44 protein-coding genes (1 of these 44 cut by a window edge) are annotated in these 57,671 nt (G+C 68.8%); 10 read left to right on the top strand and 34 right to left on the bottom strand.

Going from position 1 to position 57,671, the window contains the following annotated elements; all coding sequences use genetic code 11:
- The first annotated feature begins 520 nt into the window (after positions 1-520).
- Entirely contained in the window at positions 521-1,303 is a 783-nt protein-coding gene (locus ACZ7MX_RS10375) for a serine/threonine protein kinase (protein WP_472131142.1), read from the top strand.
- Between the two features lie 99 nt (positions 1,304-1,402).
- On the top strand, positions 1,403-3,058 hold the full coding sequence (locus ACZ7MX_RS10370; protein WP_472131141.1) for an alkaline phosphatase D family protein: 1,656 nt from the start codon (positions 1,403-1,405) through the stop codon (positions 3,056-3,058).
- Positions 3,059-3,126: 68 nt separating this feature from the next.
- Here the strand turns inward: ACZ7MX_RS10370 and ACZ7MX_RS10365 are convergent, their stop codons facing one another.
- The 20 genes from ACZ7MX_RS10365 to ACZ7MX_RS10270 form a co-directional block, all read right to left on the bottom strand.
- Complete coding sequence (locus tag ACZ7MX_RS10365; protein WP_472131140.1) at positions 3,127-4,479, bottom strand: MFS transporter; 1,353 nt, start codon at positions 4,477-4,479, stop codon at positions 3,127-3,129.
- Entirely contained in the window at positions 4,466-5,866 is a 1,401-nt protein-coding gene (locus ACZ7MX_RS10360) for a serine hydrolase domain-containing protein (protein WP_472131139.1), read from the bottom strand. Before ACZ7MX_RS10360 ends, ACZ7MX_RS10365 begins: the two co-directional genes overlap by 14 nt.
- Before the next feature lie 88 nt (positions 5,867-5,954).
- A complete protein-coding gene (locus tag ACZ7MX_RS10355; protein WP_472131138.1) occupies positions 5,955-6,746 on the bottom strand; it encodes an aminoglycoside adenylyltransferase domain-containing protein in 792 nt (263 codons plus the stop codon).
- Positions 6,747-6,796: 50 nt separating this feature from the next.
- Positions 6,797-7,363, bottom strand: coding sequence for an AAA family ATPase (locus ACZ7MX_RS10350; protein ID WP_472131137.1), 567 nt, complete (start codon positions 7,361-7,363; stop codon positions 6,797-6,799).
- A gap of 2 nt (positions 7,364-7,365) precedes the next feature.
- Positions 7,366-8,943 (bottom strand): amino acid adenylation domain-containing protein, encoded by a 1,578-nt coding sequence (locus ACZ7MX_RS10345; RefSeq protein ID WP_472131136.1) that lies wholly within the window; start codon positions 8,941-8,943, stop codon positions 7,366-7,368.
- A gap of 41 nt (positions 8,944-8,984) precedes the next feature.
- Positions 8,985-10,343 carry a thymidine phosphorylase gene (locus ACZ7MX_RS10340; protein ID WP_472131135.1) on the bottom strand — a complete coding sequence of 453 codons (1,359 nt, stop codon included), beginning with the start codon at positions 10,341-10,343 and terminating at the stop codon, positions 8,985-8,987.
- A gap of 27 nt (positions 10,344-10,370) precedes the next feature.
- On the bottom strand, positions 10,371-11,666 hold the full coding sequence (locus ACZ7MX_RS10335; RefSeq protein ID WP_472131134.1) for a condensation domain-containing protein: 1,296 nt from the start codon (positions 11,664-11,666) through the stop codon (positions 10,371-10,373).
- A gap of 36 nt (positions 11,667-11,702) precedes the next feature.
- A complete protein-coding gene (locus ACZ7MX_RS10330; protein ID WP_472131133.1) occupies positions 11,703-13,004 on the bottom strand; it encodes a PLP-dependent aminotransferase family protein in 1,302 nt (433 codons plus the stop codon).
- A complete protein-coding gene (locus tag ACZ7MX_RS10325; RefSeq protein WP_472131132.1) occupies positions 13,001-14,167 on the bottom strand; it encodes a hypothetical protein in 1,167 nt (388 codons plus the stop codon). The genes ACZ7MX_RS10330 and ACZ7MX_RS10325 overlap by 4 nt, the downstream gene beginning before the upstream one ends.
- The gene (locus ACZ7MX_RS10320; RefSeq protein ID WP_472131131.1) at positions 14,164-15,342 is read right to left on the bottom strand and encodes an acyl-CoA dehydrogenase family protein; all 1,179 of its coding nucleotides are present in this window, start codon (positions 15,340-15,342) and stop codon (positions 14,164-14,166) included. Before ACZ7MX_RS10320 ends, ACZ7MX_RS10325 begins: the two co-directional genes overlap by 4 nt.
- Entirely contained in the window at positions 15,339-17,078 is a 1,740-nt protein-coding gene (locus tag ACZ7MX_RS10315; protein WP_472131130.1) for a non-ribosomal peptide synthetase, read from the bottom strand. Before ACZ7MX_RS10315 ends, ACZ7MX_RS10320 begins: the two co-directional genes overlap by 4 nt.
- A 41-nt stretch (positions 17,079-17,119) precedes the next feature.
- On the bottom strand, positions 17,120-18,457 hold the full coding sequence (locus ACZ7MX_RS10310; protein ID WP_472131129.1) for an aminotransferase family protein: 1,338 nt from the start codon (positions 18,455-18,457) through the stop codon (positions 17,120-17,122).
- Positions 18,433-19,581, bottom strand: a complete 1,149-nt coding sequence (locus ACZ7MX_RS10305; protein WP_472131128.1) for a hypothetical protein — start codon at positions 19,579-19,581, stop codon at positions 18,433-18,435. The genes ACZ7MX_RS10310 and ACZ7MX_RS10305 overlap by 25 nt, the downstream gene beginning before the upstream one ends.
- Positions 19,578-20,288, bottom strand: coding sequence for a glycosyltransferase family protein (locus ACZ7MX_RS10300; protein ID WP_472131127.1), 711 nt, complete (start codon positions 20,286-20,288; stop codon positions 19,578-19,580). Before ACZ7MX_RS10300 ends, ACZ7MX_RS10305 begins: the two co-directional genes overlap by 4 nt.
- Positions 20,281-21,585: a PLP-dependent aminotransferase family protein gene (locus tag ACZ7MX_RS10295; protein WP_472131126.1), complete on the bottom strand. Its 1,305-nt coding sequence runs from the start codon at positions 21,583-21,585 to the stop codon at positions 20,281-20,283. Before ACZ7MX_RS10295 ends, ACZ7MX_RS10300 begins: the two co-directional genes overlap by 8 nt.
- A complete protein-coding gene (locus ACZ7MX_RS10290; RefSeq protein ID WP_472131125.1) occupies positions 21,585-22,400 on the bottom strand; it encodes a TauD/TfdA family dioxygenase in 816 nt (271 codons plus the stop codon). The genes ACZ7MX_RS10295 and ACZ7MX_RS10290 overlap by 1 nt, the downstream gene beginning before the upstream one ends.
- 26 nt (positions 22,401-22,426) lie before the next feature.
- Positions 22,427-23,362, bottom strand: a complete 936-nt coding sequence (locus ACZ7MX_RS10285) for a JmjC domain-containing protein (RefSeq protein ID WP_472131124.1) — start codon at positions 23,360-23,362, stop codon at positions 22,427-22,429.
- Positions 23,363-23,373: 11 nt separating this feature from the next.
- Entirely contained in the window at positions 23,374-23,709 is a 336-nt protein-coding gene (locus tag ACZ7MX_RS10280) for a phosphopantetheine-binding protein (protein WP_472131123.1), read from the bottom strand.
- A gap of 1 nt (position 23,710) precedes the next feature.
- On the bottom strand, positions 23,711-24,979 hold the full coding sequence (locus ACZ7MX_RS10275) for a condensation domain-containing protein (RefSeq protein WP_472131122.1): 1,269 nt from the start codon (positions 24,977-24,979) through the stop codon (positions 23,711-23,713).
- 77 nt (positions 24,980-25,056) lie between these two features.
- Positions 25,057-28,215: a non-ribosomal peptide synthetase gene (locus ACZ7MX_RS10270; protein ID WP_472131121.1), complete on the bottom strand. Its 3,159-nt coding sequence runs from the start codon at positions 28,213-28,215 to the stop codon at positions 25,057-25,059.
- Positions 28,216-28,453: 238 nt separating this feature from the next.
- On the opposite strand from ACZ7MX_RS10270, the gene ACZ7MX_RS10265 reads away from it, so the two are divergent.
- The 4 genes from ACZ7MX_RS10265 (at position 28,454) to ACZ7MX_RS10250 (ending at position 35,120) form a co-directional block, all read left to right on the top strand.
- Positions 28,454-29,188, top strand: a complete 735-nt coding sequence (locus ACZ7MX_RS10265; RefSeq protein ID WP_472131120.1) for a class I SAM-dependent methyltransferase — start codon at positions 28,454-28,456, stop codon at positions 29,186-29,188.
- Between the two features lie 330 nt (positions 29,189-29,518).
- The gene (locus ACZ7MX_RS10260) at positions 29,519-30,241 is read left to right on the top strand and encodes an ABC transporter ATP-binding protein (protein WP_472131119.1); all 723 of its coding nucleotides are present in this window, start codon (positions 29,519-29,521) and stop codon (positions 30,239-30,241) included.
- Positions 30,238-31,893, top strand: coding sequence for a DUF6297 family protein (locus tag ACZ7MX_RS10255; RefSeq protein ID WP_472131118.1), 1,656 nt, complete (start codon positions 30,238-30,240; stop codon positions 31,891-31,893). The genes ACZ7MX_RS10260 and ACZ7MX_RS10255 overlap by 4 nt, the downstream gene beginning before the upstream one ends.
- Positions 31,894-32,096: 203 nt before the next feature.
- Entirely contained in the window at positions 32,097-35,120 is a 3,024-nt protein-coding gene (locus tag ACZ7MX_RS10250) for an AMP-binding protein (RefSeq protein WP_472131117.1), read from the top strand.
- A gap of 25 nt (positions 35,121-35,145) precedes the next feature.
- Here the strand turns inward: ACZ7MX_RS10250 and ACZ7MX_RS10245 are convergent, their stop codons facing one another.
- The 8 genes from ACZ7MX_RS10245 to ACZ7MX_RS10210 form a co-directional block, all read right to left on the bottom strand.
- Complete coding sequence (locus tag ACZ7MX_RS10245; protein ID WP_472131116.1) at positions 35,146-36,360, bottom strand: cytochrome P450; 1,215 nt, start codon at positions 36,358-36,360, stop codon at positions 35,146-35,148.
- Positions 36,361-36,375: 15 nt separating this feature from the next.
- A complete protein-coding gene (locus ACZ7MX_RS10240) occupies positions 36,376-38,196 on the bottom strand; it encodes a TOMM precursor leader peptide-binding protein (protein WP_472131115.1) in 1,821 nt (606 codons plus the stop codon).
- Positions 38,197-38,320: 124 nt separating this feature from the next.
- Positions 38,321-39,922 (bottom strand): hypothetical protein, encoded by a 1,602-nt coding sequence (locus tag ACZ7MX_RS10235; RefSeq protein WP_472131114.1) that lies wholly within the window; start codon positions 39,920-39,922, stop codon positions 38,321-38,323.
- A 290-nt stretch (positions 39,923-40,212) separates the two neighbouring features.
- On the bottom strand, positions 40,213-41,598 hold the full coding sequence (locus ACZ7MX_RS10230) for a SagB/ThcOx family dehydrogenase (RefSeq protein ID WP_472131112.1): 1,386 nt from the start codon (positions 41,596-41,598) through the stop codon (positions 40,213-40,215).
- Entirely contained in the window at positions 41,595-42,713 is a 1,119-nt protein-coding gene (locus ACZ7MX_RS10225) for a thiopeptide maturation pyridine synthase (RefSeq protein ID WP_472131110.1), read from the bottom strand. The genes ACZ7MX_RS10230 and ACZ7MX_RS10225 overlap by 4 nt, the downstream gene beginning before the upstream one ends.
- Positions 42,710-43,657 carry a thiopeptide-type bacteriocin biosynthesis protein gene (locus ACZ7MX_RS10220; protein WP_472131108.1) on the bottom strand — a complete coding sequence of 316 codons (948 nt, stop codon included), beginning with the start codon at positions 43,655-43,657 and terminating at the stop codon, positions 42,710-42,712. The genes ACZ7MX_RS10225 and ACZ7MX_RS10220 overlap by 4 nt, the downstream gene beginning before the upstream one ends.
- A complete protein-coding gene (locus ACZ7MX_RS10215) occupies positions 43,657-46,290 on the bottom strand; it encodes a lantibiotic dehydratase (protein ID WP_472131106.1) in 2,634 nt (877 codons plus the stop codon). Before ACZ7MX_RS10215 ends, ACZ7MX_RS10220 begins: the two co-directional genes overlap by 1 nt.
- A 131-nt stretch (positions 46,291-46,421) precedes the next feature.
- On the bottom strand, positions 46,422-46,586 hold the full coding sequence (locus ACZ7MX_RS10210; RefSeq protein WP_327227894.1) for a thiomuracin/GE37468 family thiazolyl RiPP peptide: 165 nt from the start codon (positions 46,584-46,586) through the stop codon (positions 46,422-46,424).
- A 1,058-nt stretch (positions 46,587-47,644) separates the two neighbouring features.
- Here ACZ7MX_RS10210 and ACZ7MX_RS10205 point away from each other — a divergent pair.
- Positions 47,645-47,737 (top strand): hypothetical protein, encoded by a 93-nt coding sequence (locus ACZ7MX_RS10205; protein ID WP_472131371.1) that lies wholly within the window; start codon positions 47,645-47,647, stop codon positions 47,735-47,737.
- Positions 47,738-48,293: 556 nt separating this feature from the next.
- On the top strand, positions 48,294-48,677 hold the full coding sequence (locus ACZ7MX_RS10200; RefSeq protein ID WP_472131104.1) for a hypothetical protein: 384 nt from the start codon (positions 48,294-48,296) through the stop codon (positions 48,675-48,677).
- A 266-nt stretch (positions 48,678-48,943) separates the two neighbouring features.
- On the opposite strand, the gene ACZ7MX_RS10195 is transcribed toward ACZ7MX_RS10200, so the two are convergent.
- Positions 48,944-50,359 carry a peptidase C39 family protein gene (locus tag ACZ7MX_RS10195; protein ID WP_472131102.1) on the bottom strand — a complete coding sequence of 472 codons (1,416 nt, stop codon included), beginning with the start codon at positions 50,357-50,359 and terminating at the stop codon, positions 48,944-48,946.
- A gap of 239 nt (positions 50,360-50,598) precedes the next feature.
- On the opposite strand from ACZ7MX_RS10195, the gene ACZ7MX_RS10190 reads away from it, so the two are divergent.
- Both ACZ7MX_RS10190 and ACZ7MX_RS10185 read left to right on the top strand, forming a co-directional pair.
- Entirely contained in the window at positions 50,599-51,183 is a 585-nt protein-coding gene (locus ACZ7MX_RS10190) for a uridine kinase family protein (protein WP_472131100.1), read from the top strand.
- A gap of 481 nt (positions 51,184-51,664) precedes the next feature.
- Positions 51,665-53,551, top strand: a complete 1,887-nt coding sequence (locus ACZ7MX_RS10185) for an AAA family ATPase (RefSeq protein ID WP_472131098.1) — start codon at positions 51,665-51,667, stop codon at positions 53,549-53,551.
- A 20-nt stretch (positions 53,552-53,571) separates the two neighbouring features.
- Here the strand turns inward: ACZ7MX_RS10185 and ACZ7MX_RS10180 are convergent, their stop codons facing one another.
- The 5 genes from ACZ7MX_RS10180 to ACZ7MX_RS10160 form a co-directional block, all read right to left on the bottom strand.
- Positions 53,572-54,690, bottom strand: coding sequence for a hemolysin family protein (locus ACZ7MX_RS10180; RefSeq protein WP_472131097.1), 1,119 nt, complete (start codon positions 54,688-54,690; stop codon positions 53,572-53,574).
- Complete coding sequence (locus tag ACZ7MX_RS10175; RefSeq protein ID WP_472131095.1) at positions 54,687-56,045, bottom strand: hemolysin family protein; 1,359 nt, start codon at positions 56,043-56,045, stop codon at positions 54,687-54,689. The genes ACZ7MX_RS10180 and ACZ7MX_RS10175 overlap by 4 nt, the downstream gene beginning before the upstream one ends.
- A gap of 165 nt (positions 56,046-56,210) precedes the next feature.
- Positions 56,211-56,675 (bottom strand): PH domain-containing protein, encoded by a 465-nt coding sequence (locus ACZ7MX_RS10170; protein WP_472131093.1) that lies wholly within the window; start codon positions 56,673-56,675, stop codon positions 56,211-56,213.
- 45 nt (positions 56,676-56,720) lie between these two features.
- Complete coding sequence (gene hisG, locus ACZ7MX_RS10165) at positions 56,721-57,569, bottom strand: ATP phosphoribosyltransferase (protein ID WP_030412068.1); 849 nt, start codon at positions 57,567-57,569, stop codon at positions 56,721-56,723.
- A gap of 50 nt (positions 57,570-57,619) precedes the next feature.
- Positions 57,620-57,671, bottom strand: partial view of a phosphoribosyl-ATP diphosphatase gene (locus ACZ7MX_RS10160; RefSeq protein ID WP_046929067.1) — the 3' end only. 221 nt of this gene lie beyond the right edge of the window; 52 of the gene's 273 nt are visible here — the last part of the coding sequence; its start codon lies off the right edge, out of view — the gene reads right to left on this strand; it ends in the stop codon at positions 57,620-57,622.

The raw sequence follows: 57,671 nt of genomic DNA, 5'->3' as shown, positions 1-57,671 counted from the left end.
GGCCCTCGGCCATCGGTCGGTAGCACCGACCAGAGCGTCCATGAAATCGCGATGACCGTCCGCTTCAGCGGTCAGATCGCTCCAAGTGCACAGCCCTCGTCTCTCCGCGCCCGGGCCATCAGATCTGTTACCCGTTTCGCATGCCGGTCAAGACCTGACGTGCCATCAGTATCCGGTGAAACGGCGGGACATGAGGGCGACGGGTGCCCAGTACCGCAGGTGGCACCGAGCCGACATGACCGCGAGGGGTAAACAGGGCGTGTGATCACTACTCGCAACATTTGCCGTAAAGCGGCCATCTGTTAACTATACTTGTCAACCCAACGTGGTATCGGCGTACACTCACGGGACGCAGCATCCGCTGTTGTGAACAAGCAGTGGTGCGCTCCTCATATGGCGTCCGCAGCGTCCAACGGCAGGCTCAGAACTCCGCAGCCGCAACAGGTCATCACGCCGCGCGGGAACAAGGAGCGATGGGGAGTCACACCACACGTGCAGAACTCACCCGGGGGGAATCACAGTGGAGTCTTCAGGTGCCGTCATCATCCACCTCAACCGCAGCGTCGAAGGCAAAGGAGCCCGGACGCGTGAACTCTTCAGCGGTGATACCGCGTTGTTCGGCTACTCGTCGGCATCCCCCACGAGACTTGCCCTGCGCGAGGAGAGCATCGCAGAGCCCGCGGGGCGCATCACCGCCAGCCAAGGTCACTGGCTCCTGTCGAACTTCAATCCCACCGCGAGCTACATCGTCGAGAACATCGAAGGAAGCGGGGAGTTCGTCAAGGTCTTACCCGGTCGCCGGGCCGCTCCCATCCCCTTCGAGCTGTCCCGCATCATTCTCCCCGACCAGCCCACACTGACCCGCTTCAACGTGCTCGCGCCAGCTCCCTTGCGCGTCGATGGCGACGACGTCCAGCACACTCTGGTGTCCCGCAGCTTCAGCCTGACCGAGGACACCAAGTACTTTCTCGTACTCGTGGCGCTCTGCGAGCCACGGCTGAGCGGTAGTTCTCAGCACGGGGTCCCCACGGACAACGAGATCGTCGAGCGTCTGCGGCCCCTTCCTTCCTGCCGCAGCTTGACGCGCGGGGCCGTCAACTACCACCTCGACTACCTCGCGTCCAGCAAGCTCCCGCTGCACGAGTGGGGTGAGTCTCCCGACGAGGACCGTATGCGTTGGAAGCGCGAGGCGCTGGTCTCCATAGCGCTGCGCCACGATCTCGTGCAGGAACGGCACTTGAGTCTCCTGCCCACGGTCAAGGCCCCGGATCTGTCGGGCTGCGCACGCATGACCGCCTTCTAAGCACACAGGGGCGTTCCGGTGTGCGCTCGCCGCCGCACCCACGCTCTTGCCGTGCCATGCCGCTCGTTCTCCGCTCACCTGGCAAAGGCAGTTACGTCGATGAACATTCGCTCCGTTCCCTCACGCAGATCGATGGTCGTCGCGACCGCGGCGGCCACCGCCATGGCGGCCCTGTCCCTCGGCGCGCCGTCCGCCCACGCCAAGGCCACCCGCCGCCGGCCGGAGACGGCAGCCGATCGCGGCCCCTGCTTCGTGCACGGGGTCGCGTCCGGGGACCCGCTCCCCGACGGCGTGCTCCTGTGGTCCCGGGTCACGCCGTCGCCCGAGGCCACCCCCGGTTCCGGCAAGGGCGAGCCGATCACGGTCGACTGGGAAGTCGCGCTCGACCGGCACTTCGACCAAGTGGCCGCGCGAGGCCGGATCAAGGCGAGTGCCTCTGGTGACCACACGGTCAAGGCGGACGTACGGGGCCTGCGTCCGGCTACCGACTACTGGTACCGCTTCCACTGCGACGGCGCCCTCTCACCCATCGGACACACCCGTACCGCACCCCGGTACGACGCCGCCCCCGACGCGATCCGCTTCGGTGTGGTGTCCTGCGCGAACTGGGAGGGCGGATGGTTCTCTCCGTACCGTCATCTCGCCGACCGGTACGACCTCGACGCAGTGTTGCACCTCGGCGACTACATATACGAGAGCGCCACTTACGCCGGCCAGGGGCCGATCGCCCGTCCGCACCATCCACTCCACGAGTGCGTCTCGCTCGGCGACTACCGGGCTCGGCACGGCACGTACAAGACCGATCCCGACCTTCAGGCCCTGCACAGCGCCACACCGGTCATCGCCATCTGGGACGACCACGAATTCGCCGACGCCGCCTGGGCGCACGGTGCGGGCAACCACCAGCCCGAAACGGAAGGGAGCTGGACCGACCGGGCGGCCGCGGCCAGGCGCGCCTACTTCGAATGGATGCCCGTGCGCCCCTCCATCGCCGGCACCACCTATCGGCGACTGTCCTTCGGCAGTCTCGCCACGCTCTTCCTCCTGGACCTGCGCTCCTTCCGGAACGCGCCCGGCGGGAGCGCAGAGGACCCGCTCGACGTCACCATCACCGGCCGCGCGCAAATGGACTGGCTCAAAAACGGGCTGGCGACAAGCGACGCGGGATGGCAGCTGGTGGGGAACTCCGTGATGATCTCCCCTGTGCGGCTGCCGGACCTTCCGCTGCCGGAGCTGCGTGCGCTGGGCGAGTCGCTGGGTTCCGCGCCACAGCCCAGGCCGCTCAACCCAGATTCGTGGGACGGTTACACTGCGGACCGGCACGAGCTGGTGCAGCACCTCAAGACGCACGACATCGGCAACACGGTGTTCCTGACCGGGGACGTTCACTGTGCCTGGGCCGCCCACGTCCCCATGGACCAGAACGCCCGCACCGCCTCCGGTGTGGCGGTGGAGTTCGTCGTTACGTCCGTGTCCTCCGACAACTTCGGTGATCAGCTGGGCTCCTCCGCACCCGAGCGGCTGCCCGCCATCGAAGCGGCCGTACGTGACACCAACCCGCACATCCAGTGGGTCGACCTTGCCTCACACGGCTACTCCGTCCTCAGCATCACAGCGGACGCCGTACAGATGGACTACTTTGCGGTCACCGACCGGATGGCTCCCCACGCGCCCAGCAGCCTGAAGGCCTCCTACCGTGTACGTGCTGGCTGCAGCCGTGCGGAAGCGGTGGACTCTCCGGTCCGGCCGGAGTGAATGCCGGGTGGCCGGAGCGTTCCGCACGCTCCGGCCACCCGACGTCACACCGCTCACCGCGGCTCCGTTTACGGGAGCCGGTTCTGCTCGTACGTGCCGTTGTTCCCGTCGTCCTTCTGTGTCTCGTCAGGCCCGCTCTCCAGTTGGGGAGCGTGGTGCAGTCCCCGGGTGAACGTTGCCAGCAGGGCTGCGGCCACAAACATCCCGGCGAAGGCGACGAACGCGCCCGGGCCGCCGGCCTGGCTGAGCAGCACACCGGCGATCAGCGGACCCAACGGCTGGGCACTCATCGACAGGAAGTTTGCCGCTCCTTGCACTCTGCCGAGCAGATGGCACGGTGTGGCCAGCAGTCCGGTGCTGCCCAGGACCACATTCATGGCCCCGGCGGCGGTACATCCCAGGATCATGGCGGCGGCGAACACCAGGATGCCGGGGGCCGTTCCGGCCAGCAGCACCGAGGCGGCGCACGTCCAGCTCGTGAGGACGATGGTTGCTCTGGGACGGAGCTCGACCCGCAGCCTGGCCGCCAGCAGGATGCCGACCAGGGCACCGACTCCGGTGAGCGACGTGATCAGCCCGGTGGACCGCCCCGTGGGGTCCATCCGCTCGGTGGTGGTGACCATGACGAGGACCAGTCCGCCGTAGGAGAGATTGATGCCCGAGAGCAGTCCCACTACTGCACGCAGATAAGGCTGCTTCCCTATGTAGCGCAGACCGCCACCGAGGTGGCTCAGCGAGAATGGCTGATCCGGCTTGTTCGGGCGTGACCGGATCCGCAACCCCAGCACTATGACGGAGGACGACAGCAGGCACAGCGACTCGACCACGAACGGCAGGGCGTGATGCACGCTGAAAAGGAATCCGCCGAGGGCGGGCCCGCCCAGTTGCGCCATCGCGGAGCGGGCCTGGAGTCGGGCGGTGGCCTGGCCGAGCTGATCCGGGGGCACGACGGCGCGCATGAGGGCGTTGGCCGCGGGGGTGGAAAGGCTGCTCAGCACCGCTCCCCCGATGGCCACCAGGAGCACCAAGGGAAGAATCGGCCATCCCAGGAGCACTCCAGTGGCCACCGCCGCGGCGCCACATCCCAGGCCGAAGCGGCACCACAGGAGCAGTTTCCGACGCTCGACCGCGTCCACGACGGCCCCGGAAGGCAGCAGGGAGAGGACCAGGACGACGTCGAAGACGGCCACGATCAGCCCCGCACTGGTCGGGGATCCGGTCTCCGACAGAATCAGCAAAGGCGTGCTGAGAATGGTGAGTTGGGCACCCAGGCTGGCCAGCAGACCACCGAGCCAGATGAGGCGGAAATCCCGGTTGTTCCGCAGCGTCAGAGGCGGTGTTGCGCCCGCCGGCGGATCGGCGCGCGCGCCTGCGTCGCCGAGCAAGGTCTGCTCACCTTCGGTCCGGTTACGCTCGGGCATAGGCTCGGCTGTTGTGCAGGTAGACGGCCACGCCGTGATCGTTACCGACGAAGCTGAGAATGCGGTCCGTACCTCGCTTGTGGCTCTTCTGAATGAAGGTGTCACCCGCCAAACGCACGTAGTGATCGGCCGGACCGTCCTCGTGGCCCTGCGGCTTGCGCGGATCTGTGGTGGCTACCAGCAGAGCTCGGCCGTCGGGGGCCAGGGTGACCGTGTATCGGCAATCGGGACCCTCGTACGTCCCGGCGTAGCGTCGTGCGTCGACGAGTGTGGGATCTTGGGGCAGGCAGGGAGTCCGGGGCGCTCGTATCCCGGTGAACTCCTCGATCAGGGCGGGGACCACGTCGTCGTACATCTCCCGCGCCTGCCCGCCGTTCACGGCGAGTACCACGGTCAGATGATGCTCGGCCAAGTTGCGGATGAGAATGGCCTGCCCGCGGTATTCACCGTCGTGGCCGAAGGCTCGGTCCCCGCCCCAGTGCCACAGGGCCCAACCAAGGCCCCACTGGTCGGACAGTGTGGAGCCGGGCACGTCCACCCAGTCGTGGTGCATGGCGGCGGTGGATCGGGCGCTGAGCAACGCCTTGCCGTTCGCGCTGCGCCCTTCGCTCACATGTGCCTCGCAGAACGTGAGCGCCGACTCCGCGGACATCCGCAGCATGGCACCCGCCGCGGACCCGGAGCGCAGGGTTTCCCAGCGGGGCACGATCCGTGGCGGGCCCGAGGTCACGACATGTCCGACGCTGTTGCGGAACAGCACGGCCTCGTCGCCGTTGAGCGCGACATCCCGCAGTCCCAGCGGGCGCATGACCCGGGAGCGTATCTGTTCCTCCCACGTGCCGCCGCGCACCTTCGCGACAAGATGGCCGAGGACGACGAAGCCGGCGTTGCAGTACGAAAAGAGCTCCCCCGGCTCATGCAGTTGAGCGACACGGTCGAGAGCGGCCACGTACCGTGCCGGCGCATCGTCGCCCGGGCCGAAGTCCTCGAAGGCGTCGCCGTAGAAGCCGCCGGTGTGGGTGAGGAGATGCCGGACGGTGACGCGCTCGGCAGCTTTCGCGTCCGCCAGGACGAACTCCGGAAGGTGGCGGCGGATCGGGTCGTCCAGGCCGACCACGCCCTCGTCCACCAGTTGCATCACCAGGACCGCGGTCCACACCTTGGCGAAGGAACCCACGGGGATCAGTGTGTCCGTGGTCATTTCCAGGTGTGCCCGGCTGTTGGCCACGCCGTAAGCTCCGGCGAAACGCTCGCCGCCGTGGGAGACCGCGAGCACCGCACCCGGCACATCGTGCTTCGGTGCGGCTGCACGCAGCAGCTCGCGCAGCTGCTCATCGGTCCTCGCGGCCCCCATGGACGCGTCGGAACGCACTGACGGTGCAGTCATCTCTTTCCTTCCTGAGCGCGGTGCAGAGTTGTCGCTGCGTCGCGGAGCATGGAGGTTCCAGCGCTGGACATCACTCGTCGCCAAGGGGTCAGCGGGCCACGTCGTCGATCACCATCGAGACGAAGTCCAACGTGGCCCTGCGCCGCTTGAACGGAGCGCGAAAGCGCGAGCCGGACTCTCCCCGGTGCACGCGCAGGGCCTCCGCGACGATGGGTTCCCAGGTGTCGCCGAACGTCTTGAGGGCGTAGGTGCCCGCACCGCCCTTGGAGGTGATCTCGCCCGTCCGCACGGTGTAGTGGAGCCGACTGACGCCGAGCACCCCCCAGGCGGGGGCCCAACCGCCCAGTGCCGCAACGCCCATGAGCGACAGGGGCTTGTCGTGCGCCGCATGCCAGCGACGCCAGTAGTCGTCGAGGTTTCCCCGTGCCCAGGCGGTCAGGGCGGCTTGATCCACGCCCACCGGGAAGGCGCCGGGGGCGGGGCCGCGCACCGCTACGGCGTTCTTGGCGAGGACGGACCACGTCACCGGGTTGATCTCGAAGTCACCGGCGGCGTGGAAGCTGCCCTCATGGACGTACGGGACCCGCGGGCAGGAGGAGAAGTCGGCTGCCAGGTCGTCCCAGGTGACATGGGTCCCGTCGAAGTACGGTCGGGGGTGTCGCTCTTTGGTCTCGGTGTGGGCCCGCTGGAGAGCGGAGAGGTCGGCCGGTTGGGGACGTTGCGCGGTGACGGCGACGAAATCGATGTCGCTGCGTCCCTGCCGGAAGTCGCCCAGGGCGATGGAGCCCGTCAGGTACAACCCCTCGACCAGTCCCGGTCGTAAACGGTCCACGCTCTGCAGGAATACGCGCAGAACGGCGTCGACCGAAGGGTCGATCATGGGCTCTCGCGAGTTCCCCGGAACACTGTTCATGGCTTGCACTCGAATCTCTATGGTTGCTTCAAGACGGTGGCGGAAGAGTTGGACACGACCCGCATGACGCGAGAACAGTTATCCGACGGCGTGTTCGCCTGAGAATCCAAAAATACCGTTCCTGCGGGCATGTCCTTACGCGCCGCCAAGCACCGTTTCACCTGGGCCAGTCGCCATGCTCGCACGTCGGCGTCGCGCGTCGGGTCGTGTTCGTGGATCACTTGTGCCTCGATGCGCCGGCGCAATTCCTTGCCGTCGACCTCAAGGAAGAAATGATGCAGGACCTCGCCGGCGTCCCGCAGCCCTTCGAAGATCTCGGTCAGGTATGCGGGCCGCAGTACGGACATGGGGACGACGAGCGGCTCGCCGTAGTGGCGCTTGAGCTCCAGCGCCGTGTGGACGACGAGCGAGCGCCAGATCGGGGCGTCCTGGAAGTCACCACTGGGCGGCTCCCCCACCAAGTCACGCACCAGGTATCCCACGAGTTCCGGATCATAAATCCGATGGCCTGGGAATCGCTCGACAAACTCATGAGCAAGGGTCGTCTTACCGCCACCGAAAGGACCATTGAGCCAAATAATCACGATTACACTCCTCCCGCGGGATGAAGGTTCGACAATGATGCCCGATCTACTTTCCCATTTGGATTCAGCGGCAACGACGACACCATCACGATTTCACTTGGCAGCATATAGGGCGGCAGGAAGGCGGCGATCTTTTCGGCCACTTCCTGCGCTGCCGCCGCATTCCGGGTGGCGAGGTATCCGATGAGCTTGCGGGACATGCCCTCCCCCACAGGGGCCACCGCGGCGTCCGTGACGTCAGGGTGGGCGCGCAGCGCGGCCTCGATCTCCCCCAGTTCGATGCGGAAGCCGCGCAGCTTGATCTGCTGATCGGCCCTGCCATGGAATTGGATACTGCCGTCTTCGTTCCAGGACGCCAGATCACCACTGCGGTAGAGGCGCCCCTCCGGTTGGAAAGGGTCAGGGATGAAGTGCTGCGCCGACAGCTGCGGGCGGCCCCGGTACCCCAGCGCCAGCCCGTCTCCCGCGATGTGCAGCTCGCCCGGCTCACCGACTCCCGTACGCCGGCCACCGTCCAGGATCCGCACCGCCGAGTTGGCCACCGGTCGGCCGATGCTCAGCGCATCGCCCGCCGCGCTGGTCTCGGTGACCCGCAGGCCTGTGCTGAAGGTCGTGGCCTCCGTGGGGCCGTACATGTTCAGCAGCCGGCCAGGGGCGCCGGCGGCGAGTACCTCACGGGCGGCGCCCGGGTCGGGTGCGTCACCGCCCAGCAGCAGCTGGCGCAGCCCCCGGTAGGCATCCGGCACATGGGCGACGTGGAGATGGAACAGCGCGGGTGTGAGGAAGAGCGTGGTGATGCCCTCCGCCGCGAGCATGCCGGGCAGCTCGTCCGGCGTCAGCAGGGCTTCCTTGTCCACCCCGACAGCCGTGGCGCCGTTGAGGAGAGCCCCCCATATTTCGAAAGTGGCGGCGTCGAAAGAGGTGTTGGATGCCTGGGCGATCGCGTCGTGGGACGAGATCCGCACGTAGTCGGTGTTGATGACCAGCCTGGCGATCGCGCGGTGCGGCACGGCGATGCCCTTGGGCCGTCCGGTGGATCCGGAGGTGTACATCACATACGCCGCGTCCAACGATGTACCACCCACCGGGGGGTGGGTCGGCTCATCGGCGGAGACGGGGGCGCAGGCCCTTTCGCCGAGCTCCTCCAACGACACCGCCGAGGGCCAGTCGGAGCGGTGCCGATCGGCGACGACGACGCAGTCGGCGCCGGCGTCCTCCGCCATATTTCGGTTGCGCTCAAGGGGATTGGCCTCGTCGAGGGGGAGGTACGCGGCGCCGGCGTACAGCACGCCCAGGCAGGCGATGACCGAGGGCATGCTGGGGCCGTCCAGCACCGCCACGACCCCGCCCGGGCCGACACCGTGGGCCCCCTTGAGCAGTTCACCGATCCGCCGGGCGCGCACCGCCAGGTCGCGGTAGGTGACGCTGTACCGCCCGAAGCGCAGGGCCGGGGCACCGGGTGTGCGCTCCGCCCAGCCGGCGACGATCTGCGGCAGCGTGAGTTCGCAGGGGTACTTGCGTACTTCCCCTTGTTCGAAGTGCGCCGTCGGTGATGCTCCGTGTTGTTGACCGAATCGCATCGGTTCGCCCTCTCTCCCCCGCAGTTCTCTCAGGGTCTGCCTCACAGGACGGAGTGCACCCCGCTCCGTGGCTCGACGGGCCGGGAGTCGACGGTGAACGCAGCGCTGGCTTCGGCGCTCACGGCTTCCGGATCCGCGTCGCCCCGCCAGTGCACCTCGGCCAGCGGCTCGCCCTGTCGCACCTCGTCGCCGACGCGCTGGCGCAGCACCACGCCCACCGCGTGGTCCACCTGGTCCTCCCGGCGGAGCCGTCCCGCTCCCAGCCGCAAGGCGAGCTTGCCGACGGCACGGGCGTCCACATCGCTGATCCAGCCCGACCGGGAAGCGGGGACGATATCGACACGGGTGGCCGTGGGCAGCAGATCCGGGTTGTCGACCACGCGCGCGTCGCCGCCTTGGCCGGCCACCCAGGCTCGGAAGACGGCCAGCGCCCGTCCGCTGCTCACCGCGTCACGCACCCGCGCCTCGGCTGCCTGCCGAATCAGCCCCGGCTCCGCCAGGCACAACATCTCCACAGCCAGCACATGGCCGAGTTCGGTGAACCCTGGCACCTTGGCTCCGCGCAGCGCCAAGAGGGCCTCCTTGACCTCCAGCGCGTTGCCCACGGCCTGGCCGAGCGGCTGACCCATCTCGCTGAGGACGACCCTGCACGGCAGGCCGAAGGCGCTGCCGATGCGTATCATCAGGCGTCCGAGTTCCTCGGCCCGCGCGATCTCCCCGACGAGGGCCCCTGACCCGTACTTCACATCGATAACGGCACCGTGGGTACCCGCGGCAATCTTCTTGCTCATCACGCTCGCGGCGATCAGGGGAAGGCTCTCGACCGAGCCCGTGACATCGCGCAGGGCGTAGGTGGCGCCGTCGGCGGGCACGAGCCGGGTGTTCTGGCCCACCACGACCATGCGGGTGCGGTCGAGTACCTCAAGGATCTGCTCGTGGTCGAGGTCGATTCGTAGGCCGGGGATCGACTCCAGCTTGTCGACGGTGCCGCCGGCGAAGTCGAGGCCGCGGCCACTGATCTTCATCACGGAGACGCCGCACGCGGCTACCACGGGCGCCACGAAGAGCGTCGTCTTGTCGCCGACACCGCCGGTACTGTGCTTGTCGATGATCGGACGCCGGTGATCCGCGAATTCCAGTCGCACACCGGAGTCGATATACGCCTTCGTCAGAGCGGTGGTCTCCACGTCGTTCATACCGCGGCAAGCCACCGCCATCAGCCAGGCGGCCATTTGGTAGTCGGGGATGCGGCCCTCGTTGTAGCCCCGGACGACGAACTCGATGCTCTGAGCGCTGAGGGACGCACCGTCCCGTTTGGCCGCGATGGCGCTCAGCACGTCGCCGGCATCGACGTGAGGGGGAAGCGACGCGCATGCCTCGGACGCGAGGGAGGTGCTCATGAAGGACTCCATTCACGTGTACGCAGATCACTGCCGAGCGAGATTCAGCAGGTCGGTGGTGCGCTCAAGGAGCGCTTGCACCTTGTTCTCGGGGAAGACGGCCCCGTCGAACTGGGCGTGCAGAAAAGGCGCTGGGCGCTTGGTGCCCTGGTCGACGATCAGGTGTAGGGCGAGCATGTCCGAGGACCGGCCCGGCCGTGTCGCCTCGTCGGGATAGAGCGAGAAGGGGGCGACGGAGACCCGCGGCAGCCGCAGTCCAGCGAACTGCCCCGCATCCTCCATTCCGAAGTAGAGGAACGGGGCCACCGCGTCGGGTACGGCACGCTCGGCCCGCCAGCGCGCGCAGAAGGGGCGTAGTGGCAGCCCCATCTCCACCGCGTCCATGATCGCATCGCCGACCTGGGCCAGGCGCCCGCTGGGTGGGACGGCGTCGACGTCCAGCAGGATGGGTACGCCGTGGGAGAAGAGGCCGAGGGCACCCGCCGTCCGGGGCAGTACCCGCCCGTGTGTCTCGGTCACCAGGCCGGTCCGCGGTTGCCCGCTCAATTCGGCCTGCGCGGTGAGCAGTTGGGCGGCAACCATAGCGAAGACGGTTGCTCGGTTCGTTGCGGCGTAGGCACGGATTCGCGACCAGTTGTCGCTCCCGAGCTCGCACTCGGCCGTGGCGGACGCGTCGCCCTGCCCCGGGTCCGCCACCACCTCGGCATCCGTGAGACCGCAGGCGGGCGGATACCCGCCCCACCGGTCGAACTTCCCCTCCCAAAAGGTCCGTCGTTCCTTGCCCCAGACCCCTTCGAGCTCCCGACGCTGAGCGCTGCTGAAGTCCGCGTACTTCGGTGGCCGCGACGAGAGCGCGGCTGGTCCGCGAGTGTAGACGCGGCGCAGGTCCTCGACGAAGCGCCGAAGTGACAGGCCGTCCCACACCATGTGGTCCACCGCCATCCCGAAGAAGAGCTTGTCGGGGCTTTGGCGGACGAGCACAAAGCGGTACAACGGCGCTTCATCCGGTGCGAAGGGCTTCCCCAGCTGGTCGTGCAGGAAACTGCGGATCTCTTCGTCCTCGGTCTTCTCCGCCACCCTGCTCTCCGTGATGGAAATCCGGGCATCGGCGGGAGGTGTCATCCAGGCACGCGTGGGATCGGTGCCGGGAAACGACATCCGCAGTGCGTCGTGCCGGCGGACGAGCACGCCCAGCGCCTCCACCAGCGCTTCTTGGTGGACGCCTCGCAGTAGCCAGCATGCGGCCGTAGGGCTCGCCGGACCGTAACGGGGCAACAACCTCAGACGTGACTCCTGTTGTAAGGAAGTGGGGACACAGGGCATGACGGTTTCCTCACTGGGCGATGGGTCGGCGGGCGATCACGGCAGCAGTGACTCCAGCAGCCGCAGGTTCGTGCGGAGCTGCGCCGCAGGCACCGACAGATTGACGCGGATGCCGTAGCGGTCGGGGTAGAGCGTCTGCCAAGCTCCCTGGTCGCCGCCGAAGAGGAGGTTGGGGTTGAGTTTGAGCCCGGCCTGGCCCACACTGCGCACCCAGGAAGTGAACTCGTCGAAGGACTCGAAGGGGGCTGCGAGCCACCGGAAAGCGGAGTAGCCGGCGGCCGGCTGCTGCAGCAAGTCGTCGAGCACCAAGGACGGCGCCCTGTCGACCAGGTCCAGATTCCGCAAGAACCCCTCCCGCATGCGCTGCATGTGCAGCCGGAAGTCGGCGATCGCCAGGTCGTCGGGGAACGGCACCGTTGCGGCAGCGAACTCCTCGCCCAGCTCGGTCGCGAGGGAGAGGACCTCGGCGGGCGGGCACAGGCTGATCAGGAGCATCGCCAGATGAATGGCGGCCACCGAGCCGAGTCCCGCATGCAGGGCGTAACCTCGTTCGAAACGGTCCGCGCGGGCGTAGGCGTGCACCTCGGGGTCACGGCTGACGAGCACCCCGCATCGGATGCCGGGCAGGGACAGGTCCTTGGACGGGGTCATCGCCAGCGCCGTGTGGCGCAGGTCCCCCGTCCGTGTGCGCAGTTCAGCACGAAGGTGATCAGGGTGGTCGAACGTGGGCAACGCGAAGACGTGGTCCACCAGCCGTAGCCTGCTGCGCAGGTGGGACAGCGGGCGGTCGCCGGCCGTGAACCAGCCGCCGGTCACCCCGTTGGGGGCGATATCGATCACCAGTGGCTCCTGCTCGTCCCGGCCCGACGGGGCGAGGTCGCCACGGTGGTTGTAGTGCACCGGCGGCGGCATGCCATGGCGCGCGGCGGACTGCTCGAAGGCGTAGTAGACGGGCAGCGGGAGGACGGGGCGCATGCCGTGCCGTGCGGCGAAGGCGGTTACCACGCTGATGACCTCCGTGGTGCCGTTGAAGAGCGAGACATGGTCGGCATCGAGTCCCGGCAGATCGAGATAGCGGCTGACCAGGCCGGCGATCAACCGTCGTTCGACGATGTCCTGGTCACCGTCGTATTCGGTGACCCGCTCTCCAAGGAGCCCGCCGTACACCCTGTGCAGCACCTCGTGGACAGTTGCGGAAACCGGCCACTTGTTGACCCCGTAACCGATCTGACGGGCGTCGTGCCGGGCGCCGGTGCGGATGTCGCGGTAGTACCGGACGCAGGCGACGTCGCGGAATCCTGCCGCGTTGCGCCCGTCGGCGTTGTCGACGACGCTCACCACGCCCCCTCCGCGGTGCTCAGCAGCGACTCGCGAGGCGCGGCGAGCCCGTGCAGCACCCGCAGCATGCTGCCCACGTACGCACCCGCTCCGCGCAGGACGACGAGGTCACCGGGTTCGATCCGGTCGGTGGTCACACCGGCGAACCAGAGGTCTTTCTCGTAGCAGGTGGGACCGGTGAGGTCGGTGGTCCACCGCTCACCGCGGTCGGCGCCGGTCATTGCGAGGTGGAAGCGGGACCACCCCGCCAGGTTCCAAGCCGAGGCGTCCACCGTCACGCTCTGCCGGTCCTCGTGGCGTCGCACGCTCAGGACGCGGGTGACGAGGTATCCGTGGCTGGTGACGAGCTGCGCCCCCGGTTCGGCGAGCACCCCCAGTGGCCGGCCCGCCCAGGCGAGTTCTTCCGCGAGGCACTCGAAGACCGGCGCGATCGCTTCCTGGTTGTGGTGGAACAGCCGGATCATCCCGCCGCCGATGTTGACCTCGTCGACCTCCGGCAGGTCCCTGGCCGCGTAAGCCAGGGCACGTCCCAGCGGGCGTACGTCCTCGACGCCCCCGATGTCCCGTACGTGAGCATGCAGCCGAACCACTCGCAGCTTGCGCTCCTTGACTACGGCCCGTACCTTCCCGCGTTCTCCGGCGTCCTCCCAGCGAATTCCGAAGCGGCTCCACGGCAAGTCGCGTGCCGTGCTCTCGCGCGGGATGGGCACCGAAAGCCGCAGCCCGATCTCGCTGTTCATGGGCACTGCCATCAGCTGGTCAATATTGTCGATGTCCAGGTGTGTGCCGCTCTTGTGGAGTTCGATCAGGTCCGCGCCGTTCAGCCCGGGGCTGGTCGCATAGCGCGGACCCATGCCGGCCTCGGCGGCCGCCCGGTCCTCCGCGACGCTGGACACCGCGGCGCCGAGGTTCCAGCTCGCCAGGTGGGTGAGCACGGCCCGGCTCCGGTTGGCCTTGACGCTGAACAACAGGCGGTTCCTGGGCGCCTGGAGCAGGCTCAGGCCGTGCCGGATCACGGCAATATCCGCGTCAATGCCATCAGCGTCGTGGACGATGGTGGGGGTCTCCGGCGCCGCTGCGACGACCCTCCGCAGTTCCTCCATCGGAGCGGGAAAGCCCGTTCCCCACGGCTGCGGCAAGGTGGTGTGTGCGTACGTGCTCATCCCAACCCCATGGCGTTCGCAATGATGACTTTCTGGATCTCGGACGTTCCCTCGACGATCCGCAGCACCCGCACATGTCGGTACAGGTACTCCAACGGATGGTCCTTCACCCATGCGGTACCGCCATGGACCTGGAACACCCTGTCCACCACGTCACAGGCCGTGTCGGCCGCCGCCAACTTGGCTACGGCGGCGGCTTCCATGACGTCCAGTCCCTCGTCCAGGTTCTGGGCAGCTGCGTAGGTGAGCATTTTTGAGGCTTCGAGGGATACCCGGGACATGACGAGGTGCTCTTGTACATGCTGGTGCCGGGCGATGCGCCGGCCGAGACTGACCCGCTCACGGGCGAAGTCCAGGCCGAGGGCGAGGGCGCGCGCGGCGATGCCGTTGGCTGCCGCGGCGACCATCAGACGCCCGCGCGCCAAGGCTTCCTGGCCGATGCGGACTCCCTGGTCCAGCCGGGCAAGGCCGCCCAGCAGCGCTTCTTCCCCGACTCTGACGTCCTCCAGGAGAAGCTCGAAGACGGGCTCGCCCTCCAGCCCCTCGTATCGCTGCCCCACCGTGAATCCGGTGGTTCCGGCCTCAACGATGAACACGGCCGGATTCCATGTGCCCCGGTCGGATTCCGTGGTGGCGAAGACCAGCGTGAAATCGGCCTTCTCGGCGTTGGAGACAAAGGTCTTGCGACCGTTCAGCACCCAGCCCGCACCGTCGCGAACGGCACGGGTGGCCAGGTCGAACGCGTCGGATCCGCCCTCCGGTTCGGTCATGGCGAGGCATCTGACGGCTGCTCCCGCCACAAGCGGCTTGAGATAGCGCTCCCGCTGTCCGGGGGTCGCCGACAGCAAGAGGGCGCTGGGCCCTTCGGGACCACAGAGGGCTACCGGGGCGAGCGGGCAGCCCACCTCCTCCGCGTACTCGTATAGCAACGTCTTCGTCGCGAAGGGCATGTCCTGGCCGCCGACCTCCTCGGGGTAGTCGCCGGCATAGAACCCCAGCTCCGCTGAGCGTCTGCGGACGGCCTCACTGATGTCATCGGGAATGCGCTCGGCGGAATCGCCGGAGGTCTCCGACGCGAGGGGAACCAGCTCGCGCCTGACAAACGCTCGGAAGCTTTCCAGTACGGGCAGGTGTTCGCGGGTGTAGCGGGTGACCAGGGAGGTGTTCGTGGTCATGCGGCGTCTCCTTCCCACAGGCGGGCCAATGCTCTCGGCGTGGGGTGGTCGAAGACGTTCCTGATGCTCACCGTGCGTTCCAAGCGCTCGTGCACCGTGGCTACGATCTCCAGCGCCTGGAGCGAGGTGCCACCGTGCTCGAACAAGTCGTCGTCCGGGGTGAGGCCGGTCGCGGACAGCGCGTCCTCCCAGATACGCACCAGGCTGTCCAGGACGGCGCCCGTCGCCTCGGCCGGCGGATGTGCGGCCGCCGTGTGCAGGCGGGCCAGTGCTTCCTTGTCGACCTTGCCGGCCCGGGTGACCGGGAAGTCGTCCACCTCGTGGAACGCGGCAGGAAGCATATATCCGGGCAGCACCCCCTCCAGATGGGCGCGCAGCCGCACCGGATCGGCGCCCGCGACGTCGTCGGCCCAGCGGACGTAGCAGACCAGGTGGTCCGCGCGGCCGGCCGAGTCCGGCACCGCCAGCACCGCCGCCCGACGGACCGCCGGATACGAGCCGAGTGCTGCCTCCACCTCCCCGATCTCCACCCGCCTGCCCAGCAGTTGCACCTGCTCATCCGCCCGGTGCAGAAAAGCCAGTGCACCGCTGGGCAGGGCGCGGACTATGTCACCGGTCCTGAACCAGCGCTCGCCGTCCAGCCGGACGAAGCGCCGGGCGGTGCGCTCCTCGTCATCGAGATAGCCGATGGCGAGCGTGGGCCCACCGATGTACAGCTCTCCCGGTGTGCCCGGCGCCACGACGGTGCCGTCCTGGTCACGCACGCTCAGCCTGATGTGCGGCAGCGGATGTCCGATGGGCGGCATGATGTCCCGGTCCTGCCAGGACGACACGTCACAGCAGGTGGCGGCCACCACGGTCTCGGTCGGGCCGTACTCGTTCAGGACCCGGTACGGGAAGCCTTCCGGTGGGTAGCCGGCCAGTCGCTCACCACCCGTCCGTAGCAGACGCACCGCGCCGAGGTTGACGGCCGGTGTCATACGGAAGAGCGCTTCGAGCAGCAACGGCGGTACGAAGGCGGTGGTGATGCCGCTGTCGCGCAGCCAGGCGGCCAGGCGCTGTGGAGACGCCCTGGCCGTGTCGGCAGCGATGGTGACGCTGGCGCCCGCGTACAGGAACGGCCAGATCTCCTCGACGCTGACGTCGAAACCGGGAGAGCCCAGTTGCGCGGCTCGGTCGCTGGGCCGGCACCGGGCCAGCTCGGCGTAGGCGGTGACGTAGTGATCCATCGCCCTGCGGCTGATGACCGCAGCCGCCGGAGATCCGGTGGAGCCGGAGGTGAACAGGCAGTAGGCGGGGTCGTCCGGACCTGCCGGGCCGCCGGCTTCGGCAGTGTCGAAGGAGCCGGACCGCGCGGTCGCCAGGAGGTCCGCGACATCGGTCGCAAGGCCACCGTCGGATTCGGCGAGCCATGCGTCGTCGGTGACCAGCAGGTCGGGCGCGGCGGTCTTGAGCAGCATCCGGAGCCGCTCGGTCGGCTGGGTCGGGTCCATGGGCACAAAAGCTGCCCCCGCCCTGAGAGCGGCGAGTTGCATGACAACCAGGTTTGTGGAGCGCGGCAGGATAAGTCCCACCCGGCTCCCGTGGCCGATGCCGCGCCGGCGCAGCGCCGCGGCAGCCGCGTGTGTCAGGGTCGCGAGCCCCGCATAGGTGACCTTCTCGCCTCCGGGGTCTTCCAGGGCGAGCGCATCGGGCGTGCGCCGAGCCCACTCGGCCACCGCCTCCAACAGCCTCATTCTCAGCCTCTCCGGTTGCAGCGTTCCTGTGCGAGTGGTTCTCAGACCGTCGCCTCGGCAGCGCGCAGCACTCCGGCTGCCAGTGCCTCGATACCGGGACGGTCGATGATCAGCGGGGGTGTGGCCATCAGCGAAGCCCCTTGGGTGCGGAGCAGAATCCCTTCCTCACGGGCGACGCGCAGGAGCCGCTGCGCGCGCTCCGGACCGTCGGTCTCGATGGTGACGACGAGTCCAAACCCGCGAACGTCCACCACGCCCGGGTGCGACATCAGGGGCGCCAGCGCATGGAGCAACCGCTGCCCCTGCTCCGCGGCGTTCGCCACCAGGCCCCGCTCCTCGATCTGGTCGAGGACCGCCACTCCGACCGCGCAGGCAACGGCGTGCCCGCTGGTGGTGTGGCCGTAGCGAAGACCGCCGGCTCCCGGCTCGGCACGGAAGGAGTCGTAGATACGAGCTGTGGTGGTCACCGCGGCAAGCGGTACATAGCCACTGCTGATGCCCTTGCTCGTCATCACGATGTCCGGCGTGATGCCTTCGTGGTCGAAGCCGTACATACGGCCGGTGCGTCCGATGCCGCAGAACACCTCGTCCAGGATCAGCAGGGTGCCGGACGCGTCACACAACTTGCGCAGGCCGGACAGGAACCCGGCGGGCAGGACGATGCCGCCGCCGACGTTCAAGAACGGTTCGACGATGACGGCGGCGACGTCGTCGCCCTCCAGGGCCTCCTCGAAGCGGGCGAGCAGCACCCCGGCCGACGAGGGGTCACGCAGCTCGCGAGACGGCAACGGCAACTCGACGCGGGTGGCGGGGAACGGTGCGTCGAAGCTCTGCCACATGCGGCCGAGCCCGGAAAGGTGCTGGGCCAACAGCGTCGTCCCGTGGTAGCCGCTGGAGAAGCTGACGATCCGCGTCTTGGGCGTGCCGACGTTGCGCCAGTACTGAAACGCGAGGTGCAGCGACGCCTCGGCCGACTCGGATCCGCTGTTCATGAACAGCGTGCGCGTCAGGCCCTCCGGCATGATCCGGGCAAGGCGTTCGGCCAGGCGCCCGGCCGGCTCGTGGCTGCCGACGGTCAGGTCGAAGTGCGGCAGCAAGGCCATCTGGGTGCGCGCGGCTTCGAGCAGCGCGGGATTTCCGTATCCACAGCTGGCGTTGAGGGACGAGGCCAGGGCATCCACGTACTGCTTTCCCTTGGCGTCCCGCACGTGGTAGCCGTCGCCGTCGGTGAGCAGCAGCAGCTCTTCGGTCCGGGCTGCCACCGGTGTCCACGGGTGCCACAGGTTGGCACGGTCACGCGCGGTGGCCTGGGCGAAGAAGTCGTCGGCGCTGCCCGCGGCGGCGCGCTGGAAGCTCACATGGTCGTAGTTCTCAGCCACGATAGAAATCCTTGAAGAGTCGTCTGGTACCGGAAGGTGGGATTCGGCCCGCTGCGCCGAGGGGCGTCGTCGAGGTGGTGCAGGAGCACGGTCGCCAGCGCCTGCGGGGTCGCTTCACTCAGCACCGTCCCCGGCCCGCTGCGGCGTACCTCGTTCGCCGTGCCACCGAAGTCGTCGACCACCATGGGGATGCCGTGCAGTCGGCTGTCGCGGAGGCGCAGACGCACACAGGTCTGGTTCTCCGCCCCGGGCTTGGCCACGCTGATGAACGCCCGTGCCGCCTTGAGATGTGCGTCGCGGCGATCGTGCGGCAGGGGCTCGTCGACGAGCGTGACGCGGTCCTCGATCCTGAGTTCCTTGATACGCGAGACGAGGTTCCCCACCAACTCGGCGTTGTCCGCCTCCCGTCGGGCGTACAGGAACGCGGTATCGGCCCGGCGGCCCCGGTCCCGGCACACGGCCACCGCGTCGACCAGGAGCATCGGGTCGTAGAACGACCAGATGCCACCGGTCCACAGGAAGTCCGCCAGCGGATCGGGCGCGACGGCCGCCATCGCGGAAGCGCTGCGGTCACTGAAGCCGATCGGCACCATCGACACCAGGTGAGCAAGGGTGCGAGACATCTGAATGTCGCGAGGCGCGAGACGTCCGGTGAGGCACAGGTTCGCGATCAAAGTCGCCCGCTCCACTTCGGATCGGCACAGGAAGTGGTGGGTTACCTGTAGTTGGCGCTGGTAGTCGGCGACCAGCGGCCGGTATGCGGCGGCCGGGTCGGGCCGTGCCAGCAGCGAGGGGTATTCGAGGTGCTCGATGGGCGCGACGTTCTCCGAGATCACGAGCCGGCGAGCCGCCACCGCGTCCTCCAGCCGGGCGCGGTCGGCCATGTCGAAGAACAGGACGGCGTCCGTCTCCGCGAGCAGCTCGGGCCAGGCTCGCACGCCGCCGACGTATTGCGCCTCCCCCATGTCGATGGAGCTGTTCGCCGCAGGCCCCAGCACGCGCACCTGGCACTCCTCGGCCATGGCCTCGGCGAGTTCGGCGATGCGCAGCCCGATGCCGCCCACGTGCTCTGGTGACAACGAGTAGTCGCCGGCGTCGAAGAGCACTCTTGTCGGGCGGCTCATGACCAGTTCCCCGGAGAGGTGCCGTTGTCGAAGCTGTCCACCCATGCCACCGGTGCGCCGATGAGGGGGCTGGGCACGGACCGGTCGCACAACTCGGGCAGTCGCCAGCGGTGCTTCCCGACGACGCCGACCATGGCCCAGGCCGCGTTGAACCCGTCCGGGTCGGCCGGCTTCTCTGCCGCGTCGCTCACTCGGGCAGCCGTCGCACGGTCCTCGACGCGGAGCGCTCCCTCTGTCTGGAGGAGCACCGGGTCCTCGATGCGTGCCGCGACCACAGCCCAGTCGTGCGAATGCAGGTGGTCGAGCAGTTCGCCGGCGCTGTGCCGCGCGGCCGGCCCGTGCAGGACCTGGTCGGCCAGCACCAGCAAGGTCGGCCCGGTGCACAACGGCAACGCGGCCCGCAGGGCGCCGGGGAGCTCCGCGGCCTCCTCTTCCTGGTAGACGAAGACCAGCTGGCACCGCTTGCGATAGCGGTGCAGGTACTCGGCCGTGGCCAGTTTGTGCGGGCCGAGCACCACCACGATCCGGACCGTCAGACCTCGCTCGGCGAGCGCCAGTACCGGCTCCAGGCACTTGTCGACGACCGCACTGCCCGGCTCCAGACAGTGCAGTTCCTTCGGGTACGCCGCGCCGAATCGTGTGCCGTGCCCGGCGCACGGAAGGATCACGCTCACATCGGGGTGTACGGGTTCGGCGAAGTCAGCCATGGAAGAGTCCGGCCTCCTGCGGCAGCCCGGTGAAGAAGTACGGCTCCCCCATCTCGTGGGGCAGCACCTGGAACAGGCCCACGGCCTTGGTCGCCTCCCCCGCCCGTACGAGGGCGAAGATCTCGGCAAGCGTCTCCATGGCCGCCTCGCGCCCCCCGTTCAAGGTGATCTCACTCACCCCGAGGCGGAGCGCCGGTTCCGGGATGCCGGGGAGCTCGGTCTGCACGTTGACCCGGATACCCAAGGACGCCAGCTGCGCCGAGAACGCGTCGGCGGACTCCTCCAGCGGCAGTCGCACCCATACCTGGTGGGTATCGGTCAGCTGCGGACCGCCTTCGACCACGCCGAATCCACGTTCGCGCAACCGGTGGGCGAACGCTCGCGCGTTGATGAGCACCTGCCGCGCGTACGCCGCACCGAAGTGCTCGAACTCCGCGGCGGCCAGCGACAGCGACAGCGTCTCAGCGAAGTGGTGGCTGCTGATCGTGAAAAACTGTGCGTCGCGGATCTTCCGGCTGAGGTTCTCGTCGCGGGTGAACAGCACGCCCTTCTGCGGCCCCGGGAATGTCTTGTGAGTGGAACCTCCGGTGGTGTCGGCTCCCAGGTCCAGCGGGTTCTTGTGGCTGCCGCCCAGGATCAGGCCGAGCGTGTGACTGCAGTCCACGTGCAGGACGGTCCCCGGGCTGGTCTGCGCGATGAGCTCGGCCACTCCGGCGACGTCCAGCTCCCACAGGCTGTTCTGCAGGTCCATGTAAACCAGGGGGACGTGGCAGGAGGTGAGCGCGGTGCGCAGCGCGTCGAGGTCCACGCGTCCGGCAACGACGCGGACGGGCAGCGGCCGCCGCCCCAGCATCGCTATCTGCCGGGCGGTCGCGTAGTGGCCCCCGGTCTCCGCGTCTACGCACACCACTCCGTCGCCGGGCTCGCCACCGAGACCGAGCAGGACGACGAGCATGGCGCTCATGCCGGAGACCGGCCGGATGTTGACGTGGTCGGCGCGCCCCAGGCGGCGGAGGATGGGAAGCGCGAGTTCCTTCTCCAGTCGGCCGATGCCCTCCCCGCCGCGGAACTGCCATCCCTGGGGGTCCAGCGAGTCGTTGAAGAAGTAGCGGTTGTAGAAGTCGGTACGCAGTGGGGCGCCGGCCAAGGGCGATATGCGGTTCTCGCTCGGTACGAGATTGACAGCGGCCTCGTTGATGCGCTGTTCCTTCTCGATCTCGCCGAGGAGTGCCAACAGTTCCGCTCTACCGGCGACCGGGGCCGTACGGCTCGCGGCGCAGTCGTCCGAAGAGGTCATCAGGGGCTCTCCAGGTAGAGGGTGCGGATGAGGTGGCGGGGCGCGGCGGGGTCGTCGCGGTAGGCCTCGCGCCCGTGGGAGATGACGTCATTGCGGAAGATCAATGCCTCGCCCGCTCCCAGCCTCAGGGCGATGCTGTAGCGCTTGTCCTCGGCGGCGGCACGGAGGAAATTCAGTGCGCGTTCCAGCTCGGCGGAGCGCCCGGGGGGTGCGTTCCACTCCACGGTGTCTCCCTCCGCATACCGGGTGATCAGCAGTCCGTTGTCATAGGCGAAGGCGGGACCGGTATGTCCGGCGTCCACATTGGGCAGCGTGGAGCGCCGACGCAGCACACCCGGGTCCTGGAGCGGCTCGGCAGCTGCCGGGTCGCTGCGCCGGAGCGTCTCGAAGGCCGCGGATGAGTTGAACAGGACGGTCCTGCCCCCGGATACGGCCGGACGTACGCAGAAGAGGATGGTGGTGCGGATGGTTCCGATCGGCTCCAGGAGACCGTCCACGTGCATGGTTTGTCCCTCGGTGGTGCCGAAGCCCGGGTGTGTGTTGTGCGCACGGCTGCGCACGTCCGTGTAGAGCGCGCCGTGCGCCCGGGTGTCGCCGCGCTGGTACAACGCGGCGACATACGGCTCACCCAGTCCCAGGGCTTTGGCGAGCCGCTCGATCTCGGTTTGCGGATCACACTCACCTGGTACTTCCGCCATGGTGAACCCGAATTCGGAGATCCGGTTTTTGAGCAGATCCGTTTCAGCGGCGCCGTATCGGTAACGTACGACGTCGTTCACTTCAGGAGTTCGGTAGTCAGCGCGGACTACGTTCATGGCGAAATCCTTTCTGCCGTACTGGGTCAGCCGTCCGCGCTTTTCGACAGCCCGGTGGAGCGGGCTATCCGGTCCAGGGAACACATTCGCGAGCCAGTGCCGGCCCATGAGGCCACGATCGGGTCCGGCCCGATCGCGCTGATGGCCTCGCGGATGGCGGTGATCGACTGCTGGGTTCGGTCGCGTGCGTCGAGGGTGGTGGGATCCAGGCGCTTCCAGCTCTGTACGCTGTCGAGAGCCGGGACGAGTGACTGGAGCACCAGCGTCGGCATGATTTCGTAGGCCGCGAAGGTGAGATGGACGGACAGCCCGTCGGAGCCCTCGGCCTCGTGCGGGAAGGCTGGTGGGAAGTAGATGACATCTCCCGGTTCGAGCACGGTGTCGAGCAGCAACTCGGTCTTCAAGTCCTCGGCGACCATGTCCGGATGGGGATTCATCGGCGGCGCGTAGATGCGCCAGCGTTTGCTTCCCGCGGTCTGCAGGATGAAGTTGTGCGAGTCGTCCCAGTGCCTTCCGACGGCCTGGGTACCGGCCGGCGTGATGAAGGCATTCGCCACGGTCTTGGCGACGGGAAGCGACTGCCAGGACTGGAGGTACCGCCCGAACCCGGGGTGCCAGTCCTCCAAGTGGTTGAGGTAGAGGGAGGCGCCCTTTTCGAGGGCAGCTACGGCTTTGCCGCCATCGAGGTATCCCTCTTGCATGTAGCTGAACACCCGGCGGTTGGAACAGTACGTTTCCAAGGGGAGCCGGGCCTGCTCCCGGCTCATGAAGACGTACGGGAAGCGCAGTACGTTCCAGCGGAGAATGTCTTCCAGTGCCGGAATGTCCAGCAGTTGGACCGGAGCCGATCCGCTGTGTCCGTACACCACTTCCTTCCCCCAGGATGTGGTCATGAAGTCAGCGAGCTCGCTGCCGGTGGGCAGCAGATCACTCGGGTCCGGGTCGCGTGGGACGGCGGGCATAGGAGGGTTCCTCACAGCGGTTTCGAAGGGACCTCGGGACGATGGGCATGCGGGAGGCGCTGCTCGGCGCTCATGCCGTCGGCCACGACGCATGTGAACGACGCGAGAGTCGGGTTCCGCAGGAGCGTCTGGAGACGCAGCGGAAGTCCCAATTCGGCACGGAGCTTGCTCACCAGATCGGCGGCGAGAAGCGAATTGCCGCCCTCGACAAAGAAGTTGTCGTCGGGTCTGCAGTGCCGGGGGCCCAGAGTGCTGAGCCATGCCTCCCTTACCACCGCGGATACGTCGGTCGCGGCCTGCGGCGGCGTCTCGTCTTCCGGTACGGCACCGCCGTACGCTTCACTCATTTCAGCCTCCTGGGGTTTCGTGGTGCGCATATGCGTCAAGAAGGTCCGTCAGCTGCCCGCGCCAGCTCTCGGCGAATTCCGCGGCCCGTGCCGACCAGGAATGTCCAGGGGCGGACAACAGCCGCAGATGCAGCCCGTCACCGTCCAGGCGCAGCGCCGTGCTCAGTTCCGCCTTGGGCGAGAGCACCGGCGAGAGCCACTCCTCGACGGCCTGTCCGGACAACCGCAGGGGTGCTCGGTTGCGAAGGTCCTCGAAGACCATCAGGGCGTCGGCAGTACCCGGCCAGCTGCTTCGCGCGCCGCGGTCGACCTCGGTGACCACCTCGTCGAACGGGACATCGGCGTGCTCCAGGTCCTGCCACCAGTCGTCGACGAAGGCCGCCAGTCCCCGCTCGGGTGCGTTCCGCGGCCCGGGAGCGTCCGTCGACAGGACGGTGTTCATGAAGCATCCGATGACACGGTTGGTACTGTCCTGGCGGCCGCCCCACGCGTATCCGATGGACGTGGGGGGCGAGGCGCCCGCTGAGCGCAGCACACGGTGCAGCGAGGCGAGTGCCAGCGGGAACAGAACCGGCCGGACTCCGGCCTCGGGCAGCGGCAACGGCGGGGGCTCCACGACGTCGACCGAAGTGCCTCCTGCGCCCACGGAGGGGGTGGTCGACGCCCGTGCGGCCATCGGCGTCAGCTTCCTCACCCAGTAGTCGGTGCCCGTGCCACCGGCTGCTGCCGCCTCCCGTTCCAGGTGTGCCCACACCGCGTCGCGGAAGTCTGCCCAGGGGGCGCCAGGGCGTTCCCCGAGCCGCTTCGGAGCGCCGAGTTGTTCCAGGACGAGGAACAGGTCGGTGGTGAAGAGACGGAGTGAGCTCTCGTCCACCACGGCGTGGTCGAAGACGAAACCGATCAGGTCCCGTTCGGGGCCCCGCAGCAGCACCGCGTGGAGCGGACCGGCCGCGGTGTGGTCCTCCAGCGCCTCGATGGCCTGTGCTGCGGCCCGTCCCGCGTCGTCGTCGGCGGAGCCGATACGGACCGATGACACGTCGGGACCGCGGTCGGCAGACCACTCCTGAACCACCAGCCCGTCGCGGATCCCCACCGTGCACCGGAGGGCCGGATGCTGGTCGGCTACGCGCTCCAGAGCCCGTCGGAGCCGGTCCTCGTCCACGAGCCCGCACGGCAGCGAGAAGAAGAGCGGCACGGCCAGCCGACGGCCGGCCACCGCCTCCAGAATCGCGAACCTGCGCTGTGCGCTGGTAGCGGGAAGCACCCGCACCGACTCACCGGAAGCGCCGGACCAGCGGCTCCGGAACCTCTCCAGGTATCGCGCGGTCAGGCTCGCGCGGGCCCCAGTCACCGGGGACCGTCCCGGAGCGCACCCAGCGACTCCACGGCGTCGGCGAGTCCGGGCAGTTGCCCGGCCATCTCCACGGGCCGGGGGTGCTCGAACACGCTACGCAGCGACGGACGGACCCCCGTGCGTTCTTCGATCCACGACACGAGCCGGGCCACCAGCAGGGAGTTTCCGCCCACCGCGAAGAAGTCGTCGTGCGGGCCCAGCCCCTCGTGCCCCAGGACACTCTCGAATCCTTCGACGAGCAGGGCCTCCACGGCGTTCCGGGCCGTTCCGCCTCCTGACCGGACGGCGGCCCCGGCGGCCTGCCGCGTCAGCGCGGCGCGGTCGACCTTGCCGCTTGACGGCTGACGCGGAAGCTGTGGTGACGCGACCCAGAGCGCCGGCAGCATTCCGCGCGGCACCAACTCGGACAGCCCGTCAGCGAGTTCCGGCGCCACCGACGCGTCGGTGGATTCCACGAAGCCGACGAGGCGCGGCCCCGAGGCCGGCGTGGGGTCGAGCACCACGGCGCAGTCGCTGCCGTCCAGCAGCGTGCGGGCCGCCAACTCGATTTCTTCCAGCTCGATCCGCTGACCGTGCAGCTTGATCTGGTTGTCACGACGCCCCAGAAAATGGAACTCACCGTCCCGGTCCCGGTAGGCCAGGTCGCCCGTCAGGTAGTACCGGCCGGCAGGCGGCCCCGCGAGCTGCGGAAACCGGGTTTCCGTCAGCGCGGGCTCATCCAGGTACCAGCACTGGGCTCCAGCGCCGCCGATCGCCAACTCGCCGGGTACACCGTGGGGTTGGATTACGCCGGTGTCATCCACGACACAGACCGCGGTGCCGGGGAGCGGTGAGCCGATGGGCACTTCGGTGGGATCCGATGCCAGGTTGCACCGGTGCACGGTCGAGGTGATCGTGGCCTCGGTGACTCCGTACGCGTTGAGGATCCGGCCGTCCGGGAGGAGCGCGCCGACCTGGGCCAACAGCCGGGAAGGCAGTCGCTCGCCCCCGACCACCACCAGCCGCAGGGAGTGTTCGCGGCCGGTGAGCGCATCGGTCAGTTCCGCCGCGACACCGGCCAGATAGCCGGTGGGCACGTTGACGGCGGTGACGCCGCGAGAGGCGATCAGCGCGGCCAGGTCAAGCCCGGTGGGCACCTCGGCTCTGGGCAGGACGAGGGCCGCTCCTGAAGCCAGGGTGGGCAGTACTTCCTCAAGGAAGACGTCGAAGGACGGCGCGGTGAATTGCAGCACTCGGTCACTCGCGGTCACCCCCAGAACGGAGATCGCCGCGTCCACGGCGGCGGCCAGCGCACCTGGCGGGACGGCGACCGCCTTGGGCACACCTGTGGAACCGGAGGTGTGAATGACGTAGGCGGCGTCGACCCGTCGCGGGGCTCGTGGAGCCGAGCCGGCGGGCAGTGGCCCGCCCGGCCGGAGCACGCGTGTCTCCAGCTCCCGAACGTCGAGCGCCCCGATCTCCTGGACATACAGGGCCGCGGGGCGCAGCCGCTGCACCATCGCGGTGATGCGGGAGGCCGGGGCGTTCACCGGCAGGGGCGCGAAGACCAGTCCCGCACGCAGGCAGGCTAGAAGGTGGATGACGGCTTCGGGGCCACGGGGCAGCAGGGCGGCGGAGATGTCACCAGGCACCAGACCGGCCGCCGTGAGTTCGTCGACCCGAGCATCCACCTTGGCGGACAGTTCGCCGTAGGTCAGCGCCTCCCTCCCGCACAGCAAAGCGAGGTTGTCGGCGTGGTCGGCGAATGCGCGGTCCAGTCGCGCCGGCAGGTCCGGTAGGTCCACGGCCGCGGGGGTGACGACGGCTTCGTGTCCGGTGGGTTCCATGGGGAGCCCGCGCACCGGGGCCTGGCTGTCGTCCAGATAGGCGGCAAGCAACCGCTCGAAGCGCCCGGCCATGGTGAGCACGGCCGGCTCGTCGAAGCGCTCCGTGGAGTAGTCCCACACCAGGGTGAGTTCGTCCGAGTCCTCGCCGCCCAGAGACCGCTTTCCCGGCAGCACGACGACATCGATATCGAAACGCGAGCCCTGGGGATTGAGGCCCTCCGTGAGGTCTACGGACAGACCGGGGACATCGATCTGCGGCAAGGGGCTGTCGTGCATGCTGAACATCACGCGGAACAGCAGGCCGTCCAAGCCGGCCGTGCTGGCGCCCACCTCGCGTACGACATGCTGGATCGGCGCCGACTGGTGGTCGAGCGCATCGAAGAGCCGGTCCATCGCGACATCCACGAGCTCATGCCCGGTCCAGGACGGATCGTGCTGGAGCCGCACCGGCAGGGTGTTGACCATCATGCCGATGGTGCGCTCGAAGCCGGCCGGACGATTCCCCACGGCCGTGGCCAGGACGATGTCGTCCTGGCCCGCGTGGCGCCGCAACAACTCGCTGAAGAGCCCGTAGAGGACACTGAACATGGTGTGTCCATGTGTCTGCACCATCTGGCGCAGACGTCGGACGAGGCCGGCAGGCAGCGTCTGGCGGTACTGCGCGCCGACGAATCCGCCGCGCGGGGCCAGGCTCGTGGCGAGCCCGCGGAAGGTCGCGCCGAACTCTGCCCCCGACAGCTGGTCCTTCCACCACTGCACGGCGGCTTTCCGCCCCGTTACCTCGATCTTCGAGGCACAGTGCGCGAGGTAGCCCTGGTAGCCGGTTGCGGGCTCCAGAGACAGCGGCTTCGACTCGCTCAGCGCTTCGTACGCGGTGAACAGGTCGGTGAGGAAAACCGCGAACGACCGACCATCGTGAATCAGATGATGCTCGGTGTGCACAAGCCGATGCCGATCGTCCGCCGTGCGCACCAGCAGCCAGCGCAGCAGAGGGGCCGCGCGGTGGTCGAACGGCGCGACGGCGTGCTCCCTGAAAAGTTTGTCGAACTCGGTGTCCGGATCCCCGGAGTCCCGCAGGTCACGCTCGACGACGGAGGGGCTGACGTCTTCGACGACCCTCTGCCGCGGCTCGCCGTCCACGGAGTCCACCAGTGACAGTCGCAGCCCCGGGTGGTGTCGTACCACCGCGCAAAGGCTGTCCACCAGCCGCTGTTTGTCGAGCTTGCCCACCAAATCGAGAACCGCTGTGAAGTGATAGGCGGAACTCTGTGGCGCCAGTTCCTGGTGCAGCCAGACAATCTCTTGCTGCAGGGAAAGCGGAATCAAGGAATCCCCCTCGGACCGTCAACATCGGTACCTCCGCATCCTGCAGCGATCGACACAAAGATGCTCCTGACAATCGCAGGGGACGATCCTGGTAGCCGTCAGGATCAGCGCGTCGGTCCTTACCGTAGGGTCCCTTCGGAATTAGTCGCCCGCATCACGGCGAGTTGATCCTGAGGCTCCGAAATCGCGCACACCGAGTTCATCGATGACTGATCGACCGAAGAAAACAGAGGTTGACATGGTCCAGCTGAACATCACCCTCCCGGAATCGCTCGCGAAGGAGGTCCGCACTTCAGGTCCCGCAGGATGGTTCACGCCCTTCGAATTCCGGAACTGTCAGAGCCCGGAGCACCCGAAGAGGTTCTATTTCCAGAAGCGCTACCAGTGGAAGGCCCAGCTTCTCCACGACTGGATCGACAGGTATACACCCGGCCAGCGGGTTCTGGACCTCTTCTGCGCCAACGGCGCCTTCAGCGTCCGTGCCGCGCTCGCCGGCGCCAAGGAGGTCACTGGCGTCGATGCCGAGCCGTCCCGCATCGCCGTGGCGAACCTGCTGGCAAAGTCCCTGTCCGATCACGTCGACACCACATTCGACTTCAGTGTGCAGGACGTTCATGATGTGCTCGATAAAGACGAAACCTACGATGTCGTCATGTGCTTTGGCGGCCTGTACCACGTCAGCGACCCACCGGCAATGCTGACGAAGCTTCATCGAGCCACCAACAAATACGCAATCATCCAGACCTCTCATGTCGTGCATGCGCCGGGCAGCTGGGGATGGTTCCGACTCCCGCGCAACCAGCACACCTACGTGCCGCAGTGGCCGAGCGAAACGGGTGGCTGGTCGCTGACTTCCGGATGCTATCGGCGCTTGATTCGCAACGCGGGCTTCCGGATACTCGAAGAGCGATTCCCTCCGTACCCCATACGCGCCCGCTTCAGGTGGTATTCGGCGCTGGTCGAAAAGGTTTAACCGGACGTCAGACGGCGGGCGATGACGGCGCCCGCCGCCGACTCGTCCAGGAGGACACCCCCCGGCTCGTCGGGACCGGCGCCCGGTCGACCAGCCAACACCTAGCCGGCGCAGGGAAGCATGCGGAGGGCTGGCCCTTCCCTGTGGTCCGTTGAACCGCTTCTGCGGAGGGGTGGGTTCCGGCGGGGCGCTGCGGCCGTCTGCACGTCTGCCTGGTCCGAGGGAACCACCAACACAGGATCAAACGGCTCGGTCTCGTGCGTCCGCGATTCGGGAATCGGCACGGCCGCTAGGCTCGCGACATCGGTTTTCCCTCATATCGGAGGCACGATGCCCAGCAAGACAAGCGAAGCGGGCAAAAGCGCCGTCCCCGCCTTATTGCAGCTTCGCGGGGTCAGCCGCACCTACGGTGATCGTCAGGCGTTGCACCCGCTGGACCTTGAGGTCCCGGTCGGCACCTGCACCGCTCTCTTCGGACACAACGGCTCCGGGAAATCCACGTTGCTGCGCATCTCGAGCGGTCGGGACAAACCGACCACCGGCACAGCACTGTTCGACGGCAGGGTCATCGATGAGGACGACCCCGAGGTGCGGGCCAGGGTCGCGGTCGTCGGCGACACCGTCGCGTGCTATCCCGACCTGAGCGTGCACGACCATCTCCAGCTCATCACCGTGGCCCATGGCGTGGACGACGCGGACGGGTGGATCGCTCAAGTCCTGGCCGACCGCCGGCTGGAGGACCACGCCCACCATCTCCCCGCCGCTCTGTCATCGGGGCAGATGCAGGCATTCCTGCTTGCCGCCGCGCTGGTCCGCCCCCGCGATCTGCTCGTACTCGATGAGCCGGAGCAGCGCCTCGACCCCGACTCCCGCAGGCGCCTGAGCGAACTGCTGATCGTCGAGAAGGAGGACGGCGTAGCGGTTCTGCTCGCCACCCACCAGGCAGATCTCGTCCGAGCGGTGGCCGACCGGGTGGTCGCCCTGGAGGACGGCAAAATCGTGGCCTCCGGGGCCCCTGCCACTGTTCTCCAACAACTGGACGGCCACCGGTGAGTGAGGAGACAGCCTGGACTTCGGAGTACGACCGCACTTCCGAGACGTTGCGTTGGCTGCGCGACAAGCGCCGCGGGCACCGCAGCAGACGCAATCGTGATCTCGGTGTCATCGGTTACTCGCTCGTCCTGCTCGCCGGCGGCTACGGCACGACGTTCGTCTACCGCTTCGCCAAGCGCCTTGAGCACGCGGCAGCCCAGGGGGACAACCTGGAGGCGATCCGCCGTGCGCTGCCCGCCGGTCTGGTGCTGCTGGCTCTGAGCCTGGCGGTGATCGCCGCCCGGGACGCACTGTGGCGCGGGCCCGTGATCGTGCCGGGACCGGACGCGGCGTGGCTGCTCAGCCAGCCGGTCGACCGGACCCGAGTGCTACGCCCCTATTTCCGCCTCACAGCTGGACTCGCCGTCGCAGGCGGGGTGCTGTGCGCGCTCGCCGGGACTGTTCTGTTGCGCCTGGCCGGACTCTCGTCCTTGGAGACCGGGCTCGCGGGTTGCCTGCCCGCCGGGCTGTGTCTCCCGCTCCTGGCGGTCGTGCTCGCCCTCCAGGTCGAACGACGGACCAGCCTGGGAGTCCGGGTCCGGGCATGGACGCCGTACGCCGTGCTGCTGCTGGTGGTGCTCGTCGCGCAGACGGCGTGGGCAGCCGCCGGGCACCGGCTTCCGGTGCTGGAGCAGATCGAGCTGTGGTCCGGGCCCTGGGGCTGGGCCGCGCAACCGGTCGTCCATGCGGCGGGTGGCTCGGCGAGCGCATGGCCCGCCGCCGTCGCGCTGCTCGTGGCCCTCACCGCCGCGGCGGCGCGGTATGCACATACGGCTTCCGCGACCGTCCCCACCAGGCAGTTGCGTGCTCGCGCGGCGACGGCCGCCACGGTCGCATCCGTGCTGTGGTCGGTGGAACTGCGCGCCGCGAAGCTGGCAGTCAGCGAGGCGCTCGAACGCGACGGCCGTCAGGTACGGCGTCGATTGCCCATGCCGCGCAACAAGTACCTCGTGGTGATGTGGCGCGACGCAGTGGCGTTGTTGCGCGCACCGGGCCGTGTGGGAAGCGCGGCCCTCTGGACGGCGGCCGCAGCAGCGATCGCAGGGCTCGCCGCCTCGCTCGACGGCCGTAGCAGGACCGCCGCGGTGGTCATGGCCTTGACGCTCGGATATCTGGCGGTTGGCCGACTGGCCGAGTCGGCCCGCCTGGAGGCAGACGATCTCCGGCGCTCATCTTGGTCTCCCTTCCGCTTCGCGACCTTGATGCTCCATCACGCAATCGTCCCGGCGGCGCTCGGTGCGGTACTGGCCTGCCTGGCGGCCGTCCCCTTCGCACTCAACGGAGGCGCCTGGGCGCTCGTGCTGATGCCGGTGTGCGCTCTGCCGTTCGCCGCGGCCTCGGTCCTGGCGGCAGTACGCGGGCCGGTCCGGTCCGAGCTGCTGTTCATCGGCATCCCCACTCCCTTCGGGGACCTCAGCTTCTTCGTCTTCCTGTTCTGGTACGCAGCCCCGCTGCTGATCTCGGTGACCGCCCTGAGCTTCGCGCTGGAAGCCGTTCTCTCTCATGGAGCCGGCATCGCCCCCCTTGCGTGCTCGGTTCTGGTCGCGTTGGCGTTGACGGCCGTTCTGCTCCTCGGCGCCTCCCATCTGGCCAAGAAGTTGCGCAGGCATTGATCGAGGGAGGGGGGGCGAAAATGCCGAAATCACACAAGTGGTCACCGACCCAGAGATAGTGTGCAAGCTGTGGCGCCTGCGCAGCACCGCGCCCGAGCCCTGGACACAAACGGAGGCGCCAGGTGGCAACAGCCATACGGCCGATGTCGGTATTGCACGGCCCACGCGCTCCCTACTCCGAGGGAGACCGCATAGATGCCCTCGTGGACCGCGCCGCCGCCGCCAACCCGGAAGCCATGGCACTCCGATGGCGTGAGACCTCGGTGACCTACCGCGCACTGGTAGCGGCGGCGGACCGGGCAGCTGCGGTCCTGGCCGGGCAAGGAGTGACCGCGGGTGACGTGGTGGTTGTTCGAGCTGAGCGCACTCCCGAGACGATGACCGTGTTGCTGGGTCTGCTGAAGGTGGGCGCGGTTTACGCGTGCGCGCCGGTCGACTGGCCGGTCGGCCGTTGCCGGCAACTCGTCCAGCAGACCGGCGCCACGGTGTGTGTGACGTCGGTGTCCGGAGAGCCGGTCGGCACCGCCACCACGTTGACCGTCGAGGACGTGCTCGCGACCCACCCCGATCGCCCTCACCCGGCGACCAGGCCCGCGCCGCCCACCGACGGCGCAGGCCCCTTCTGTGTCTTCCTCACATCCGGCAGCACCGGCACGCCCAAGGCTGTGCTCGCGCCGCACCGGGGCGTCGTCCGCACGGCCATCGACATCAGACGCCTGCACGACGCGCCGCTGACCACCCTGCAACTCTCCTCCATGGCCTGGGACATCTTCGCCCTCGAACTCTGGGTGAGTCTGATCAACGGCGGCACCTGTGTGCTCTTCGATGATCGATACCTGACGGGGCAGCGGCTCCGAGAACTCGTCCGGGACGGGCTGACCATGCTGGCGGTCGCCACTCCCCTGTTCGGCATGCTCGTCGATGACGACCCGGACTCACTCGCCGGCCTCCGCCTCGTCTTCGTCGGCGGCGAACGGTTGCCGTCCGGCCACGTCGCACGGTGTCTGCAACAGCATCCGGGACTTCAGCTGGTGAATGCCTACGGGCCGGTGGAGAACACCATCAACAGCACTCTGTGGATCGCCCGGACCGATGAGTTGACCGATGACGTGCCCATCGGCACGCCGGTAACCAACACATCCGTGCACCTCCTCGACGAGCAGCACGCAGTCGTGCCCACGGGACGCGTGGGTGAGATCGCGCTCAGCGGGGACGGGGTGTCGCCTGGCTATCTCGGATCCGACGCCGAGGCGAACCGGCGGTTCATCGAGCTCCAGGCGGACGGTGCGTCCGTCCGGGCCTACCTCACCGGTGACCTGGCACGGATCAACGACCAGGGACAACTGGTGTTCGCCGGTCGCCAGGACCGCCAGCTCAAGGTGCGGGGGTTGCGCATCGAGCCGGCGGAGATCGAACGCCTCGTCGAGTCCGTGCCCGGCGTCACCCGCGCCGTCGCGCTGGCGCTGCCGCTCGACAGTCCGAACAAGACCCGCCTGGCGGCGTTCTACCTCACCCGGCACGGGGGCGTGGACCCCCAGCAGGTGCGGGCCGCGATCACCGGGACACTGCCGGCCGGATTCGTACCCGACGTCCTGCGCGCCGTCGACGCACTTCCGCTCACCTCGAACGGCAAGGCCGACGAGCGCGCCCTGGCCGCGCTCCTGCCAGCACCGGCTGCCGACGACAGTGCGGCAGACGCCGCCCACGACGTCGAAGCTGTCCGTTCGGTCGCTGCGGAGCTGCTGGGATATCCGGTCGGCCCCGGGGACGACCTCTTCGACCGCGGTGCCACCTCCCTGACGGCCATGCGCCTGGCCACGCGATTGAGCAGCAGATTCACATGCACCATCGACGTTTCCGATGTCTTCCGCACGCGCTCGCCGCAACGGATCGCGGAGCTGCTCGGCCGAGCGCCCGCCGCTCCGGGCGCCACTGACACGGGGCGCGCGGATCCCGGTCCCGAGACGGGATACGAGCCGCATGAACTCCCGTTCGTCTTCGGCAGCTTCTGGACGGCGTTGCGCAGCGGCACCCGCCTCGACGAGGCCGTGGTGCCGGTGGTCTACCGGCTGCGAGGTGCTGTCGATGCGGCTGTACTCGCAGCAGCCCTGGACCATCTGGTGGCCCGCCACGAGGTGCTACGGGTACGTTTCGGCTCCGACCTGCAACATCCGCAGGTCCGTGTCCTGCCCGCCGGTGAGACCGCAGGGGTGTTGAAGCGACAGCCGGCAGTGGCGAGCTTGGCAGAGGCGGAGCGGGCTGCGACCAGGTGGGCGATGCGCCCCTTCGATCTGGTGGCCGGCAGCCCGATCAGGGCCGCACTCTTCTCGGCCGGTCCGCACGAGGCGGTGCTCGCCATCAGCGTCCACCACATCTTCTTCGACGGTTGGTCCGCCCGCCTGTTCAGCGAGGAACTCGCCGATGCCTACGAGGCGCTGCTTCGCGGCCGCACCCCGCGGGCCGATCAGCCCCCGTCATACTTCCGTGTCATCGCTGCGCAGCGTGAGCAGTACCGGAAGCAGTTCCCGTTCGCCGTCTGGTCCCGGCGCAAGCGCATGGCTGACGCCCCCGAGCTGACGTTTCCACTCAACGACCGGAGGCCCTGGAGCGGTCCGGCAGAGGAGTTGCCGCTGGCCATCGACGAGAAGCTGATCGCCGAGGTCGGTGCCGCGGCTGCCGCTGTGCAGGGCACGGCCATGTCGGTGTTCTACGCCGCCTACATGATGCTCCTGCGCGCGTACACGGGGGTGCCCGACCCGGCTGTCGCCATTCCCGTGAGCGGCCGGTACACGGAACAAGAGGCTGCCCTGGTCGGCTGCATGGCCGGTTTGTTGCCGTTGCGGCTGCCAGCCGACGCCGATACGCCGCAGGCGCTGGCGTCCGCCGCCGCCGAGGAACTGCGTGCCTCGATGAAGCCGCCGCTTGTGCCGATGAATGCGATCATGCCCAAGCTTCCTGCCGGCCACCGGAGGCACCCGCTGTTGCAGGCGTATCTGCTGCAGGAGGAGATCCCTCCGCCCTCGATGCGGTGGGGTGAAGCCGATGCCGAGCTCATCCGTAGTCCGGCCGCCAATGCCGTTCCGGAGCTGACCGTGGAGCTGTGGCCGCACCCTGCCGTGGGCGGCGTGTTGCGTTACCGCCGCGACGCCATCCCCGACGACGACGCCCGGACGCTTGCCCGTCAGTTCGTGGACAACGTCCGGCAGGTCGTACAGGCCTTGGCCTGACCGGCCTGCCGGCGGCAGCCTCGCTCTACCACGTGACGGGAAGCGCCTGCGGCCCAAGCGCCGATCGCCCGAGCTTCCACGGCACTTCGCGCTCCGGAACCGCCAGCGCGAGGGCGGGCAGCCTGGTCAACAGTGCGCCTATCGCGGCCCGCAGTTCGATCCTGGCGAGCTGGGCTCCCAGACAGTGATGCGGCCCGTACCCGAAGGCAAGGTGCCGATTCGGCTCCCGCTGGAAGTCGAGCTCGTCAGGGTCCGCGAAGACCGACTCGTCGCGGTTGGCCGAGTCCGCCTGCACCACGACCGCATCGCCGGCTCGTACCAGACCACCGCTCAGATGCACATCCTCAGTGGCGATCCGGGTGAAGCCGGAGAGGGTTCCGATCGGCACGAAACGCAGCAGCTCTTCGATGGCGGGCTCCAACATGTCCGGATGGGCGCGCAGTTGCTCGCGGTGTGCTGGGTTCACAAGGAGCGTATAGAGGAGATTGCCGAGTTCGTCGGTGGTCGTCTCGTGCCCGGCCAGCAGGAGAGTCACCGCGAAGCTCACCAGTTCCTGCTCGCTGAGCCGCTCCTCTTCATCACGCGCTCGCACCAGCGTTCCGAGCAGGTTGTCGGACGGATTCTCACGTTCGACGGAGATCCTGTCGGCCAGGTAGTCCCAGGGCAGCTGTCCTGCCTGCTTCATCTTGGCGACCGCGTCGGCGCCGGTGGACCGCATCGCCTCAGACCACGTGTAGAACAGGTGCCGCTCGTCGAAGGGAACGCCCAGCAGCTCGCAGATCACCATGACAGGAAGCGGTCGGGTGACGTGCGCCACCATGTCGGCGGGCGGCCCGTGCCCGACCAGTTCGTCGATGAGCTCATCGACGAACTGCTCCACCTTCGGACGTAGTTCCTCCATACGGCGAGGGGTGAAGGCGTGCGAAACCAGCCTGCGGTGGCGGGTGTGTTCCGGTGGGTCAAGCGTCAGAATGCTCGACACCTGCTGGACGAGCGGGATAAGGCGCGGTACGTCCCGGCCTAGCGTGGCCGCCCGACTGAATCTGCGGTCGCCGAGGACCGTACGCACGTCCTGGTACCGCGTCACCAGCCACGCCTGCCCGCCATAGGGCATGGTGACACGGGCGAGCGGCGCCTCGTGTCGCAAGCGCGCGAACTCCGGATCGATGCCGACTCCCTGAGCCTGGCGGAAGGGGTACGAGGGCGGGGTCGGGATTGCTTGTCCTTCGGTGCTGGCCATCGGCGTCGTCGGTCCTCAGGGAAACGGGTGCGGGTGAGGATTGAGATCCTCGATGGTCGTGGGCGCGCTCCGGTCGCCGAGCAGACGCGGGACGTCGAAGAGCCGCGGCAGGCCGTGCACCCGGCGCATCCCGTGGCCGAACGTCATGGGTATCGTGCCCGGCACGATCACCTTGACGCACGCGAGAGCTGCGCGGCGGTGCTCCGGCGTCGTCTGGTCGACGACCAGCACGTCCAGGCCGGTCTCCAGGTAACGCCCGACGACCCGATTGACGTCCTGAGTGAGATCGTCAGGAGAGATGCGGATGCTTTTCGCCGCCATCTCCCGCAAGGAGCGACGCTCCTGCGCGGCGAACAGGAACGCCAGCCGGGGAAAGACCTCCGGATCGGCGTACAGCAGAGAGTGGTCGCCCATCGTTCGGACCAGGTGCGAGTCCTGGGTCATCGCGGTGACGTACTGCCGGCGCTGTGTGTAGGAGCGGTCCACGCTCGCGAGGATCGGACCGAGTTCGCAGAGCGCGTTCAGCACCGCCCGCTCCGGATCGATGTGCGAACCCCCTGCACACACCGACCTCGCCCGCGCCGTGTCACCGGGCCGGCCGACGGCGATGGCCCACACGCACGGGATGTTCTGCTCAACCGTGGTGTCCAGGACCGTGATCGTCCGGTCGTTCTCCTCCTCAAGGTGCGCCGCAAGCAGCCGCACCCGAGGATCGTGGGCGGAGGCCAGGTCGATCACGGGCAGCGGCCGCTGCCCGTACCACGCCATGAGGAAGGCATCCCGTTCGGCGACCTCAAGGAGACCATGGAGAGTTGCCTCCTCGATGCAGCCCCCCAGCGCGCATCCATTCGATATCTCGTACGCGAGTCGCGGCTCATCCGGCTCCAGGACATGCGCACCGTAATACGCGTAGGTCTCAGGAACCAGAACCGCACGCCGACGGCGGAAGGAGTAGGCCCATACCCAACGCAGTTCGAGGCCGTCATGAAACGGTGTGAACGGGAAGTCCGGAGCGGCGTAGCGCTCGTCGTCGTACAGACCCAGCGAGACCGGGTCGACGGCCAGTTCGCGAACCTCTCGATAGGCAGCGCGCACTGCAGTGCGCTTGCCGCCGGCCTGCAGGCCGCCCCACCGCTCCACCGCTTCCAGCACGGCAGTCACCTCGCTGACGCGGTAACTGTCACTGCGCCCCCAACCCGCCTCGGTCCCCGAGGCAGCACGCATCGCCAGCGGAGCCTTGGCGACCGGCAGACCCCCCTCGTCGCCCATCTGCACCTCGCTGACCAGCCCTGCCTCGGGGTCCACATAGGTGTTCAGAAGGCTCTCCCGGGCGTCGGCGATGACCCTCGTGCGGTAGGCACCGGGCGCAACCTTGAGCCGCCGCGTCAGCGACAGCACAGCGGCCTCGGCTGTGTCCTCCGGCAGTTCGCCACAGACCGGGCACAGCGGGTCGGGCAGCACACGGTGTGTCCGGACGGTGAGATCCGCCAACGACACCCGGAGGAAGGACGATTCCGTACGTGGCCCGGCCCCCGCCACGAGGGCCGTGATCTCGTCATGTACCAGCGCGGCCACTGCATCGGCGGCGAAGCTGGTCAGCCAGGACGATGGCCGGCTCGCCAGGGCCTGCTGGTTCCGCCTGACCGCCAGATCGCGTTCTGGATGGTTGCGGCTGCGGCGCAGCCGGGCGCACATCCAACAGCCCTGCTTTCCCGGCCTGGTCAGAGGGCCGATGACCACATGCCCCAGCTCCGTCGACACCGGCAGGACTGCTGCCGCGCCGTCCGGACCCAGCGCAACGGAATCCTCCAGCCATGCGTCCGCGACGACGACCACGGCGGTCGAGTCCTCCGCCGGACCGTCGGGCGGGCCGCAGCTGATCCGGGGATCAGCTGCCAGATGCGTCGCGACGGCCTCGCGTAGTCGGCCTTCGCCCAGGACGCTGACGAGCTGATGCGCGTTACTCATTGATCAGCACCACGTTCCCGACATAGGGCGTGATCCGGTTCATCGCCGGATCATGGTTGAGCGGGACCAGCACAGGCGTCTGCCCGGTCTGCCGCAGTGCGCTGACGGCATCGTCCAAGGACGCGTCCTGCGGCGGCGACCACTGCGCCGTGCTTTCCCGCACCCTGTGGCCGGTGCAAGAGAGTGGTCGCCCCGACTGCGCTGCCACGAGCACGGCCTCCAGGCAATCCCGGACGGCCTCGACCTGACGGAGTCCGCACCTCACCTGGACGGCGGCGCCGTTCACCATGACGGCCACCGTCGGCACGCCTGCCCGCCCGCTGAGGTCGATGAGCCGGAGGTCGTGGCCGAGTGCGGTGAGCAGCCGGCGGTAGCGCCTGCTCACCGGGTCCGTGTCGATCACCTCGTGCCCAACCTGCGGCCCCCTCACCTCCCTCGGGTCCGCGAGCACGGTGGCGCGACACTGCGCAAGGACGGCGACGCTCGTCATGGTCGTCCAGTCGAGGCCGAAGCCGAGGCCCGTCGGCAGCGTGCCGCCCTCGGACAGCACGGGGAACGCCTCCCGCGCATCGACCAGGCAAGGTTGTGCGTCGTCGAGACGGATTCCCCACAGTCGGGCGTCGACCTCCCCCGCCCGGATCGCACGGATGACGTCATCGAGTTCCTCAGGAAGGCGGCCCCCCCTCCGGCTGCGCATGTGCAGGCGCCGAGGGTCGACCGTCATGGCGCCGTACGTTCCGATGGCCTTCAGCGCCGTGCGATGCCGCGCGGTGGCGAAGTCCGGCCCGGAGGCGGTCACCACGACCGGGCCATCGACCCAGGAGGGCGCAGCAACGAGCGCGCGTGCCTGGCGGAGCGGCAGCTGCGGCAGTTCGTCCTCCGCCAGGTCTCGGACGGGCCCGAACCGCGCATCGATCGCCCGGACTGCGCGCGTGGAGAACTGGGCCTCCGTGCATCCCCTCCCCTGCCGCAGCTCGCGAACCGTGCGGACGAAATCCACCCGGGACTGGGGCCGCGCCGTTCTGACGGAGAAGTGGGGCAGCACATCATGACCACGTGTTTCCAACGTCCGCGTGGCGAAGGAAAAGAGCCTCTGATCCTCGGGTCCGGCAGCGCCCGTGACGCACCTGAACAGCCGGAACACCAGGTGGTTCGCCAGGACGCGCCCGGCCGCACCCGTTGGTGGTCCCGGCTCCGCCTCGAACGACTTCCTGTCCTCGGCGCACAGTCGCCGCCACACGGACGCCCAGTCGACCGTCACACAGGGCCCGACCAGCACCTCCGACTCCGAGACCAGCCCTTGGACCAGCGGTATGTCACGCTCTGCGCAGACACCGGCGAGGGCAGAAGCATGCGACAGGCCCGTGGAGTCGAAGAGGTGCAGCGCGAAGTCGATGCCGTCGTGAACGATGGCGTGGACGGCGTCTTCCGGCGCCGCACCGCGCGCGTCGAGGACCCTCTCCACCGTCGTGACACCACTTTCGGACAGGGCCCCGACACAATGGGCGAGGAGCGGGTCGGGCCCCATCACCAGGGCTCTGCCGTTGCGATAGCGGTGGAGGGCGGCGTCGGGGTCACCGGTGACCTGCTGCACGAAGGCCTCGTCCGGTTCCGCACTCGCAGTGGGCGTCCGGCCGGGCCGGGCGTCCTCCACCAGCCCCTGGCGGACGAGCACGTCCAGCAGCTGGACGATCAGACGGCGGGTCCGCTCCGGCAGGCGCGCGGTGAGCTCGTCCACCGTGTGGCGCCCGTTGAGACGTGGCGCAAGTCTCTCCACCATGGCGGTGACGGACGGTTCCTTCACGGTCAGCAAGCCGGCGGGGGTCAGCCAGACCAAGCCCTCGTCCACCCGCGTGAAGTAGGCGTCGTCCTTGAGCCGAGGTCTCATCCGGTGCTCTCTCTCCGTGCCGCGGGCAGACTGCCCAGTGCGAATTCGCCGACACTGGTCTCTTCGAAGTAGTCCAGCCCGGTTGCCGCGGCGAAGGCATCCGAGTCGCCCACCCCCAGCGCACAGGGCGCCAACCGCATGGCTGTCGCCGCGAGGTACATGCTCTGGTACAGCACCCCGACATGCTTGAGCGTCAACGCATAGCCCATCGCCTGGTACTTCCACGCCAGGCGACCGAATCTGGTGGCGATGACGAGCAGCACCTGCGGTGTGGCTTCGCCGGTCATGCCCGCTGCCGACGCCTTCATCAGCCAGCGCAGGGCTGTTGCCGACGCCGGGACCGGACGCAGCCGGTGGCCGTGCGGGGCGTAGTGGTAGAGGCCGGCGTCCAGCCCACGCACGTTGCGGACCAGCGGGTACACCTCCAGCTCATAGGCAGCACCGCCCCCGGGGTACGGCCGACTGGAAACGTCGAGTCCCTCGGCGTCCGTCCCCGTTGCCCGCACCCGAGCCGTGCGGAAGAGGAACTCACCCAGCTCCTCGACGGACAGCGGGTTGTCCTCGTCGTAGGAACGGACGGAGCGCCGTTCTTCCATGACCTCGGTCAGCGCGGGATCCTGTACGCGGAGTCTGTCCAGGTCGGGCCGCGGCAGCTCGATGGCCGCCCCCGGCCACCGTGGGTGCTTTCCCGGTGGCGCGTCGAACCGCCCCTTCGCCCAGTACGATCCGCCGAAGTCCCGCCCCATCCGGTGGTCGCCGCGCAGTCTGCTGCCGTGGTGAAAGGTCAGTTCATGGGGGCTCCACTGGACGCTGCTGAGGGAGTTCGTCTCGTCCGCGGTCGCGAGGAAACCGCTGTCGACAAGCGCGTCGGTGAGCAGGCGTACTGCCTCCAAGGGCACGTCAGGTCGTTCCTGCGGTGCCGCACCCAGCGTCAGGACGGGCTCGACGAGACGGCTGTCGTACAGGCGCACCTCCGCCCCGGCAGCTGGAGACTCCACCACGATCGCGTCGCCGTCCCGGTGGACCGACGCGAACCGGGACAGCCGGCGCGGCTCCGCGGGAGGCAAGGGCTTTCGGTGCGGTACCAGCGGCTGACTACTGAACAGGGGACGGTCTCCGCAGATGACGGTGGTGATCAGCCAGCCGCCCGAGGACAGCGTGGCGAGGAGCCGCTCGGCCTGATCGCGGGGACAGCGTTCGGTGAGCTCCTCGGCCGACCGGTCGGTGGACAGGACCTGGAGCAGCGATCGCTGCTCGGCGGTCAGTCGCCCCACCTCCTGAAGGTGCGGCCAGGCGGCCAGAGCCACTTCGCCGGAAGCGGTCCGCACACTGTGCACGCCCTCTTTGAGCCGGTACAGGCGACACACGTCCCCATGGCTCACGAGGACTCCCGCGAGCTCGCGGCCGTGCACAGCAATTCGCCGGGCGCGGGCAGCCGCACGTCGGCGGCCGCGACGCCGAACAGGTCCTCTGCAGTGTTCGCCGCAAGGTGGCACAACAGGAACCGCTCCACCGGTGACAACCCCAAGCGGGTCAACTGCAGATACGTGTAGTTCAGGATCAGCCGGTACTGGTCGAACCAGAGCTGGTCGACCGCTTCGCCGGCCGGCCGGGGCCGGTTGTGGAACGCGCTCTTGCGTGCCATGTCGGCGATCAGCTCGTCGTCGTCGGAGTAGCGGCCCGCCCAGGGCGGATCCATGGACAGCTCACCGGCGGTCATCAGCTCGGTACCGCGTTGCGAAAAGGGAGCCGCCTCCTGCACCCAGCGGCGCACCAGGCCTCCCGACTGCGTGGGGGACTCCACTGCCCGCATGACGTGGCGTACCCGTGCGGCGAGCTTCCCGGCGTGCGCGGTGTAGTGCCGATCCCATCCCTGCCGCAGCCCCTCGGCCTCCGGCCACCAGGACAGGAAGGCTTCCGCATGCGACCGGAAGGACACGAAACCGCGCCGCAACCCGACGCCGGACAACGCATGTGCCGTGGCAATCATGGTGTCGAAGCACACCCCGGCCAACGGGCTGCCCCTCCGGTGCGTGCGATCGAGCATTTCGAAGGCGAGCGGCGTGGTGGCATCGTAGAAGTCGGCGAGCAGGTCGGCGGCCTGCACACTGCCGAGAACGTGCAGCCGCTGGTCATAGCCGGCCTCATGGACGGAGTTGTCCGCGTACAACGGAGTGATCGGGCCCGGTTCATGTTCAAGCTGGGCAAGGCGTGTGTGCTGGGTCTCCAGCGCGGCGGCATCGATCACTGCGGTTGACGGATGCTCGGCCAGATATGGCCTGATCACCTCGTCCAGTGCAGGCAGTACGGTCGCCGCGAACGCTTCGGGCTCAGCGTCCACATTGATTCGAACGTGCGGGCCGCGCAACCAGTGCAGGAGGTAGTGGGCCCCCGACACCTGCGGCGCTATCCGCTCCAAGAAGGGACGGACGGCGTCCAGCAGCAGGCCGCTCTTGTCGTGGTCGTAGTAATGGACGTGGAAGCTCCGCCACATCATGCCCCCTCATATACAGCAGGATCGGTGACGGCACGGGCCGCCAGGTAACGCAGCGAGCCCTCGGCGTCGATGCGTACCCCGACGCGATTGGCGAAGAGGTGCGCGCAGAGGTCCGCCGCTGACTCCGCTGACGGCGCATCCGGGTCCGCGCCCAGCGCGTCCACCACGCCCGAGACGGAAGACGCCCACCGCTTCAGACTGCTGTCGTCCGGCATGTGGGGCCATGCGCGCCCGACTTTGCGCATGGTGGCGGCGAGGGTCAGCAATCGCTCGCGCCGGCGCAGGAACCGGGCGTCCGACGCCGTCATGGTCTCCGCTGTGCCGGGCGCGCGCCGTGCGGACATTTTGGCGAGCTGCCGTCCTGCGAGCTCGCGCACGTCCTCAGCGCCGAGAAACCAAGCGAGCAACAGATGGCACAGGACGGCCAGTTCACGCTGTTCGGGGCGGGTCGCGCCGCGTAGCAGGTCCAATGCGAGCTCGCTCGATGTGCTGAAGTGCTCCTCCACGAGTTCCAGCGTCGCGCCCTGACCGTAACGGTGATGCTCGGGAACGTAGGGCAGGAAATGCACGGAATTATTGGCGTACATGCGCTCCGTGGGCCGCACCCCTTCCCACGCCCCGATCTCGCGGGCGGAGTGCAGATACTCCTCCTGACTGAGCACCTCTGGGGCCGGGCTGTGCGCGAAGTACGCGGTGGACCGCTGCTCGATGAGACCGCGCACCGCGGCGGCAGCCTCCTGGCAGGAGGGCAGCACGCGCAACCGGATATGTGGTCCGCCGTCCCAGTACCGGAGGAAGAACCCGCGGTCCGCCCACCGCCGCTCACACAGTTCGTCGAGCAAGGGAGCCACCAGGTCGGACAGCACGCGATCAAGGTTGCCCTGAGAGAAGAGATGCGCACTCACCCAGGAACGGCCGCCGCGCACGCGGCGTTCGTGGCACATCAGGAGCCGTCCGCGGTCAGTTCGACGACGAACTCGGCGACTCTGGGGCCACCGCACTCGAAGGGAGACGGATCGGAAGGGTCGGGCAGGGCTTCCTCGAAGCCGACTCTGCCGCTGAACCCCTTGGTCATGTTCCTGAAGACGGCCACCATCGACAGGCTGGCGAAGTCGAGGAACATGGGCTTCCTGGACTTCACGAACACCCGGCTCACCCAGTCACCATCGGTCGCATACAAGCGGACGAAGCAGCGCCGAGGTATCCGATGAACACGGAGCCACTCCGCTAAGCGCAACAGATATCCACCGTCCGGTTCGCCGGTGCGCTCCTGCGGTACGCACGCGATCGGGGCCGACCATTCGGCCCGTTGCACAACGGCCCTGCCCACTTCGATACGGGGTTGGAACACGACGTCCGAGGGCTCGGCGACCTCTCGGGGCTTGAGCAGCGAAAGGCTGGGGTGCAGCAGGTACGACTGCCCGAACGCCGCGAACAGCAAGCGGGCCGCAGGCGGCAGCAACGGATCGGCCATCATGCCCAGATGCGCGGGTTGGACACGCCGACCCTTGGACCGCGACCACAGTTCGAGCGTCGCCCCCGACGGCACCTGTCGCACGAGGAGATCGTTGAGGGGGAGCCGCTCATCGCCCGGGCGCATACTGGTGGTGTACGGGTAGTCGAGTTCATACGGGGCAACGGCCCTCCGCAGGTTCACCGATACCCCGAAGGTGCCGGACATCTCGGCAAGGAGCGGAGCGTGCGCGTCGTCGTCGGTGCGTGGCACGTCATGAATGCGCCCGCCGGCCTGGTCGAGCAAACGCGACCATCGAGCACGCCCCTTTCCCCATCCGCCGCTGATCGTGTTCACGGCTGCCTTCAGTTCCCCGTTCACGGTGTACGGCTGGAGGTAGCAGGCGATCGATCCCGGGGTGCGGACCCAGTCGGGCCACTGGGATGACAGTTCCGTCAGAACCGCGGGATCCGTGCGTAGGACGCCGTCCTCCTGCCGCTCGGCCGACAGCACGGTTTCCAGGGACTCGCGGCGCAGTCGGTGCAGCCGACTCAACGGGGGCAGGGGGCTCCGTTCCAGCTCATCAACCGAGACCGGATTACTGAGTTGGAGGAAGGGACGCAACGGACGTAGCCACTGCGGGCAATCCGCATCCTCGCGCGCGAGGTCGGTCTGCACCGCCGCATGCAACGCGAGAAACGGAACGCTCGCACCGGTACCGAAGCGGTGTCCGGCATACGCGGTGAGCGCGATGCGGACGGGCAGCATGCGATCGTGCAGGGCAAGCCAGCGGCGCAGCACGTCCAAGTCGTCGAGCAACGGCCGCCAATGGGGAGCCGAGCAGCTGATGTCACCCCCGACTCTGACGGCATTCTCGTGAAAGGCGACCTTGCGCAGAACGTCGGCCTCGGGCCAGTCGAGCCCCAGCTCCTGTCCGATGTCGGCGATCAGCGTGGAGATCACGCGCTGTTGCTCCCGGTACGGGGCGACGGCTGTGGGCGAGGAATCCTGTTGAAATCTCTCGCGCAGGGACTCCAGCAAGGGAATGACCTTCGGCCTCCGGTCCGGAGCCGTGGTACCGAGGAACCTGATGAGGTCGTCCAGTGGTCTCTCCGACTGGTCCGGCACCGGCGATTCGTACTCCAGCACGCCCATCCGGACGAGTTGCGCGCAAAACCGCACTACCGCCGCCGACTGCTGCGGGGTACGCGCAGCCAATGTGCTGTGCAGGTGCTCCACCGTGCATCCGTCACCGACGATCCTCAAGCACTCCGTGACTTCCCGGGAGGCACGTATCGACACCAACGGCTCTGCCGGCCTTCGCCCGAGGAAGGTGTATCGGCCGTCGAGCTCGTTCAGGCTGGGATTCGGCCGGATCCGCAAGGCATCGCTCGGCTCGCCGTCAGCGAGCAAAGAGTTGACGACCTGCTCCAGGACCATGCGGTCCAGTTCGAGCACGCAGTGCAGCTCGTCGCTGACCGACGAGGAGAAGAGCGGCCCGGTGCCGGACCAGGCCCCGGCGGCCGTCGCGGTGAAGGTGCTGTACGGGCTGGTCTTGGTAGCCGCACGGGAGACGAACTTCGTCAGCCCGATGGCCGTGCGCCGCCGTGGCTTCGGTTGGCGGTCGAGGTCGAGGCGCAGCAGTTCGTCCAGCAGGGCGGGGCTGGCCTGAGACAGGGCATGCCGGAACACTGGGTCGGCGGCTGCTTTGAAGAGGCTTCTCGTTTCCTCGTGCGTTTCCTGCTCCGCGGCCGCAAAGAGTTCTCCCAGGACCGATTCGCGTTTCCGCATGCGTGTCAGCCACTGTTCGACTTGAGCCACCACTTCGCCAGGGAGGGCTCTCGCGACGCTTGCGTCCCATTCACCTTTGGCTGGAAACCGTCGACGGTGGACACAGCGCCTCAATGCCACCAGTCGGGGTTTGGATGCAGATTCGGCAAGCCCGCCGATCGCTGAATACAGCGCGCCCTTCAGAGTCTCGGCGTCGGCATTCAATACCTCGTCCAGTGCCTGAATCTCTTCGACCAGTCCCCAGGAACGCGGCTGCGTCAATTCATCCAGAACCGAGACCGGGAGCCCGCAGAAGCGCACGAAAAAGGATTCCCCGACGGAGTACGAAGTCACGCATCATCCTTGCCTGAAGCCCGCCCATGCCCAGAATCTTCACGCCGCGGGACGGCCCCACTCCGCCGACCTGCCACGGGACGTCGCCAACGGGCGTCAGGGCGGTGTCGCTCCTGACGCCCGCCCCTTGGTTACGGCAGCGACGAACAGGAGCTTCCGCAGCTCGGCGACGAAGCGCCGTTCTCGACCAGCCCATGGCCGCTGGTCAACGACTCCACCGTGAGCCCACGGTCAGCCAGTTCGAATACATCCGAGGGGATGTCCTCAAGGTCGAAATCGAACTCGGTGTCTTCCATCTACGACTCCTTCCGTAAACAGGAATAGGTTTCTCCACCAGGTAATGGCAGAGAAACTGGCAAGGAGCGTCGTCAGGTCATGCCGACCCCCCATGTCTCGCAGTCAATGACGGTAGCAGCAGTCGTTCACACGTGCTACCGATCCAAGAATGTGATGGGCTGCGTTCCGGACAGGGCGAGAGGGGACTGCGCTTTTGCGGAGCAAGTGATTCCGATATTACGCGGCAGGCCGCTTCCATTGCCTGCCAACCGCCGTCGAAGACCGCGCCGTGGTACATGACACCGGTTTCTCAATGCGCGCCAAGCAACGCCCTGTCGTTGTTGTGGGGGCTCAGGCCGTACGAGCGGCTGGAATTGCCCTCTTAACATGGACCGCCTGCAGCAGCCGGACAGAGGACATCGTCCTCGATCATCCACCTGCGGTGACACCTTCGCCTCCCGCTCTGTCGCCCCGACCGATTTCAACCGGAGCGCGACGCGCCGGCGGCCCACGTCGAAGGACCCGTTCCCACGGTCGCCCCCCTCAACCCGGTACGCCGTCGCCCGCGAGTTCGACGAGGCTGCACTCCAAAATCTACGTTCCCGGGACACCGCGCGAGCTACCCGACTCGCGACCACGTCCAAGCACTTGCCGCCCTGCCGGTGTTGATCAATGACCTGTCGGACGAGGTCGTCTTCCGCGTGGCGGAGAACGACCCCACAACGACATGAACTGGATCTACCGCCTCCGGCGCACCAGGCCCGACACCGCTCGCCGACACTCCCGCGCCCCGCCATGCCCGCCGGCCTGATGGTGCCGCCAGCCTCGCCGTTGACGGGGAGTCCGTACCGGATGCGGCCGCCTGGACCTGGGCGTTCAGTCCGCCCCGGGCGGCGGCACGCTTGCCTGGCGCCCCGAGATCGATCCAGGGCATCCCGCATCCTTTCCTGCCCCTGGCCGACCATGCCCAACCTCAGCGACATAACGACCATCAACTGGGCCACCGTTCCCGCAGTGTGCGTCCTGACGGCCGGCTTCCCCTGTCAAAGACGTCTCGGTCGCCGGCCGCCGCACCGGGCTGGCTGACGGCCCCCGGTCCGGCCTGTGGCACCACGTCGTTCGTGCCATCGACGCTCTCAACCCGTGCCTGGTGGTGATCGAGAATGTCTGAGGACTCCTGTCCTCCCCGCCGGTTCCCCTGGCGACGTCGAGCCCTGCCCGTGGTGTTCGGGAGACGGGCACAGGCCGGCCTGCTGTGCGCGTGTTCGGTACCGTACTCGGCTCCCTAACCGACCTCCGGTTCATTGCACCCTGGTGCGTGCTTCGAGCCTCCGACGTCGGAGCCCCGCACCACCGAGCACGGATCTTCCTTGCCGCCTGGCCCTCCGGGCGGACCGCCGCTGCTCACGCCCCCACCTCAGCAGCCCGGCTCTCACACCTGTCCGGTGCGAAGGGCATGCTCACGGGGTGAGGACGGAAGGGGCCCGTCGGCGAGGCGTCGCTGACGGAGGTGCTGTCGCTGTTCCCGGACGCGGAGGCGGTACGGGGCCTGGGGGCCGTACGGCGTCGCTATCGCCCCATAGGAGAAAATCACCCGCCCTGACCACCTGCCGCCACTGCACGCTGCTCTTACCGCGCCGTCCGCGTCAAATTTCCGGCATCGCCAAGCCGTGCTTTCTCCGGAACCTCGGCACCTCACACGTTCACGCAAAGGGGTATCGATGTCGATGTCTGAACCCGCACAGGAGAGCAAGCCGGTACGCACACCGGACCACGACCTCGACGACCTTGTCCCCACGGTCGTACAGCTCGTTGCGGAAAGCCGCAAGCAGGGCGAGACGCTCGCCCGGCTCACCGCCGAACAGCCGCCCCAGCAGGGCGACGAAGTCGACGAGCCCAGTCGCGCGGAAGGCACCGCGCCGGCCTCCGTCGCGGAGGCCGGCGATGCGGCTGCCTTCGGGGCGGAGGGGCCGTCCTCCATCTTCGTTCTGGCGCTCGACGGCAAGGCGGACGCTGAGGAACTCGCCGCGCTGACGGCCTGGGTGCACCACCTTCTGCTGCACCGAGCTGGCAGGCGTACTTCAGCCGGGGCGCCCCCGAGCACCTCATGACCGCGACGGCCGACGCCCTGCCCACCCCAAGACCGGGCATCCTCTCTGCTGCCTTCCTCATTCCCGGTCGCCACCGCGCCCTGGGCCAGAACCAGGCCGGCGCCCCGACCAGCGACTCCCTGTACGGAATCAAGCCGGAGGCATGGTCTCCCCCGGCCTCTTCCGTAAGTCCTGGACAGCTCCATCAAGCCGGTACGGCCACCTCACCCTCGACGGCAGCGAGCGCTGCCGTCAGGTCATCGAGGCCACCGTCGGGGTGCACATGCTCAGCGAATTCCCAGCTCCGCGAGTACCCGGTGCTGAGTTGGTACCGGCTTAGCCGGGAAGTAGAGGTAGCAGACACCTCCGCTACCGCTCTTGACCTTGCCGTTTGCGTCGTACCGCTTCGTCCGCAGCCAGATGTTCTCGAACTGCCGGCGGCGGTAGATGTGGCGGACGGCCTGGTCGTCGGGGGAGTTCGGGTCGTTGGCGATGATGTCGCCGTCCTTGGTGAAGCCGATGACGGTCATCAGATGGCCGGCGGTGCCGTAGCCGGCGCCGTCGAGTTCGGTCTTCAGGAAGGACTGGGAGGTGATGACCGGGAGGCCGGCGTGGACCAGGCGTTCGACGTCGTTGAGGGAGGTCAGGCGGGTGACGACGGCCTGGAGGTCGCGGTAGGTGGCGGCGTAGGCGGCGTTGAAGGGCCAGTTGCCGCAGCCGTCGTACTGGTAGTCGAAGGTGTAGCGGGCCGCGTGGCAGACCTGGGGGTCGGCGTAGTCGGGGTTGACCCAGGAGAGCTGCTGCCGGGTGGGCCGGCGGCCCCAGTACTCGATGATCATCTGGGACGAGGTGGGGCTGCACCACGCCTCGCCGCCGTTGTCGTACTCCGGGTACTGGCCCTTGTGGATCTCCTGCGAGTACCGCGGGACGACCAGCTCGCGGCCGGCCAGGGCGGGTGTGGACGCCGGCACCTCGAAGCGGTCGGGGAGGTCCGAGCCCATCGCGCCGAGCCGCCACACGGTGGGGGTGAGTGAGGTGCCGGGTTTGCGGTGGAGGGTGAGGCGGAGCCGGTACGAGGCGAGCCGGAGGCCGCCGGCGGGGTCGTCGACGGCGAAGGTGTCGGTGGAGATGCTGCTCTTGCCGTCCTTCTGGCCGTCGACGGAGGTCCGCCGGATGTCCGCGCCACCGTCGCCGGCCGTCCAGCGGCCCATGACGTACCAGGGCGTGCCGGTGCCGTCGCTGTAGGTGCCCCGCAGCTCGACGGTGATCCAGGTGCCGGGCGGGGTGTGCGCGTTCCAGGAGGCGACGACCTCGGTGGCGGGGACCGCCAGGGCGTGCACCGGGGAGGTCCAGGTGGCGTACTCCCAGGCGGCGGTCCGGCCGGTGTGCGGGTCCTTGTAGTCGGCGGTGCCGGCCGGGCGGGCGAGGCGGATGCCGGGGCGGGGGCCGTGCGCGACGGCGGTGCCCTCGGCATGGCCGCGGCCCCAGTCGGCGGCGGTGGTCCAGGCGTGATAGTCCACGGGGCTCTTCGATCGGCGCGCGGTGGTGCCGGCGGTGGTGTCCGGGGCCGCCGGCCCGGCGGTGCCCGCGGCGGTCCTGCGGGGTTCGTCGGCGGCGTGCGCCAGGGCCAAGGGGGGGGCGGCGCCGGCCGCGGCGGCGAGCGCGGCGGCCAGGACGGTGCGCCGGGGCGCGGAACTGGTCATGTGGAGGTCCCCCAGTCGGATGCGTGCGATCGGGTGGGCGGGGCGGGCCGGGGCGGCGGGCGGGCAACCGGGTCTCCCCTGCTCCAACGGAGTGGGGAGCGCGGGGAAGGATCGGCAGTGGCTCAACTATTGCTGTTCCGGCCACGCTTCGGAAGGCGCTGCGGCGCGCGTCGCCCGGGAATATTGGTCCACACCAGTGGCGTGGCGGAGGGCTCCGGGCCGCGGCGTACGCTGGCGCGATGGTTCACGATCTGGCCCCGCTCGCCGCCCGGCTGCGCACGTTGCCGCCCTCCTGCGGACCGGTGCGGCTGATCGCGGTGGACGGCCACGCGGGCTCGGGGAAGACCACCTTCGCCCAGCGGCTCGCCGAGGCGCTGGGCGGTGCGCCGGTGGTGCACACCGACGACCTCGCCACCCATGAGGAGTTGTTCGCCTGGGACGAGCGGTTCCGCACCGAGGTGGTGGAGCCGCTGTCCCGGGGCGGGACGGCGCGGTACGGGGTCTACGACTGGGTGCGCGGGGAGTTCACCGAGGAGCGTGCACTGGCGCCCGCGCCGGTCGTCCTGGTCGAGGGCGTCGGCACCGGACGGCGGACGCTGCGGCCGCATCTGAGCTGTCTGCTGTGGATGGAACTGACGCGCGAACATTCCTGGGAAAGGGGACAACTCCGGGACGGTCCGGGCCTCTCGGCGTTCTGGAGTGGCTGGATTCCGGCGGAGCGCGCGCACTTCGCGGCGGATCCTTCGCGCCCCTACGCCGATTTTCTGGTGCACCAGGGGAAGTTGGGGTACGAGGTACGGGTGGGGCCCGCATCCGCATCGTGATCGGCCCCGCTTTTCACTCTGCGTAGCGGTCGGCGGCCGGCAGGGGGCGCACCGACGACAGGGTCTTGCCGAGTGCCCCAACTCGGCTTGACCTAGGGGGCGTACAGGACTTACGTTCTCAATGTGCGGTTCAACGGACCGCCCGCAGATGCGAAGCCCCCGGTTGTTCCCCCGTGATCGGGGGCTTCGTTCTGCGTAAAACCACCTCGCGCCACCGGCGTGCGCCGCCTTCCCCCTCACCCTGGGTCACCGCATTCTTCGCGCCGCCGCGCCGTACCGCCCGTCCGCTCTTGCCCCGTACCGCCCTCTACGGCCCGCGCCGTTCCCGCAGGTACCATGCGGGTCTGTGCCACCGCAGGCCACACACCGGAAATCCGCCGCGGCGAGGGTCAACTCCCGTATGCCGCACGCCGGTTCGGACGGTCCCAGCGGCGGGCACCGGCCCGGCGGCACACACGGGGGACGCTTTGTGGGGGGACGGATGGATTTCGGAACTCAGGGTTCGCCCGCCCCGGCCGAGCTCGCCTGGCTGCGCGCGGTCGACGCCTACACCGTGGGCGCCTATCCGCAGGCGGAGGAGGAGTTCCGGGCCGCGGTACGGCTCGATCCGTCGATGGCCGACGCCTGGCTCGGACTGCACGCGCTGCGCGCCGACACCTCCATCGCCCTGCTGCGGATGCACCGCCACCGCGACCGCTTCGGCGAGATGCGCACCCGGCACCGGCGCACCCTCAACTCCTGGTACTGGCTGGGCTGGTGGGTGCAGCCGGTGCTGGAGACCGGCCGCGACCTGCTGCTGGCGCACGCCTCGCACTGGCTCGACGGCCGGCACGTCGCCGAGCTCGACCAGGCGCTGGCCGGCTGCCCGCCGGTCGACACCGACCCGCAGGTGCGCTTCCTGCACGCCTGCCGCGCCTATCTCGTCAAGGACTGGGACCAGCTCGTCCGGCACACCGACCCGCTGCTGGGCGATCCGGTGCTGGGCATCGAGGCCGGGCTGTTCGGCGGGATGGCACGGGTGCGGCTGGAGATGTACGGGCAGGCCGAGCCGCTGCTGTCGGCCGCGCTGATGCGGTGCCGCAGCGAGCAGCCGCAGCGCAAGGAGCTGCGCTACTGGCTCGCCCGCGCCCATGAGGGCACCGGCCGCAGCGCCGCGGCGCTCCCCCTCTACCGCGCGGTGCACCGGGTGGACCCGGCGTTCATGGACACCGCGGCCCGGCTCGCCGCGATCGCCGAGGTGGACGGGCTGGACGAGGGATCGGACCTGGCGGCGGTCTCCGCGTCCGGGCTCGGCCAGGAGGCCGGCGGCGACCTGGACCCGCTGGCACCGCTCGACCCCGTCGACGGCCGGGAGCTGCTGGCGACCGGCGAGGCGGACGGGGTGGACGGCGATCCGCTCGCCGCCCCGGCCGGCGCCGACCGGGCCGCGGCCCGGGCCAAGGCCGCGGTGCCGGGACCGCGCGGCACCGAGCGGCTGCCCGCCGGGCCGGCCGATCCGGTGCTGCTGGAGAAGGCGCTGGCGGAGCTGGAGCGGATGGTCGGCATGGAGCCGGTCAAGCGGCAGGTGCGGGCGCTGTCGGCCCAGCTGCGGATGGCCCGGCTGCGGGCGGGCCAGGGTTTGCCGGTCCAGCCGCCGAAACGGCACTTCGTCTTCTCCGGGCCCTCGGGCACCGGCAAGACCACCGTCGCCCGGATACTCGGGCGGGTCTTCTACGCGCTGGGGCTGCTCGGCGGCGACCACCTCGTGGAGGCCCAACGTGCCGACCTGGTCGGCGAGTTCCTCGGGCAGACCGCGGTCAAGGCCAATGAGCTGATCGACTCCGCGCTGGGCGGGGTGCTCTTCGTCGACGAGGCGTACAGCCTGTCCAACTCCGGCTACAGCAAGGGCGACGCCTACGGCGACGAGGCGCTGCAGGTGCTGCTCAAGCGGGCCGAGGACAACCGGGACCGGCTGGTGGTCATCCTCGCCGGCTACCCCGAGGGCATGGACCGGCTGCTGGCCGCCAACCCGGGGCTGTCCTCGCGGTTCACCACCCGGGTCGACTTCCCCAGCTACCGGCCGCTGGAACTGACCGCCATCGGGGAGGTCCTGGCCGCGGAGAACGGCGACCACTGGGACGCGGAGGCCCGCGACGAGCTGTGCAGCATCAGCGGCCACGTCGTCGACCAGGGCTGGATCGACGAACTCGGCAACGGCCGCTTCCTGCGCACCCTCTACGAGAAGAGCTGCGCCTACCGCGACCTGCGGCTGTCCACCTGGCGCGGCACCCCCACCCGCGACGACCTCGCCACCCTGCGACTGCCGGATCTGATGCAGGCGTACGGCGAGGTGCTGTCGGGGCGGGGGCCGGAGTCACCGGGCTTCTGACGCGGCCGGGGTGTCCGTCGCTAGCGCGCCATCGCCCGGCCCTCCGCGGGCAGGGACGTGGCGTCGCGGGGTTCCGTGAGCCGGTCGCCCGGGGTGCGGGAGGCCGGGGTCCGGCGGTGGGCCGGGTCGCGGACCTCGCCGACCAGCATTTCCAGCACGTCCTCCAGGGCGACCAGGCCGAGCACCCGGCCGCTGGGGTCGGCGACCGCCGCCAGGTGGGAGGCGGCCCGCCGCATCGCCGTCAGGGCGTCGTCCAGGGGCAGCTCGGCGCGCAGCGTGGTCATCGCGTGCCAGATCCGCTGGGGCACCGCACGGTCCCGTTCCTCCAGGTCGAGGACGTCCTTGACGTGCAGATAGCCCATGTAGGCGCCGCCGGGGGCGCAGACCGGGAAGCGGGAGTAGCCGGTGCGTACGGTCAGCTCCTCGACCTGGCGGGGCGTCACCGTCGGCTCGACGGTGATCAGCGCCGCCCGGTCCAGCAGGACGTCCGTGACGGGGCGGCTGCCCAGCTCCAGGGCGTCGGAGAGGCGCTCCTGCTCGGCCGGTTCCAGCAGGCCGGCCTGGCCGGAGTCCTCGACCAGATGGGTCAGCTGCTCGCTGGTGAAGACCGCCTCGACCTCGTCCTTCGGCTCGACCCGGAAGAGCCGCAGCACCCCGTGGGCGCAGGCGCCGAGCAGGGCGGTCACCGGACGGCACAGCCGGGCGAAGGCCACCAGGCCGGGGCTGAACCACAGGGCGGTCTTCTCGGGCGCGGCCATCGCGAGGTTCTTCGGCACCATCTCGCCGATGACCAGGTGCAGGAAGACCACCAGTGCCAGGGCGATGACGTAGCCGAGCGGATGGATCAGGGCGGCGGGCATCCGGACCGCCTCGAACAGCGGTTCCAGGAGGCGGGCGACGGTCGGTTCGGCGACCGCGCCGAGCGTCAGGGAGCAGACGGTGATGCCGAACTGTGCGGCGGCCATCATCTGCGGGAGGTTCTCCAGACCGTGCAGCACCCGGCGGGCCTGTTTGGAGCCCTCGGTCGCCAGCGGTTCGATCTGGGAGCGGCGGACCGAGACCAGGGCGAACTCGGCGCCGACGAAGAAGCCGTTGGCGAGCACGAGCAGCACCGCGAACAGCAGCTGGGCCAGGGTCATCGGGCCACCTCCGCACCGGCCGCGACGGGCTCACGGGTGACCTGCGCGGCGGGCGCGGTCCGGACGATCCTTATCCGCTCGGCGCGGTGGTGTGCGACCAGCCGCACCCGCAGCCGCCAGCCGTCGAGTTCGGCGGTGTCGCCGGGTGCCGGGATCCGGCCGAGTATGTGGGCCACCAGTCCCGCCACCGTTTCGTACGGCCCCTCGGGGGCGTCCAGGCCGATCCGCCGCAGGGTGTCCACCCGGCAGCCGCCGTCGGCGTCCCAGGCGGGTCGGCCCTCCTCGGGCGGCGCCTGCCCGAGTTCGGGCAGGTCCACCCGGTCGTGCTCGTCGCGGACCTCGCCGACCAGTTCCTCGATGATGTCTTCGAGGGTGACCACGCCGGCCGTGCCGCCGTACTCGTCGACGACCACGGCTATCGGCTGTTCGCTGCGCAGCCGTTCCAGCAGCGGCTGCACCGGCAGCGTCTCGGGCACCAGCAGCGGCGGCACCGCGATCCGGACCGCCGGGGTGCGCAGCCGCTCGTCGGCCGGGACGGCCAAAGCGTCCTTGAGGTGGACCATCCCCACGACCTCGTCGAGCCGGGTGCGGTAGACGGGGAAGCGGGACAGGCCGGTGGCGCGGGTGAGGTTCACCACGTCCTCGGCGGTCGCGGACGCCTGCAGGGCGCTGACCCGGACCCGCGGGGTCATCACGTTCTCCGCGGTCAGGTCGGCCAGCGAGAGGGTGCGGACGAAGAGGTCCGCGGTGTCCTGCTCGATGGCGCCGGCCCGGGCGGAGTGCCGGGCCAGCGAGACCAGTTCGCCGGGAGTACGGGCGGAGGCCAGCTCGTCGGTCGGCTCCACGCCCAGGGCGCGCACGAGCCGGTTGGCGACGGTGTTCAGCAGGGTGATCACCGGACGGAAGAAGCGGGAGAAGTGCCGCTGCGGGCCGGCCACGACGCGGGCGACGTGCAGCGGCTTGGAGACCGCCCAGTTCTTGGGCACCAGCTCACCGATGACCATCTGGACGGCGGAGGCCAGCAGCATGCCGAGGACGACGGCGATGCCGGGGACCGCGCCCTTGGGCAGCCCGGTGGCGAGCAGCGGGCCGGACAGGACGTCGGCCAGCGCGGGCTCGGCGAGCATACCGACCACCAAGGAGGTGATGGTGATGCCCAGTTGGGTGCCGGAGAGCTGGAAGGAGAGTTCGCGCAGCGCGGAGACGACGGTACCGGCGCGGCGGTCGCCGTCGGCCGCGGCGCGTTCGGCGTCCGCCTTCTCGACGGTGACGAGGCCGAACTCGGCGGCGACGAAGAATCCGTTGGCGAGGATCAGGACGAGGGCCGCCGCGAGCAGCAGCAGGGGGCCGGTCATGCCGCCGCCCCCTTGGTATGCGGAGGGGCGGCGCAGGTACTACAGGACGATCCGTCCATTGCCGGAGGGATTCACTCCTCGGGTCGGGTTGGGCCCACGAAGGGGCGGGGCGCGGGGTGCGTCCCGGAGAACAGGGTAAACAGCGGGGGCCGTGTTAGGGCAGGCTCATCCGGCCGTGTGGTCGAGCGCACCGTGCTTCTCGGTGAGGTCACGCAACGCACGAGCGTCCCGAATGGCCTGATTTCGGGCGATACCGGGCTGGATGCCCATGGCGGGCAGGCTGGTGCCGTCGGCCAGGTCGAGGAAGACCCAGGGATCACCCTGCCGGAGGTTGACCCGGACGATCTGGGCCCAGGCCAATTCGCGCCGGGTGGTGAGGTTGACGACCGTGACGCCCTCCTGCCGCGCGACCACCTTGGGGCGGCTGAGCAGCAGGAGGACGGCGGCCACCAGCAGTCCGGTGACGACGAAGCTGATCCGCTCGCCGCCGGTCAGCTTCGGCAGCGCCAGCGCGATCGCCGTGAGGGCGGCGAGCTGGGCGATGCCGACCGTGTACAGCACGACCCGGGTACGGGTCGGCCGGAACGTCACGGGGAGGCCGGGGAGCGGGGCGGCGGGTGCCGAGGACACGTCGTCGGTCTTTTCGTCGGTGGGTTGGAGGCGGTACGGGGCCGGTCAGAGCCGGCAGGCGTGGATGCCGGTGGTCAGGATCGCCCGGGCGCCGAGGTCGTAGAGCTCGTCCATGATGCGCTGGGCCTCCTTGGACGGGACCATGGAGCGGACCGCGACCCAGCCCTCGTGGTGCAGCGGGGAGACGGTCGGCGACTCCAGACCGGGGGTCAGGGCGACGGCCTTCTCGACGTGCTCGACCCGGATGTCGTAATCCATCATCACGTACCGGCGGGCCACCAGGACGCCCTGCATGCGGCGGAGGAACTGGCGCACCTTCGGGTCGTCGTCCGGGGCTCCGGTGCCGCGGATGACCACGGCCTCGGACTTCAGGATCGGCTCGCCGATGATCTCCAGTCCGGCGTTGCGCAGGGTGGTGCCGGTCTCCACCACGTCCGCGATGATCTCCGCCACACCGAGCTGGATGGCGGTCTCGACCGCGCCGTCCAGGCGGACCACCGAGGCGTCCACGCCGTTCTCGGCGAGGTGCTGCTTGACCAGTCCCGCGAAGGAGGTCGCGACCGTCATGCCGCCGAACTCGCTGACGTCCTTGGCGGTGCCGGGACGGGTGGCGTAGCGGAAGGTCGAGCCGGCGAAGCCGAGCTGGAGGATCTCCTCGGCCGGCGAGCCGGAGTCCAGCAGCAGGTCACGGCCGGTGATGCCGATGTCGAGCTTGCCGGAGCCGACGTACACCGCGATGTCGCGGGGCCGCAGGAAGAAGAACTCGACCTCGTTCTCGGCGTCGACCAGGACCAGTTCCCTGCGGTCCTTGCGCTGGCGGTAGCCGGCCTCATGCAGCATCGCCGACGCAGGCTCGGACAGTGAACCCTTGTTGGGGACAGCGATGCGCAGCATGAGAGCGATTTCCTTTGCAGCTGAGGGAGTTGGGGGGTGCCTGGGGTGGTTCAGAGGTGGGCGTAGACGTCGTCGAGGGAGATGCCCTTGGCGACCATCATG

Source organism: Streptomyces sp. NPDC107765, assembly GCF_055657085.1.
The sequence above is the reverse complement of the archived record's forward strand: the minus strand, read 5'-3'. Positions and strand labels throughout refer to the sequence as shown.

Bases quoted from the DNA above. Each gene is read 5' to 3' on its own strand.
- ACZ7MX_RS10370 (WP_472131141.1), top strand. From the start codon at position 1,403: ATGAACATTCGCTCCGTTCCCTCACGCAGATCGATGGTCGTCGCGACC.
- ACZ7MX_RS10365 (WP_472131140.1), bottom strand. From the start codon at position 4,479: ATGCCCGAGCGTAACCGGACCGAAGGTGAGCAGACCTTGCTCGGCGAC.
- ACZ7MX_RS10360 (WP_472131139.1), bottom strand. From the start codon at position 5,866: ATGACTGCACCGTCAGTGCGTTCCGACGCGTCCATGGGGGCCGCGAGG.
- ACZ7MX_RS10355 (WP_472131138.1), bottom strand. From the start codon at position 6,746: ATGATCGACCCTTCGGTCGACGCCGTTCTGCGCGTATTCCTGCAGAGC.
- ACZ7MX_RS10345 (WP_472131136.1), bottom strand. From the start codon at position 8,943: ATGCGATTCGGTCAACAACACGGAGCATCACCGACGGCGCACTTCGAA.
- ACZ7MX_RS10340 (WP_472131135.1), bottom strand. From the start codon at position 10,343: ATGAGCACCTCCCTCGCGTCCGAGGCATGCGCGTCGCTTCCCCCTCAC.
- ACZ7MX_RS10335 (WP_472131134.1), bottom strand. From the start codon at position 11,666: ATGCCCTGTGTCCCCACTTCCTTACAACAGGAGTCACGTCTGAGGTTG.
- ACZ7MX_RS10325 (WP_472131132.1), bottom strand. From the start codon at position 14,167: ATGAGCACGTACGCACACACCACCTTGCCGCAGCCGTGGGGAACGGGC.
- ACZ7MX_RS10320 (WP_472131131.1), bottom strand. From the start codon at position 15,342: ATGACCACGAACACCTCCCTGGTCACCCGCTACACCCGCGAACACCTG.
- ACZ7MX_RS10315 (WP_472131130.1), bottom strand. From the start codon at position 17,078: ATGAGGCTGTTGGAGGCGGTGGCCGAGTGGGCTCGGCGCACGCCCGAT.
- ACZ7MX_RS10305 (WP_472131128.1), bottom strand. From the start codon at position 19,581: ATGAGCCGCCCGACAAGAGTGCTCTTCGACGCCGGCGACTACTCGTTG.
- ACZ7MX_RS10300 (WP_472131127.1), bottom strand. From the start codon at position 20,288: ATGGCTGACTTCGCCGAACCCGTACACCCCGATGTGAGCGTGATCCTT.
- ACZ7MX_RS10295 (WP_472131126.1), bottom strand. From the start codon at position 21,585: ATGACCTCTTCGGACGACTGCGCCGCGAGCCGTACGGCCCCGGTCGCC.
- ACZ7MX_RS10290 (WP_472131125.1), bottom strand. From the start codon at position 22,400: ATGAACGTAGTCCGCGCTGACTACCGAACTCCTGAAGTGAACGACGTC.
- ACZ7MX_RS10285 (WP_472131124.1), bottom strand. From the start codon at position 23,362: ATGCCCGCCGTCCCACGCGACCCGGACCCGAGTGATCTGCTGCCCACC.
- ACZ7MX_RS10280 (WP_472131123.1), bottom strand. From the start codon at position 23,709: ATGAGTGAAGCGTACGGCGGTGCCGTACCGGAAGACGAGACGCCGCCG.
- ACZ7MX_RS10265 (WP_472131120.1), top strand. From the start codon at position 28,454: ATGGTCCAGCTGAACATCACCCTCCCGGAATCGCTCGCGAAGGAGGTC.
- ACZ7MX_RS10260 (WP_472131119.1), top strand. From the start codon at position 29,519: ATGCCCAGCAAGACAAGCGAAGCGGGCAAAAGCGCCGTCCCCGCCTTA.
- ACZ7MX_RS10245 (WP_472131116.1), bottom strand. From the start codon at position 36,360: ATGGCCAGCACCGAAGGACAAGCAATCCCGACCCCGCCCTCGTACCCC.
- ACZ7MX_RS10225 (WP_472131110.1), bottom strand. From the start codon at position 42,713: ATGATGTGGCGGAGCTTCCACGTCCATTACTACGACCACGACAAGAGC.
- ACZ7MX_RS10220 (WP_472131108.1), bottom strand. From the start codon at position 43,657: ATGTGCCACGAACGCCGCGTGCGCGGCGGCCGTTCCTGGGTGAGTGCG.
- ACZ7MX_RS10210 (WP_327227894.1), bottom strand. From the start codon at position 46,586: ATGGAAGACACCGAGTTCGATTTCGACCTTGAGGACATCCCCTCGGAT.
- ACZ7MX_RS10200 (WP_472131104.1), top strand. From the start codon at position 48,294: ATGTCTGAACCCGCACAGGAGAGCAAGCCGGTACGCACACCGGACCAC.
- ACZ7MX_RS10195 (WP_472131102.1), bottom strand. From the start codon at position 50,359: ATGACCAGTTCCGCGCCCCGGCGCACCGTCCTGGCCGCCGCGCTCGCC.
- ACZ7MX_RS10190 (WP_472131100.1), top strand. From the start codon at position 50,599: ATGGTTCACGATCTGGCCCCGCTCGCCGCCCGGCTGCGCACGTTGCCG.
- ACZ7MX_RS10185 (WP_472131098.1), top strand. From the start codon at position 51,665: ATGGATTTCGGAACTCAGGGTTCGCCCGCCCCGGCCGAGCTCGCCTGG.
- ACZ7MX_RS10180 (WP_472131097.1), bottom strand. From the start codon at position 54,690: ATGACCCTGGCCCAGCTGCTGTTCGCGGTGCTGCTCGTGCTCGCCAAC.
- ACZ7MX_RS10175 (WP_472131095.1), bottom strand. From the start codon at position 56,045: ATGACCGGCCCCCTGCTGCTGCTCGCGGCGGCCCTCGTCCTGATCCTC.
- hisG (WP_030412068.1), bottom strand. From the start codon at position 57,569: ATGCTGCGCATCGCTGTCCCCAACAAGGGTTCACTGTCCGAGCCTGCG.